We start from the raw sequence: 43,943 nt of genomic DNA, 5'->3' as shown, positions 1-43,943 counted from the left end.
TAACGAATTACCGATTTCTGTCCCACTCTCACTTTTTACTTTTTTAAGGATGTTAGAAAATGACGGTTAGGAAGCGCTTTAAAGATGAATATAAACAAAAATAAACAAAATACGACAAAAAATGATTGACAATCAATCAATATAGTGATATACTCTAACCATAAAATAAATAGTTAGATAAGGAGGTGGCAACAATGGGATTAAATCAACTCTTTAACAAAGATCTTGTATTTTGCCTACATGCCAAGGATCAAACAGATCTCTTTGAGCAGGTAGCAAGCTTATTGGAAGAGCGACAGATTGTGACACCAACCTATCGTTCCGCTTTGATTGAGCGTGAAAAGTCTTTCCCGACTGGATTAGACATGGAATTTCTTGGTAAAGACTTACCAAATGTGGCGATCCCGCACACAGACATTGTCCATAATCTCACTGAGAATGTGGTCGTGGTTCGTTTGGATCAACCCGTAACCTTCCATAATATGATTGCTCCAGATAAGGAAGTTCAAGTTTCGCTTTTATTCTTCATTATCAACAATTCAAGCTCTAGCCAAACCAATATTTTGGCCCAGCTGATGGATTTCTTTACATCCAATGGAAATCTCGAAGCTCTATCAAAATTAGATAGTGAAGATAAGCTTTATCAATACATTACGGAAACTATTTCCTAAAACATTCGTAAATATTTATAATGGAGGACATCCAAATGATTAAAATTTTAGCTGCCTGTGGTGCAGGTGTTAACTCTAGCCACCAAATTAAGAATGCGTTGGAAGAAGAGTTGTCAAACCGTGGTTATGATGTGCGTTGTGACGCTGTCATGGTCAAAGATGTCAATGAAGATTTGATTTCAGGTTATGATATCTTTACTCCAATTGCTGCAACTGATTTGGGATTTGATCCTGGTATTCCAGTGGTAGAAGCAGGACCAATTTTATTCCGTATTCCAGCGATGAGTGCGCCAGTCTTTGATAACATCGAAGCTGCCATTAAAGAACATGGATTAAGTTAATATTTTTTTAAACAAGTTTGTAAGCGTTATCCAATGATAAAATTGGGAACACTTTATGCCGTAAATTACAAAAAAATTATAAATCGGGAGGATTTATTATGAATGGCATTATTGATTTTGCCAATAAATTTTTCAAACCCATCCTAGACATGGGTGCTCCGATCATCATGTTGATCGTCTTGACTTTATTGGCTCTCTTGTTTGGAGTGAAATTCTCTAAAGCCCTTGAAGGTGGTATTAAACTTGCCATCGCCCTTACTGGTATCGGTGCCATCATCGGTATGTTGAATGGAGCTTTCTCAGCGTCTCTTGCAAAATTCGTTGAGAACACAGGTATTCAATTGAATATCACTGACGTTGGTTGGGCGCCTCTTGCGACCATCACTTGGGGGTCTGCCTGGACACTTTACTTCTTGTTGATTATGTTGATCGTCAACGTTATCATGCTTGCGATCAAGAAGACTGATACACTTGACGTCGATATCTTCGATATCTGGCACTTGTCTATCACTGGTCTTTTGATCAAATGGTATGCGGACAACAACGGTGTCAGCCAAGGTTTATCACTCTTCTTGGCAACTCTTGCAGTTGTCCTTGTAGGGATTATGAAAATCATCAACTCAGACTTGATGAAACCAACATTTGATGATTTGTTGAATGCACCAAGTTCATCACCTATGACTTCAACTCACATGAACTACATGATGAACCCAATCATCATGGTCTTGGATAAAATCTTTGACAAATTCTTCCCAGGTCTTGATAAATACGACTTCGACGCTGCTAAGTTGAACAAGAAGATCGGTTTCTGGGGATCTAAATTCTTTATCGGTTTCCTTCTTGGTATCGTCATCGGTATCATGGGTACTCCACATCCAGTAGCTGGTGTCCCAGATGCTGCCAAATGGGAATTGGTTATTAAAGGTTGGTTGAGCCTTGGTTTGACTGCCGGTGTCTGCTTGGAATTGTTCTCATTGATCGGTTCTTGGTTCATCGCAGCGGTAGAACCATTGTCACAAGGTATTACAAACGTTGCTACTAAACGTCTTCAAGGACGTAAATTCAACATCGGTTTGGACTGGCCATTTATCGCTGGTCGTGCTGAAATTTGGGCTTGTGCCAACGTACTTGCACCAATCATGTTGATCGAAGCAGTGCTTCTTTCTAAAGTCGGAAATGGTATCTTGCCACTTGCAGGTATCATCGCTATGGGTGTGACTCCAGCCTTGTTGGTTGTAACACGCGGTAAATTGATCCGTATGATCATCTTCGGAAGCCTTCTCTTGCCACTCTTCCTTCTTTCAGGAACATTGATTGCACCATTTGCAACTCAATTGGCTAAGAGTGTTGATGCCTTCCCTAAAGGGGTAGCTTCTACTCAATTGATCACTCACTCAACTCTTGAAGGACCAGTTGAAAAATTGCTCGGTTGGACAATCGGTAACGCAACAACTGGTGATATCAAAGCTATCCTTGGTGTAGTTGTCTTCTTGGCATTCTATATCGGAATCTTCGCTTGGTACAGAAAACAAATGATCAAACGTAACGAAGAATATGCTGCAAATGCAAAATAATCATCACATGTAGTTTGAAAACTGACACCATATCTTTTCTAGATATGGTGTTTTTATTTTAAAAAATGTTCGAAAATAAACAATTAAATGTTGACTTTCGTTCGAAATAGGTGTAATATAATATCAAAAGTAAGAAAATGTTTCTTTGTGAAAAATTAACAACAGGAATATTTGCTGAAACAAACAAAAGGAGGACAGGACATGTCTATTGTAATTGGTGCAGATGCTGCAGGATTAAGATTAAAAGATCTCGTGAAAGAGTTTCTTGTAAAAGAAAACTTCGATGTTGTAGATGTAACCGCTGAAGGTCAAGATTTTGTAGATGTGACACTTGCAGTTGCGAGCGAAGTGAACAAAAACGATCAAAATCTTGGAATCGTGATTGATGCTTATGGAGCTGGTCCATTTATGGTTGCGACTAAAATCAAAGGAATGGTGGCAGCAGAAGTTTCAGATGAACGTTCTGCTTATATGACACGTGGACACAACAATTCTCGAATGATTACCATGGGAGCTGAAATTGTTGGAGATGAATTGGCGAAAAACATTGCCAAAGGCTTCGTCAATGGTAAATACGACGGTGGCCGTCACCAAATCCGTGTTGATATGTTGAATAAGATGTGCTAATGAGAGGAGAATTCAAATGAGAATTGCAATTGGTTGTGATCACATTGTGACAAATGAAAAAATGGCTGTTTCTGATTTTTTGAAATCAAAAGGATACGAAGTGCTCGACTTTGGGACTTATGACCATACACGTACCCACTATCCAATCTTTGGTAAGAAAGTCGGTGAAGCCGTAGCAAGTGGCCAAGCAGATCTTGGAGTTTGTATCTGTGGTACTGGTGTTGGGATTAACAATGCGGTTAACAAAGTACCAGGTATCCGTTCTGCCTTGGTACGCGATATGACAACTGCTCTTTATGCAAAAGAAGAATTGAACGCAAATGTCATCGGGTTTGGTGGTAAAATTACGGGTGAATTGCTCATGTGCGATATCATTGAAGCATTCATTCACGCTGAATACAAACCAACTGAAGAAAATAAAAAATTGATCGCTAAGATCCAACATGTGGAAACCCATAATGCTCATCAAGCGGATGCTGATTTCTTTACAGAATTCCTTGAAAAATGGGACCGTGGTGAATACCACGACTAAGAGGTGACGTATGATATTAACGGTCACGCTGAACCCTTCGATTGATATTTCTTATCCTTTGGATGTACTCCAGTTGGATACAGTCAATCGTGTGGCTGAGGTGAGTAAGACAGCTGGTGGGAAAGGTCTCAATGTTACCCGTGTACTTTCTGAGATTAAGGATCCAGTGGCAGCGACTGGCCTACTTGGTGGTCGAACGGGGCAATTCATTCTCGATCATTTAGGAGAAGGAATAGAGGAACGTTTCTTTGAAATTGCTGGAGATACACGTAATTGTATCGCCATCCTTCACGAAGGCAAGCAAACAGAAATCTTAGAAAAAGGTCCAACCATTTCTGAGAAAGAAGGGCAAGACTTTGTCGACCATTATCGTCACTTGGTTGAACAAGTAGAGGTTGTAGCCATCTCTGGAAGTCTTCCTGCTGGTTTACCAGTGGACTACTATGCTAGCCTTGTCAAGGTTGCAAGCGAAGCAGGAAAACCAGTCGTACTCGATTGCTCGGGAGCTTCTTTAGAAGCTGCCATTCAAGCAGCTGTTAAGCCTACGGTCATTAAACCAAACAATGAAGAATTATCACAGTTGTTAGGAAAAGAAGTGAGTAAGAATGTGGAAGACTTAAAAGAAGTTCTTCAGGATTCTCTCTTTGATGGCATCGAATGGGTGATTGTCTCCCTTGGTGCAAATGGCGCTTTCGCTAAGCATGGGGATGTCTTCTATAAGGTAGATATTCCTAAGATTGCTGTCGTCAATCCAGTCGGATCTGGTGATTCGACTGTTGCAGGGATTGCATCTGGTCTCTATCATCATGAGAGTGACGCAGACTTGCTCAAGAAAGCAAATGTTCTTGGAATGTTAAATGCGCAAGAAGCAAAAACAGGACATGTCAACATGGGGCACTATGATGCCTTGTATCAACAATTAATCGTAAAAGAGGTATAAAATGGTATTAACAGAACAAAAACGCAACTATTTGGAACGTCTTAGTACAAAAGACGGTGTTATTTCAGCTTTGGCCTTCGACCAACGTGGGGCTTTGAAACGCTTGATGGCCAAATACCAAGACACTGAGCCAACTGTAGCACAAATGGAAGAATTGAAAGTTCTCGTAGCAGATGAATTGACAAAATATGCTTCATCAATGTTGTTGGACCCAGAATATGGTTTGCCTGCTACGAAAGCCTTGGACAAAGATGCTGGTCTCTTGCTTGCATACGAAAAGACAGGCTACGATACATCCAGCACCAAACGCTTGCCTGACTGCTTGAACCTTTGGTCAGCAAAACGCATCAAAGAACAAGGTGCTGATGCTGTGAAATTCTTGCTCTACTATGATGTAGATAGTGCAGAAGAACTCAACCAAGAAAAACAAGCTTACATCGAACGCATTGGTTCAGAATGTGTGGCAGAGGACATTCCATTCTTCCTTGAAATCTTGGCTTATGACGAAGGAATTGCAGATGCAACCTCTGCTGAATATGCGAAAGTGAAACCTCGTAAAGTCATTGAAGCTATGAAAGTCTTCTCAGATCCTCGTTTCAATATCGATGTCTTGAAAGTGGAAGTTCCAGTTAATGTGAACTTCGTGGAAGGATTTGGAGAAGGAGAAGTTGTCTATAGTCGTGAAGAAGCGGCTGCTTTCTTCAAAGAACAAGAAGAAGCAACCAACCTTCCATACATCTACCTCAGTGCAGGTGTATCTGCAAAACTCTTCCAAGAAACCTTGGAATTTGCTCATGCATCTGGTGCAAACTTCAACGGTGTTCTTTGTGGACGTGCGACATGGGCAGGTTCAGTAGAAGCTTACATCAAAGATGGAGAAGCAGCTGCTCGTGAATGGCTTCGTACAGAAGGTCGTCAAAATATTGAAGAATTGAATGCGGTCTTGGCTAAAGTGGCAACACCTTGGACAGAACGCGTGTAAGAAACAAATCGTTATTGCCTCCTAAAGCAACATTTAGAACATTGGAAGGAAGAAATTCCTTCCAATGTTCTTCATTATTTTTAGGCTTTGTTTATTTTTTATAAAAAAATGTTTAAAAATTTTCGCTGTAAGGGTTTACAAAATAAAAAACATATGATAGAATAAGTTCATAAGTTGAATAGCAGTGAGCGTTACTAAGTTAGATTAGGCGTGACCACAAGTAGACTGAACAATTAGTGTAGGCTAGTTTTTTCGGTTGCTTCGTGGTCATTTTTATTTGCTTTTAACAAATTTTACAAAGGAGAGCCTCATGTATCGTATTATCCATCCAATGAACAATAATGTTGCTTTGGTTCAAAATGAACTACAACAAGAGTTGATTGTTATTGGGAGTGGGATTGCATTTGGGAAAAAGAAAAATGATCTAGTAGCTGATGATAAGGTCGAAAAAGTATTTCGTTTAAATACGGATGAGTCAAGAGAAAACTTTATGGCCCTTCTAAAGGATGTTCCTCTTGATTTCATTACAACCACTTATGAAGTGATTGATACCTTGTCTAAGAAATATGCCTATCCTGTTCAAGAATATATCTATGTGACATTAACAGATCACATCTTTTGTTCTTACCAGGCAGTTCAACAGGGAAGATATAAATACAGTGACCTTCCTGATGTGTCTGCTATGCACCCGATTCCCTATAAAATCGCAAAAGAAGCGATTGAGATCTTTCGAAAGCGGCTCTTGGATCAATTTCCTGACGATGAAGTGAATCGCATCGCTTATCATTTCATTAATGCACAAGGGGAAATGATTCATGAGCAAGATCCAGATGTCCAGGACCGACAAGTTATTTTGAAAGCTGTAGAAGAAAAACTAGCTCAAAATGGATTGAAACGGAAAGAAGAAAACAGTCATTTCTATGATCGCTTTATGATCCATCTCAATTATTTCCTAGATTCGCTAGATAAGGGAAGAGAAGATCCAGAAGGTTTGAGCGAGATGGAACAACTGATTCAGCTAAGTTATCCAAAGGCTTATGAGATTAGTCATCAAATCTACCAAACCATCGCTGAACAGACAGGAGCCAAGATATCTCCTAATGAAAAAGTCTATTTAGCCCTTCATATTCAACGTCTATTATAAAAATTTTCAAAAGGTATCATAAGGAGGAACCAACATGAATAAAGAAGAAGTCCAATTACTTGGCTTTGAAATTGTCGCTTATGCCGGTGACGCTCGATCAAAATTAGTGGAAGCCTTAAAAGCTGCTGAAAATGGTGATTTTGCTAAAGCAGAATCCTTAGTAGAAGAAGCAGGGTCTTGTATCGCTGAGGCTCACAAATCTCAAACGACCATGCTAGCGCATGAAGCAGCAGGAGAAGAAATCCCCTATAGCATTACCATGATGCATGGTCAAGACCATCTCATGACAACGATCCTATTAAAAGACGTGATTCACCATCTGATTGAACTATATAAAAGAGGAGCGAAATAATGAATAAACTGATTGAACTGATTGAAAAAGGGAAACCATTCTTTGAAAAGATTTCTCGAAACAAATATTTGCGAGCGATTCGGGATGGCTTTATTGCAGGGATGCCTGTTATCCTTTTCTCATCTATTTTCATCCTAATTGCGTATGTACCAAACGCTTGGGGATTCCATTGGTCTAAAGATATTGAAACTTTCTTGATGACTCCATATAGCTATTCTATGGGCATCTTGGCCTTCTTCGTTGGTGGGACAACGGCTAAGGCTTTGACTGATTCAATGAACCGTGACCTCCCAGCAACCAACCAAATCAACTTCATTTCTACAATGTTGGCTTCTATGGTTGGCTTCTTGCTCATGGCTGCTGAACCTGCTAAAGATGGCGGATTCTTAACAGCATTCATGGGGACTAAAGGGTTGCTAACAGCCTTTATTGCAGCCTTTGTTACCGTTAATGTTTACAAGGTCTGCGTGAAAAACAATGTGACGATTCGCATGCCAGACGAAGTTCCACCAAATATCTCTCAAGTATTTAAAGACTTGATTCCATTCACTGTATCAGTGGTTCTCCTTTATGGACTTGAATTGATTGTTAAGGGCGGTCTCGGTGTAACAGTAGCTGAATCTATCGGTACGCTTCTTGCTCCTCTCTTCTCAGCAGCAGATGGTTATGTTGGAATTACGATCATTTTCGGTGCTTTTGCATTCTTCTGGTTTATTGGTATTCACGGCCCATCTATCGTTGAGCCTGCGATTGCAGCGATCACTTATGCAAATGCCGAAGTCAACTTGAACTTGATTCAACAAGGAATGCACGCTGATAAGATCCTTACTTCAGGTACTCAAATGTTTATCGTTACTATGGGTGGTACTGGTGCGACTCTTGTCGTTCCATTCATGTTCATGTGGTTAACGAAATCAAAACGTAACCGTGCAATTGGACGTGCATCTGTAGTTCCAACATTCTTTGGTGTTAACGAACCAATCTTGTTCGGTGCTCCATTGGTATTGAACCCAATCTTCTTCATTCCATTTATCTTTGCTCCAATTGCAAACGTATGGATCTTCAAATTCTTTGTTGATACCTTGGGAATGAACTCATTTACTTCTAACCTACCATGGACAACTCCTGGACCTCTGGGTATTGTTCTTGGTACGAACTTCCAAGTACTTTCATTCATCCTTGCTGCACTTCTTGTTGTAGTAGACGTGATCATTTACTACCCATTCGTTAAAGTTTACGATGAACAAATTCTTGAAGAAGAACGTTCAGGTAAATCAAACGATAGCTTGAAAGAAAAAGTTGCTGCAAACTTTAACACTGCAAAAGCAGATGCTATTCTTGAAAAAGCTGGTGTTGAAGGTGAACCAGTTCAAAACAATATCACAAAAGAAACAAACGTATTGGTTCTTTGTGCCGGTGGTGGAACTAGTGGACTTCTTGCCAATGCTTTGAATAAAGCTGCTGCAGAATACAATGTTCCTGTGAAGGCTGCTGCTGGTGGTTACGGTGCTCACCGTGAAATGTTGCCAGAATTTGACCTTGTTATCCTTGCTCCTCAAGTAGCTTCAAACTATGAAGATATGAAGGCTGAAACAGATAAACTTGGAATCAAATTGGCTAAGACTGAAGGAGCTCAATACATCAAGTTGACTCGTGATGGTAAAGGCGCTCTTGCATTCGTTCAAGCTCAATTCGATTAACGATAGGGACTGTGAAACAGTCTCCTATCGTAACGGAAATCGCTATGGCGATTTTCCTAATCGACTTGTTAATTCGTCGGTAAAAATATATCGTTTTTACCTCCTCATGTCACAATTCGGTGGCTTGGTACAAGAAGTGAGATGGAGATGGATGGCTCACTAACTCCTCTCCATCTTGCTTTATTTTTATTTTATGATTGAGAAGGGGAAACTTATGTCAAAAACATTACCTAAAGATTTTATTTTCGGTGGGGCAACAGCGGCATATCAGGCTGAAGGTGCAACTCATACAGATGGTAAAGGACCAGTTGCATGGGACAAATACTTAGCAGACAACTATTGGTATACTGCTGAACCAGCAAGTGATTTCTACCATAAATATCCAGTAGACTTACAGTTGGCGGAAGAATATGGCGTAAACGGAATTCGTATTTCTATTGCTTGGTCACGTATTTTCCCAACTGGTTATGGTGAAGTCAATCCAAAAGGGGTAGAATTCTATCATAAGTTATTTGCGGAATGCCACAAACGTCATGTAGAACCATTCGTAACTCTTCACCACTTTGATACTCCAGAAGCTCTTCACTCAAACGGAGACTTCTTGAATCGTGAAAATATCGAACACTTTGTAGATTACGCTGCCTTCTGTTTCGAAGAATTCCCAGAAGTCAACTACTGGACAACCTTCAATGAAATTGGCCCAATCGGTGATGGTCAATACTTAGTAGGTAAATTCCCACCAGGTATTCAATATGACCTTGCCAAAGTCTTCCAATCACACCACAATATGATGGTTTCTCATGCACGTGCTGTGAAATTGTACAAAGACAAAGGCTACAAAGGTGAAATCGGGGTTGTTCACGCCCTTCCAACTAAGTATCCATTGGATCCTAAAAATCCTGCAGACGTACGGGCTGCTGAGTTGGAAGATATCATCCACAACAAATTTATCTTGGATGCAACCTACCTTGGACACTATTCAGATGCAACCATGGAAGGTGTAAACCACATTTTGTCTGTTAATGGTGGTAGCTTGGATCTTCGTGACGAAGACTTTGCAGCACTTGAAGCAGCTAAAGATTTGAACGACTTCCTTGGAATTAACTACTACATGAGTGACTGGATGGAAGCCTTTGATGGTGAAACTGAAATCATCCACAATGGTAAAGGGGAGAAAGGAAGCTCTAAATACCAAATCAAAGGTGTTGGACGTCGTGTAGCTCCTGACTATGTACCTCGTACTGACTGGGACTGGATCATCTACCCTCAAGGTTTGTATGATCAAATCATGCGTGTCAAGAAAGATTATCCAAACTACAAGAAGATCTACATCACTGAAAACGGACTTGGATACAAAGATGAATTTGTGGACAACACGGTTTACGATGATGGCCGGATCGATTATGTGAAACAACACTTGGAAGTCTTGTCTGATGCGATTGCCGATGGGGCAAACGTCAAGGGCTACTTCATCTGGTCATTAATGGATGTCTTCTCATGGTCAAATGGTTATGAAAAACGCTATGGTCTCTTCTATGTTGATTTCGATACACAAGAACGTTATCCTAAGAAATCGGCTCATTGGTACAAGAAAGTAGCAGAAAGCCAAGTGATTGAATAAGGATCAACTGGAACTGTTTTAGTTCCAGTTTTTTATTTTCACTTGATGAAGGTCTCTTAAACGCATCTCTTCTTTCAGCCCCTAATTTATGGTATAATAGATCGATACTGTAATAAGGAAAATAGAATGAATATACAACAATTACGATATGTAGTGGCGATTGCCAATAGTGGTACTTTTCGTGAAGCTGCTGAAAAAATGTATGTGAGTCAGCCGAGCTTGTCCATATCCGTCAGAGATCTGGAAAAGGAACTGGGCTTTAAAATTTTTCGTCGAACTAGTTCGGGGACATTTTTGACCCGTCGGGGAATGGAATTTTATGAAAAAGCGCAGGACGTGGTTAAGGGGTTTGATATTTTTCAAAATCAATATGCCAGTCCTGAAGAAGAGAAGAAAGAATTCTCTATTTCTAGTCAACACTATGACTTCTTGCCGCCTTTGATGACGGAATTCTCGATCCGCTATCCGGAAAATAAAAACTTCCGCATCTTTGAGTCAACGACGGTCCAAATTTTGGATGAAGTAGCTCAAGGGCATAGTGAGTTGGGGATTATTTATCTCAACCGTCAAAATACCAAGGGAATTATGCAACGGGTCGATAAATTAGGGCTTGAAGTAGTGGATTTGATTCCTTTTCAGACTCATATTTACCTTCGCAAGGGACACCCTCTGGCTAAGAAGAAAAAACTGGTCATGGAAGATCTAGCTCAGTTGCCAACTGTTCGCTTTACCCAAGAAAAAGATGAGTACCTCTATTATTCAGAGAACTTTGTCGATACCAGTTCGAGCTCCCAAATGTTCAATGTAACCGACCGGGCTACCTTGAATGGGATCTTGGAGCGGACAGATGCTTATGCGACAGGATCAGGCTTTTTAGATAGCCAGTCCGTGAATGGCATCACCGTTATTCCTTTGGAAGATAACCTGGACAATAAAATGGTCTATGTCAAACGCGAAGAGATGGATCTCTCTCCTGTAGCAGAGAAGTTTGTCGAGGTTATGGTAGAATATTTTGATCAAAAGAGGTAAGAAATGAAGAGAAAAACAATGGTCCCAGTAGCGATCGTCCTTTTGGTCCTACTGGATCAGCTGGTCAAATGGTATGTGGTGAAGAACATTCCACTGGGTGTCGTCAAGTCTTTTATTCCCCATGTGGTTAGTCTGACCTATCTTCAAAACACAGGTGCAGCTTTTTCGCTTCTTGAAAATCAGCAATGGTTCTTTACACTCATCACTCTAGTCGTGATGGTAGGGGCCTTTTACTATCTTTATAAGCACCTCAAAGGTTCGCTTTGGATGGTGACAGGCTTGACCTTGGTTATTGCAGGTGGCTTGGGGAATTTTATCGATCGCCTGCGTCAGGGATTTGTAGTCGATATGTTCCACCTGGACTTTATGAATTTTGCCATTTTTAATGTAGCAGATAGCTATTTGACAGTTGGAGTTTTCTTGCTCCTGATCCTGATGTTGAAAGAGGAAACGCATGGAAATTAAAATCGAAGTAGCCGGTGCGCGACTGGATAAAGCTTTGGCGGATTTGACCCCCTTGTCACGAGCTGTGGCTAATGAGCAGATCAAAGAAGGAAAAGTTCTGGTCAATGGGACTGTGAAAAAAGCCAAGTACACGGTCAAAGAAGGAGACGTCATCCAGTATGAAGTACCAGAAGTGGAAGAGGTCAGCTATGAAGCAGAAGATCTGCCCTTAGACATCGTCTATGAGGACCAGGATGTCGTCGTCGTTAATAAACCTCAAGGCATGGTTGTTCACCCTAGTGCGGGTCATACCAGTGGGACCTTGGTCAATGCGCTCTTATACCATGTCAAGGACCTTTCTGGGATCAATGGGGAATTGCGTCCAGGGATCGTTCATCGGATTGATAAAGACACGTCAGGCCTCTTGATGATCGCAAAAAATGACCAAGCTCACGTCGCCTTAGCAGAGGAACTAAAAGGCAAAAAATCTCTACGGAAGTATTGGGCCATTGTCCATGGCAACCTTCCCAACGATCGTGGGATGATTGAAGCACCAATTGGTCGTAGTGAAAAGGACCGGAAAAAACAAGCGGTGACGACTAAAGGAAAACCAGCAGTGACCCGTTTTCAGGTTTTGGAACGCTTTGGGAATTACACTTTAGTAGAGTTGCAACTGGAGACCGGTCGCACCCACCAAATTCGGGTGCACATGGCCTATATTGGCCATCCAGTAGCTGGAGATCCTGCTTATGGTCCTAAGAAGACACTCAAAGGACAAGGACAGTTTCTTCATGCGCGGACACTTGGTTTTACCCACCCTCGCACAGGCGAGACCTTGGAATTTACAGCAGAAGTGCCAGCGATCTTTGAAAAAACGCTGGAAGACCTTCGAAAAGGATAATGAAGATGGCTGAATGGAGATTCAGTCACTTTCATTAGATACGAAATAAATAGTATTAGAAAGAAACTTAGCGATGAAAGCAAAACGAATCGTCTTTAAAGTAGGGACCTCGTCTTTGACCAATCCTGATGGGAGTCTCTCCAGACAGAAGGTCAAGGTCATTACCCAGCAGTTGGCTCTCTTACATGAATCAGGTCATGAGTTGATCTTGGTCTCATCAGGGGCAGTTGCTGCTGGATTTGGTGCCCTTGGTTTTAAGAAACGGCCGACCAAGGTAGCAGACAAGCAAGCTTCTGCGGCAGTTGGGCAAGGCTTACTGATGGAAGAATACACAGCCAACCTGCTCTTACGCAACATTGTTTCTGCGCAGATTTTGTTGACCCAGGATGATTTTGCGGATCAGCGCCGCTATAAAAATGCTCATCAGGCCCTTTCTGTCCTGCTCAATCGTGGGGCTATTCCGATTATCAATGAAAATGATACGGTCTCTATCGCTGAGCTAAAAGTTGGTGACAATGATACCTTGAGTGCGCAGGTTGCGGCCATGGCCCAAGCGGATCTTTTGGTGCTGTTGACGGATGTGGATGGCCTCTATACAGCCAATCCTTCTCAGGATCCAACAGCCAAGCGTTTGGAGCGGATCGAACACATTTCCCGCGAGATGATCGAGATGGCGGGTGGTGCGGGTAGTAGCAATGGAACTGGCGGAATGCTGACCAAACTCAAGGCAGCGACCCTGGCGACCGAGTCTGGGGTTCCTGTCTATATTTGCTCATCTCTCAAGCCTGATGCATTGATCGAAGCGGCGCAAGAGCAATCAGATGGCAGTTACTTCCTAGCAGAGGACAAGGGGTTAAAAACCCAGAAGCAATGGCTAGCCTTTTATGCAGAAAGTAAAGGAGCTCTTTGGGTGGATGCTGGAGCGGCTGAGGCCTTGTTGCAATACGGAAAGAGTTTATTGATTTCTGGTGTGACCAAGGCAGAAGGGGATTTTTCTTATCAAGACATCGTCAGTGTCTATCATCAAGAGTCAGGACAATTACTAGGGAAAGGGAAAGTTCGTCTCGGCCAGTCAGCTGTGCGCGATATGCTCCAATCTAAAAAAGCCAAGGGAATCCTCATCCACCGGGATGATTGGATCTCGGTAACTCCTGAGATTGACTTACTCTTTACAGAATTCTAAAGGAAAATGTATGGAAACAACACAAGAACAATTAGTCTTAGCGAGATCGGCTAAGAAAAGCATCAATACGGCCAGTACTGCTCTTAAAAATCAGGCCTTAGAAGCTATGGCCAGCCAGCTTCTGAAAGCGACGGAAGCCATTTTAGCAGCCAATCAAATCGATATGGAAGCGGCACGCGGGAAGATCTCTGAAGTCATGCTAGATCGCCTATTTCTTGATAAAGAGCGGATTGTAGGGATGGCACAAGGTATCCGTGCTTTAATCGATCTGCCAGATCCGATTGGGGAAGTGCTGGATACTGAAGTTTTGGAAAATGGCCTTAAAATCCAGAAGATTCGAGTCGCTATGGGCGTCATTGGGATCATTTATGAAAGCCGTCCAAATGTAACGTCAGACGCTGCAGCGCTTGCTATCAAGAGTGGAAATGCAGTGGTTCTTCGTACTGGAAAGGATGCTTTTCATTCTGCCCAAGCGATCGTGACCGCACTCAAGGGTGGATTGGAAGAATCCGGACTCAATCCAGCCCTTCTCCAATTGATCCAAGATACGAGTCGAGCTTCCAGCCTTGCTATGATGAAGGCCAAGGGCTACCTGGACTTGCTTATTCCACGAGGTGGTGCTGGCTTGATCCAAGCAGTGGTTGAAAATGCCATTGTCCCCGTGATCGAGACAGGAACTGGAATTGTTCATGTCTATGTGGACAAGGAGGCTGATTTCCAGAAAGCCCTCGCCATTATTGAAAATGCTAAGACCAGTCGGCCGTCTGTCTGCAATGCTATGGAGGTCTTGTTGGTGGATCGAGCGATCGCGTCTGACTTCTTGCCTTTGGTCAAAGAGCGTTTAGTGGATGCACGGGAAAGATCCGTTGAGTTGCGCCTAGATGAGCAAGCACAGGCAATCATTTCGGGAACAGCGGCGCAGGAGCAGGATTTTGATACCGAATTTTTAGATTATATTTTAGCAGTCAAGGTCGTTGATGGAGTTGAGAAAGCGGTGGACCACATTGAAGCTCATAGCACCCATCATTCAGATGCCATTGTGACTGAAAATCCTGAGACAGCCGCTTATTTTACCAAGCAAGTAGATTCAGCAGCCGTTTATGTCAATGCATCTACACGCTTTACAGACGGGGGTCAATTTGGCCTAGGTTGTGAAATGGGGATCTCGACCCAAAAACTCCATGCGCGTGGACCAATGGGACTGCGGGAGATGACTAGTTACAAGTATATCGTCAGTGGAAATGGTCAAGTGAGGTAAGTCATGAAAGTAGCATTTATCGGTCTTGGAAATATGGGAGCTAGTCTGGCCAAAGCGGTCGCAAAAGAAGTGGCTAACACAGACCTGCTCTTGGTCAACCGTTCCCCTCAAAAGGTGGAAGAGTTTATCAGCCAGTATGGGGGAACGGCGTCTAATCTTGAACAAGTCTTTCAAGAGGCGGAGGTCATCTTCTTAGGTGTCAAACCCTATCAACTCAGCCCTTTACTTGAAGAGTACCAGGTCATTTTGGGCCAACGATCCAATCTCCTGTTGGTTTCTATGGCAGCAGGTCTGGAACTGGAGCAAATGTCAAGTGTAGTTAAAAATGAGCGGGTGGGTCTCATCCGCATCATGCCTAATACACCAGTAGCCATTGGTCAAGGTGTCATCAGTTTGGCCCGCTCCCAAGCAGTAACAGACCAGCAAGTAGCCCAAGTCAAACAGCTCTTAGCAGGAGCAGGAGCTCTCTATGAAATCGAAGAAAATTTGATGGATCCTGCAACTGCTGTTGCAGGCTGTGGTCCAGCTTTTGTCTATCAGATGATCGAAGCCATGGCGGATGCAGGAGTAGCTTTGGGATTACCACGTAATCAGTCTCTTCAGATGGCGGCTCAGACTTTCAAAGGGGCCGCCAGTATGGTCTTAGAGACGGGACAACATCCTGGAAGCTTGAAGGATGCAGTTTGTAGCCCAGGTGGCTCAACTATCGCAGGAGTCAATTGCTTAGAACAAGTCGGCCTACGGGGCGACATTATTGCAGGTGTGGAAGCTGCCTACAAACGCACCCAAGAAATGGGACAAGAGGCAGGGCGAAATTAGATAAAATAATTGGTCAAAACCAAGTTTGGAGAACGTTGACGAACTGTTCTTTTATACAAATCTAACAAATTCAGAGTTATCCAATCCTCTATTGAAACTTTTCGCTGTGAGAAAAGTGCCTGAAACTTAATGGTTTCAGGCACTCGGGAGTTTTGGAACCTTAGGTTCAAAACTAAGTCATGGAACTTCGAAGAAGTTCGCTGACGTCCGTTCTCACCTAAGGAAAGTTTCTAAGAGGACTTTATTTTCAATGTAAAAGATTGGTTTTTTGGCCAATCTTTTTTACGTTAGAGCGACTCTATCTCTACGAAGCCATGTTCAGTCAGACGATAGATTTTTTGGCAGACTTCTTTGAGGAAGGTCCGATCGTGGGAGACTGTAACCAGTCCACCTGGGTAGTCTGCGAATAGGCGACGAATTTCTGGTTGGGAAGTGGGGGAAAAATTGCGAGTAGGCTCGTCCAAGAGCAGAAACTGGGGACTTGTGAGGACTAGTTGTAGGAGAAAGAGTTTTCCTTGCTGGCCACCAGAAAGTTCAGAGATCGGATGGTGCATTTCAGAATAGGTAAAGTTGAGGGAGGCTAAATGCAATTGAATGGTGTTGATTTCTTCGCGATCGCCTGTATGCTGTAAGAATTGAACGGGTGTCTGAGTCAGAGGGAGGCCTTCAGTGTAATCTTGAGGCATATAGGCAGTGCGGATACTCTCATTCTTCCGTAAGATTTCCCATATCATTTTTAGGAGAGTGGATTTCCCAACACCGTTGGAACCGATAATCCCTATCTTATCCTGCCCTTGAAGTGTGAGGGAGAGGTTCTTGACTAGGACACGATCACCAATTGTGAGCTCTTCCTGATCTAAGAGAAGGACACGTTTTTGAGGAGACAAGGGAGTGAGGGAAGGGAAATGCAGATGGATGATTTCCTCATCATAGGGTTGGGAAGTCATGGATTGGAATTCTCGCTCGTAGCGCTTTTCTTGTGAGAGGAGGGACTTCATTTTCTTTGCCAGGAGACGTCCAGCAGTGCTATCCTTGGTGTTTCGTAAGGAAGTTTGGACTTGCTGACGGACGCGACGGTGCTTCTCCATTGTTTTTTGGTAGGCTCGTTGATCGTTGGCCGCTTTCTGAGTCTGTTGCTTGAATTGTTGCTCCCTCTGGCTACTGTAGTCTTGATAGCCTAGGTGCTCCACGATCGTTTCAGCCTCCTTGCGGTGTTTAATCAGTCTGAGGTGAATGATGGTATCCGCCGTCTGAGTTAAAAAATCTTCATGATGGGAAATAAATATGATGGTTTGGGGGCTCGTTTGGATCATCTGCTGGAGCCAGTCCAGAGTCTCTATATCCAGATCATTTGAAGGTTCATCTAAAAATAGCAATTCATGAGGACGACAAAGTTCGTGAAGCAGTTGGACTTTGAGGGCTTCTCCTCCAGATAGACTTCCAATAGCTTGGTCGCTCGCAAAGCGGTCGCTATCAAATTGCAATTGATCAGCCAGTCTGTAGAGGGTGGCATAGTCTAGCTCGTCTTCTCCAAAAAAATATTCTTCCAATGTTTTTCCCTTCAATACTTCCGGCAAAGACTGGGGAATATAGGCATAGGAGTGAAAGGAAGTGGTGATTTCGCCTTCTATTGTCAGATAATCTGGTAGGGATTTTGGGGACATGAGGACGTGAAGTAAGGAAGATTTTCCATTTCCTTCTTCGCCAATAATGGTAACTTTTTCACCTTCATGAATGGTTAAGGAAAGATCTCGAACCAGATCGCGTAAATCTTTTGTATGTCGGATAATGAGGTGGGATAGTTTTAGCATAAGATTCCTTTCTACTGGGACAAAAAACAGCTCTACTTATTTAGTAGAGCTGTATTCAAGTGGACCCAAACAGAAAAAGACCTTATTTAGCCAACAAATGGTTGGAGAATAGGCGAGAGGGTACACAAAAAGAGATAGAACAAGCAGTCCACTAAATAAAGTATTTTATTTAACGAAACTTAGTTGTTCATATCTCCTTACCTCCGAATATGATTAGATTTATTCTATTCCTTTTATTCGTTATTGTCAAGGAATTCCTTGCTTCTTATTCCCTTTTCTTTTCGGACTCGGGGGGATTTTATGGTATAATTAAAAGTATGCATACAAAACCAACGTCCGCTTATGTCCACATACCATTTTGTACCCAGATTTGTTTTTATTGTGATTTTTCGAAGGTCTTTATTAAGAACCAACCAGTCGATGCCTATTTGGAGCATTTGATCCAAGAATTTCGTCGGGAAGAAATCACACACTTACGGACTCTCTATATTGGGGGTGGGACACCGACAGCACTAACTGCGGATCAGCTAGCCTATCTGCTCAAGGAGCTGACCAAGTCGCTTGATCTGTCTCAGATGGAAGAGCTGACCATCGAGGCCAATCCTGGTGATTTGGATCCGGATAAGATTGCGGTCTTGAAGGATTCGCCGGTTAATCGGGTTTCATTGGGCGTGCAGACTTTTGATAATCGCTTGCTCAAGAAGATCGGTCGGAGCCATCAAGAGCAGGATATTTATGATAATATCGACCGTCTGAAGCTGGCTGGTTTTGACAATATTTCGATCGACCTCATCTATGCACTTCCGACGCAAACCATGGACCAGGTCAAAGAGAATGTCGCTAAGGCTCTTGCCCTTGACATTCCCCACATGAGTCTTTATAGCTTGATTCTGGAGAATCACACAGTTTTTATGAATCGCATGAGACGGGGCAAGCTTCCTCTACCAAAAGAGGAGTTGGAAGCAGAGATGTTTGAATACATTATTCAGGAGTTGGAGCGAGCGGGCTTTGAGCATTACGAAATTTCTAATTTCTCCAAGCCTGGTTTTGAAAGTCGACACAATCTCATGTATTGGGACAATGCTGAGTATTATGGTCTGGGAGCTGGAGCATCCGGCTATGTCGATGGGATTCGCTACAAGAATCATGGCCCCATTCGTCACTATATGCAAGCTGTCGAAGAGGGAAATGCGCGTGTCCAAGAAGAGCATCTGACTCAGACAGAAATGATGGAAGAAGAGATGTTTCTAGGACTACGTAAGAAAACAGGCGTTTCCAAGAAGCGTTTTGAAGAAAAATTTGGTGTGAATTTTGACCAACAATATGGACCGGTGGTTGAGGAATTGATCCAGCAGGGACTTTTGGTCCCTGACAAGGACATTGTACGAATGACCAAGAAAGGTCTCTTTTTAGGAGACACTGTAGCAGAGAAGTTTATTTTGGAGTAGAAAATGGCAAAAACATTTGAATACAGCATGAAAATTCCGTTTGATATGAGCGATGTCAATGGTTATATTAAGATTCCCCAATTGATCTTGCTGTCTTTACAGGTATCGGGCATGCAATCGATTGAGCTGGGTATGAGTGATATGTACATTTTAGAGAACTACAATCTAGTCTGGATTATCACGGATTACAATATGAAGATCGAGCGTCTCCCTGTTTTTGATGAGAAAATCACTATCGAAACCTATGCCAAGAGTCACAATCGACTTTTCTGCTACCGGGCCTTTAATATCAAGGATGAAGCAGGAAATACTATCATTGAGATGGTCGCGACCTTTGTCTTGATGGATCGGGATACACGCAAGGTTCATCCTGTTATGAGTGAAATCACGGATGCCTTTGACTCTGAATTTTCAAAAACCATGCTCCGTGGTCCCCGTTTCAAAGAATTAGAAGGCGGCGTCGAACAAGAATACCGGGTTCGGTTTTACGACTTGGATATGAACGGACATGTCAACAATAGCAAGTACTTGGACTGGGTTTTTGAGGTGATGGGAGCAGACTTCTTGACCCATCATATCCCTAAAAAAGTTCATCTAAAATATGTCAAAGAAGTGCTAGCAGGAGGTCTCATCACCTCTCAATATGAACAAGAGGGCTTGAAAACTCAGCACCAAATTACTTCAGATAGTCAGATCAATGCCCAAGCTGAAATTGAGTGGGAAGAAGTAGAAGAAAAGGGTTGGAATTATGGAAAGTAGAAGATTAAAAAATAAAAAACAGGAACTTGAAAGCTATCAAAAACGGGTTGTGGCCTATGCCAAGCGTCAAAAGAACCCTTTGTACATGTTGGGAGATTGGCTCTTGACTCTTTGTGCTTTGGGCATCATCCTGGTAGAGGAAATTTATAAATTTTTCCGCTATCGCTTGAATTTAGAGAGTTTTAATCGCTTTTTAAGAGAAGATATACGCTGGTATCGGGTCTGGATCCATTTCACCTTGGCCTTTCTTTTACCGGTCATGATCTTCTCGATTGGGATTACTAGCCAATCAGGATCCTTCTGGTCCAATTTCTATCACCGCTTGTCTCAAGGCGTGCTCTTTAGCACAACAGTCAGCCTCGCTGCGACCTTAGTGACGGATTTTGTCGAGAATTTGCAACCAGAAACTAAGTCTGACGGGAAAAATCGGAGCACTAAACGCACGGTTTATCAAATCAGTGTGGATCAGGCAACCGTGATAGGCTTGTTATTGACCATTGTCATCCTCATGGTAGCATCCTTCTTGTTCACCCAATCGGGAAGTCAAGGGATTAATTTTACAGGTTTGGTGTTACAATTTGTCCTCTATGCTGGAGCCTTGCTCTTATATGGTTCTGGTGGACGAGTCGATGCAGAGAAGTTACATGACGAAACGGAAACAGAAAAGGAAGAATAAATGCACTACAAGGGCTATTTAATTGATTTGGATGGCACCATTTACAAAGGAAAATCACGAATTCCAGCAGGAGAAGCTTTTGTCCATGAATTGCAGGCGCGTGAGATTCCCTATCTCTTTGTCACCAATAACACAACCCGCACACCAGAGACTGTTCGGGATATGCTGGCGACTCACTTCAATATTGAAACCCCTGTGTCGACCATCTATACAGCTACCCTTGCAACCATTGACTACATGAATGACCAAAATTTGGGCAAAAGAGTCTATGTGATCGGAGAAGCGGGGCTCAAAGATGCTATGGAAGAAGCTGGCTATATTATCGATGAAGAAGCACCTGATTATGTGGTGATTGGCCTGGATTGGCAAGTGGATTATGAGAAGTTTGCTAAAGCAACCTTGGCGATTCAAAAGGGAGCTCACTTTATCGGGACCAATCCGGACCTCAACATCCCAACGGAGCGTGGCTTGCTGCCAGGGGCAGGATCCTTGATTGCGCTTGTAGAGGCTGCGACACGGGTCGAGCCTGTGATCATTGGCAAACCAAAGGCCATTATTATGGATAAGGCCATTGAACACTTGGGTCTTGAAAGAGAAGAAGTGGTTATGGTTGGGGACAATTATTTAACAGATATTCGTGCGGGTATTGACAATGGGATTCCAACCCTTTTGGTGACGACAGGTTTTACCAAACCAGAAGAAGTGCCAACCTTACCAATCGCACCGACACATGTTGTTGCCAGTCTAGCGGAGTGGGATTTTGATGCTTAAAAGTTTGAAATCAATTAACCTATTTTTCTTTATCTTATCAGCAGCAATCCTTCTCACCATTGCTCTCGCTTGGGTCCTCTATCCCATGGAGATTCATTGGTTGGGGATTCAAAGCCGGACTGGTTTTTCGGCATCTGTCATCATGAAGAATTTTAATGTCTTGATGAACTACTTGACCAACCCTTTTCAATGGGTGTTGAAGATGCCTCAATTCCCCTCTTCAAAAAATGGACTGCACCATTTTGAGGCTGTCAAGTACCTATTTCACTTAGTGACAGTTGTTTTCGTGGTGACACTACCTGGTTTTATCCAGTTTATGCGGACAGTCGTCAAAAAAGGCTACCTGACCTTGTACCGTAGTCTCTTCTTTTGGATGATGGTTTTACCAGTAGTGCTTGCAGTGATAGCTGTTATGATTGGCTTTGATCAATTCTTTACGCTCTTTCATCAGGTCTTATTTGCTGGGGACAATACTTGGCTCTTTGATCCGCGCGTGGATTCGATTATTCTTGCATTACCAGAAGACTACTTTATGCATGCCTTTTTGATTTTCTTTGTCTTATACGAAGGAATGTGTGCAAGTTTTTATCTATTTTCTAGGAGGAAGAAATGAACCAATACAACCGATTATTAGACCCTAAAAAAGATATAGGAAGGTATTCCGGGACACTTGCCATTTATCTCTTGGTAATGACCTTGGTAACCGTCCTGTGGGAAGTCCTCCTTGGATTGACCATAGCAGGCTCTCTCAGAAAAGATCCAAGTCAAGTAACGGAGAAACTTAATGCCCTGAATGTTTGGGCTGGTATTCCCTACCTCATCTCTATTTCCATTGGACTCTTTCTTTTTAATGCCTATCGCAAGAAGGCCCTCTATAAATATGATCTTAAGCACAAGGGACGTAAGATGACTCTTTCAGTCTTCTTTATTCTTCTCGCCTTTCTTGGCTTTTCTCAAGTTTTTTCATCTGTGATGACACAAGTGATTGAGCGCATGTTTGAGACCATTGGCCTTCACTCTCCGACACCAGATCTTGGAGATACGATTGAGCGATCTTGGACCATGCTCTTGTATGCTGGTTTTTTTGGTCCTATCACAGAGGAATTCTTCTTCCGTGGGGCCGGCTTGCGAGGCTTGGAACGGTATGGGAAGATTTTTGCTATTGTCATGACGGCTATCTTGTTTGGTCTCTTCCATGCCAATTTTGACCAGCTCTTTTTCGCAAGTATCATTGGTCTAGGTTTCGGCTACATTGCCTTTGAATACAATATCTGGTGGGCTATTTTCTATCACATTTTCAATAATTTTGTGATTTCCCAAGGCTTGCATTATGTGGCCTATCATGTGGACGAGGGACTAGCGAATTGGCTCCAAATTGCTGTTTTAGCTATTGGTTCCATTGTCATGATAGTGGTTCTTGCGACTAAATGGCCAGCTATCAAGGCTTATATTCAAGCCAATAAACCTCAGCCGGGAGTTTTCCAGCGTGCCCTCGCGTCCTTCTGGTTCTGGTTCTTCGTGCTATTCACTATCCTGATGTCTATTGTTCCTTATGTGATTCCGCTCTTCCAGATGGCCAATTTCAAAGGATAAGTATCATTAAAGGGGGATCCTTTTAGATCCCTCTTTTTTGCTATAATAGAGGAAGTAGAAATGCAAAATTTGAACATGAAAATAACACAACTTAAAAGATTAAAAATGGAGTAATGGTTACTGATGAAAAAAAATCTAAAAAATGGAAATGGATCCTGTTGATAATCCCTGCACTGATGATTATAGGGATTATCAGGATTACCCTTGATGAGATGAAATCAAAAGATGGAATATACTATCTGACAGTAAAAAATGAATCTACTAAAACAGCCTCCCTAGATAAAACTTCATGGATAAAAATAGAAGGAGAGCAGATCACCATAAAGGAAGGTAGTTCAGAGCATACTTACTCATATGATACTGAAAATAATGAATTTGTTAGAGATTCAGAGAAGTATTCTTGTATGATATATGATGGACTTTTAACCCTTTCAGGAGATCAGCCACAAAAGGAATTACCTGAGTATGTCAGTCCAAATAGTAGTTGGTATTCGGGATACGAAAAAGGGCAAGTGAAAATAAAGGATTGAGGATGAGGGTCTGATATATCATTTAAAAATTATTTTTAAATTGGTGAAGGTGGATAATAATACAAACATATTAGAGAGAGGCTAACCCCTCTCTTTTTTGCTATAATAGAGAGTATGAATAACTTGATTAAATCCAAGCTCGAGCTTTTGCCGACGAGTCCGGGCTGTTACATTCACAAAGACAAGAACGGAACCATCATCTATGTGGGGAAGGCCAAGAATCTTCGCAATCGGGTGCGGTCCTATTTCAGAGGAAGCCACGATACTAAGACGGAAGCACTGGTATCTGAGATTGTGGATTTTGAGTTTATCGTCACTGAGTCCAATATTGAGGCCTTGCTTCTTGAGATCAACCTCATCAAGGAGAACAAGCCCAAGTACAATATCATGCTCAAGGACGACAAGTCCTATCCCTTCATCAAGATTACCAATGAGCGCTATCCGCGCCTTATCATCACGCGCCAGGTCAAAAAGGATGGTGGTCTCTATTTCGGTCCCTATCCAGATGTGGGAGCAGCCAATGAGATCAAACGACTTTTGGACCGGATTTTCCCTTTCCGCAAGTGTACCAATCCGCCTTCCAAAGTCTGCTTTTACTACCATTTAGGGCAATGTATGGCCCACACGGTTTGCCACAAGGACGAGGCCTATTTCAAGGGCATGGCCCAGGAGGTCTCTGATTTCCTCAAGGGGCAGGATGACAAGATTATCGATGAGCTCAAGCTCAAGATGACTACCGCTGCGCAAAATATGGAATTCGAGCGGGCGGCCGAGTATCGGGATCTGATCCAGGCTATTGGGACCCTGCGGACCAAACAGCGGGTCATGGCCAAGGATTTGCAGAACCGGGATGTCTTTGGCTACTACGTGGACAAAGGCTGGATGTGTGTGCAGGTCTTCTTTGTCCGTCAGGGTAAGCTGATCGAGCGCGACGTCAACCTTTTTCCTTACTACAATGATCCGGACGAGGATTTTTTGACCTATGTGGGGCAGTTTTACCAGGAGAAATCCCACCTGATCCCCAATGAAATCCTGATCCCTCAGGATATCGATGAGGAAGCGGTCAAGGCCCTAGTGGATACCAAGGTCCTCAAGCCCCAGCGTGGGGAGAAGAAGCAGTTGGTCAATCTGGCTATTAAAAATGCGCGTGTCAGTCTGGAGCAGAAGTTCAATCTCCTTGAAAAATCCATGGAGAAGACCCAAGGTGCTATTGAAAACCTTGGAAAACTCCTGCAAATCCCAACTCCTGTGCGTATTGAGTCCTTTGACAACTCCAACATCATGGGGACCAGTCCCGTTTCTGCCATGGTGGTCTTTGTCAATGGGAAGCCAAGTAAAAAGGACTACCGCAAGTACAAGATCAAGACCGTTGTCGGACCAGATGACTATGCCAGCATGCGGGAGGTCATTCGCAGACGCTACAGTCGGGTCATGCGGGATGGCTTGACGCCACCAGATCTAATCGTCATCGATGGGGGTCAGGGCCAGGTTAATGTCGCTAAGCAAGTCATCCAAGAAGAGTTGGGGCTGGACATTCCCATCGCAGGCCTGCAAAAGAATGACAAGCACCAAACCCATGAATTGCTCTTCGGTGATCCTCTCCAAGTCATCGAACTTTCTCGAACCTCGCAGGAATTTTTCCTCCTGCAACGGATCCAGGATGAGGTCCACCGTTTCGCCATCACCTTCCACCGCCAGCTTCGGTCTAAGAATTCCTTCTCCTCCCAGCTGGATGGGATCGAAGGCTTGGGACCAAAACGCAAGCAGTTGCTGATGAAACACTTCAAGTCACTGACCAAAATCAAAGAAGCTACTGTAGATGAGATCGTCACAGTTGGCATCCCACGAGCAGTGGCTGAAGCGGTGCAAGCTAAGCTCCATCAAGGAAAGCAAGAAGAAGCAAGTCTCTTGATGGAAGTTGCGGAGGATTCTGAATCATACCAATCATAAGGAGTTTAAAATGAACCATCGAATCGCTATTTTATCTGATATCCACGGAGATACGACAGCCCTGGAGGCAGTGATTGCGGATGCGCGTGCTCTAGGCGCAACGGAATACTGGCTTTTGGGAGATATTTTGCTACCGGGGCCTGGAAGAGAGGACCTTTTTGAATTGCTGGATGCGATTCCGATCACAGCGGCTGTTCGGGGAAATTGGGACGATTGTCTCTTAGAAGCCTTGGATGGCGAGTACGGACTTGAGGATCCGCAGGAGATCCAACTCCTTCGCCTCACTCAGTACCTTATGGAAGGACTGGATCCTAAGCGAATTGATTGGCTTCGATCCCTTCCATTGGTAGAGAAGAAGGAGGTCAATGGCATTCGCTTTTCACTGACCCACAATTTGCCAGAAAAGAATTATGGTGGGGATTTGCGTCCAGCTAATGCGACGGAGAACTTTGACCAATTGCTGGATGACCAGACGGATCTGGCGATCTACGGTCATGTCCACAAGCAGTTGCTTCGCTATGGCAGCCAGGGTCAGCAGATCCTCAATCCGGGGACTATTGGCATGCCTTATTTTGACTGGGAACCAATTCAAAACCACAGAGCTCAGTATGCGCTAATCGATGTCGAAGCAGATGGGGTGACCAACCTGCAATTTCGTAAGGTGGCCTATGACTATGAAGCAGAGCTCCAAGATGCCAAGGACAAGGGCCTCCCCTTTATTGAGATGTACGAAGAATTGAGACGCGAGGATAACTATCGGGGCCATAATAGTGAGTTGCTAGCTAGCTTAAATGAGAAATACAACTATGCCAAGGAAGTAGCTGCCTATTTCAATCTTTCTAATGAATCATAGATGGGTCTCTTATGTATTCAACCTATAACAAAGAAGCGGATCTTCAAAATGTCTGCTTCTTTTTTCACAATCTTAGGCTGTAAAACCCTGCAAGCTCTTTCATTTTGTGTTAAAATAGAGGTAACAGAAATAGAAAAGGAAGAAGCTTATGAAATTTCTAGAGCTCAATAAAAAACTCCATGCGATCAAGCATTTCACTGACCAACCGGTCGATCCAAAGGATGTACGGACTGCCATTGAAATCGCAACCTTGGCCCCTAGTGCCCACAATAGCCAGCCTTGGAAATTTGTGGTCGTTCGTCAAAAAAACGCGGAATTGGCAAAATTAGCCTATGGTGCAAACTACGATCAAGTCATGGAAGCACCTGTGACCATCGCCCTCTTTACAGATACTGATTTGCAAAAACGTGCTCGTAAGATTGCACGTGTCGGTGGGGTGAAAAACTTCACAGACGAGCAGTTGCAATACTTTATGCAAAATCTTCCTGCTGAATTTGCACGCTATGATGCCCAACAAACAAGTGATTACTTGGCTTTGAATGCTGGTCTTGTTGCCATGAACTTGGTACTTGCTTTGACGGACCAAGGCATTGGAACCAATATTATCTTGGGATTTGATAAATCAAAAATCAATGAAGTATTGGACATCGAAGAGCGTTTCCGTCCGGAAGTCTTGATTACGGTTGGCTATGCGGCTGAAAAAGTAGAGCCAAGCTATCGCTTACCAGTGGACGAAATCATTGACAAACGCTAAGCCAATTAGCCAATAGAAGATTGAGGAGGAATTCATGACAACAGTTGACTTTAAAGCAGAAGTAGAAAAACGTCGCGATGAGATGATGGCTGACTTATACAGCCTCTTGGAAATCAATTCTGAACGCGATGACAGCAAGGCAGATGCAGGGCATCCTTTTGGACCTGGTCCTGTAAAAGCTCTTGAAAAATTCTTGGAAATTGCCAAACGTGATGGCTATGAAACCAAGAATGTCGACAATTATGCCGGTCATTTTACTTTTGGTGAAGGAGAAGAAGAGCTTGGGATCTTTGCCCATATGGACGTCGTGCCTGCAGGTAGTGGCTGGAAGACGGATCCCTACAAACCAGAAATTATCGATGGCAAGCTCTATGCGCGTGGTTCGTCTGATGATAAAGGGCCTACAATGGCCTGCTACTATGGTTTGAAGATCATTAAAGACCTAGGACTCCCTGTTTCTAAGCGCGTGCGCTTTGTTGTCGGTACGGATGAAGAATCAGGCTGGGGCGACATGGATTACTATTTCAAACACGTCGGAATTCCTGAGCCAGATTTTGGCTTCTCACCAGATGCGGAATTCCCAATCATCAATGGGGAAAAAGGAAACATCACTGAGTACCTTCATTTTGGAAATGACAACACAGGAAGTGCCCATCTTCATAGCTTTACAGGTGGCCTTCGTGAAAATATGGTACCAGAGTCAGCGACTGCAGTCGTTTCTGGACAACTACCAGATCTTGCTGGCCTCTTAGATGCTTTTGCCAAGGAACACCAGCTCAAGTATGAAATCTCAACTGTTGATGAAGAAACCTATACCGTTACGATTATCGGGAAATCTGCTCATGGATCAACTCCTGAAGATGGAATTAATGGTGCGACCTACTTGGCTCTCTTGTTGAACCAATTTGATTTTGGTGGCGCTGCTAAGGCTTATCTTCATGTGACAACTTCGCTTCTTCACGAAGATTTTGCCGGCGAAAAATTAGGTATTGCCCATACAGATGCCAAAATGGGACCATTGAGTATGAATGCAGGTGTCTTCCATTTTGATGAAAGCCAAGCAGACAATACCATTGCCCTCAATATCCGTTACCCTCAAGGAACAGATCCTGAAACCATCAAAGCCATCCTTGAAAAGATCGATGGAGTGGCTACAGTGAGTTTGTCAGCCCATGGTCACACACCTCACTATGTTCCGATGGATGATGAATTGGTATCCACTCTCTTGCGTGTTTATGAAAAACAAACTGGTCTCAAAGGACACGAACAAGTGATCGGTGGTGGTACCTTTGGTCGCCTCTTGAAACGTGGTGTTGCCTTTGGAGCTATGTTCCCAGATTATGTCAATACCATGCACCAAGCTAATGAATTCGCAGATGTTGAAGATCTCTATCGTGCAGCAGCTATTTACGCAGAAGCCATCTACGAATTAATCAAATAATCCACTACTCGGCCAGGTTTTCTGGCTGAGTTTTTCCATAGAAGGAGGACTTATGTCAAGGATTGAAACTATTAAACAAGCCATTATGGCAGACCCTCAAAATAAAGCTTATACGGATAGAGGGATTGAGCCACTCTTTGCAGCTCCAAAAACTGCTCGTATCAATATTATCGGACAAGCTCCTGGTCTCAAGACTCAGGAAGCGGGACTCTATTGGAAGGATAAGAGTGGTGACCGCTTGCGCGAATGGTTAGGAGTTGACGAAGACACCTTTTACAATTCTGGTTTGTTTGCAGTTATTCCCATGGACTTTTATTTCCCAGGGCATGGAAAATCTGGTGACCTTCCCCCTCGCAAAGGTTTTGCGGAAAAGTGGCATCCTCAACTTCTCAAGGAGTGTCCGGATATTGAGTTGACCCTCTTGATTGGACAATATGCCCAAGCTTACTACCTTCATGAAAAGGTGAGTGGCAAGGTAACCGAACGGGTTCAGCATTTTAAGAACTATTTACCAACCTATTTTCCACTTGTTCACCCTTCCCCTCGCAATCAAATCTGGATGGCTAAAAATCCTTGGTTTGAGGCAGAAGTGGTCCCAGAATTGCAAGCATTGGTTCAAAAGATCATTCAAAAATAAAGGAGAGCGACGATGGATCCTTATCAACAAGTTAAAGAAAAATTAGATGAGTTAGGAATCTCATTTGATGTGGTGGAACACCCACCTGCATTCACGACGGAGCAGGCGGATTCTTATATTGAAGGCTTAGAAGGTATCCGGACCAAGACCATGTTTTTGACCAACAAGAAGAAAACCCAATACTATCTGCTCATCATGGATGACCAGAAGTCATTGGATATGGATGATTTCAAAGAGCAAGTGGAAGCCAACCGGATCCGCATGGCTTCAGCAGATTCTTTAGCTGAAAAAATGCAATTACCGCCAGGTACGGTTTCTCCATTTGGTTTATTGAACAATGAAGAAAAAGATATTCGAGTCTATTTCGATAAAGACATTGTGTCAGAGGAGATTATGACTTTCCATCCCAATACTAACGAAAAGACGATCTTTATTAAAACCCAAGACTTGTTACGATTTTTAGAGGCTATTGGCTTTCATTATGAAATTCTAACCCTCCCATAACATACCTGATAGGAGAAATCATGAAAGAAATTCCATTTTCAAGCTTTTACCAAGCTTATCAAAAAGGAGACTTACACGTTCTTGATGTACGCGAGCAGGAGGAATATGATGCCCTTCACTTAGACGGAGTTCGTCTTCTTCCCTTATCTGAGTTAGCAGATCGCTACCAGGAATTAGAGAAGGATCATCCCTATTATGTCATCTGCAAGTCTGGTCGACGCTCAGCACGTGCTTGCCAATTTTTGGAAGAGCAAGGCTATGATGTGACCAACGTTCAAGGTGGCATGGATGCATTTGAATCCTAAGAGAGAGTGGGACAGAAATCGGTAATTCATTAGAATTCGATTTCGTCGTCCCACCTCCGCACAGTTGAGTAGGGCTGTAAAAGCTGATGAAATCAGCGTAGTAGAGCCCACTCAACCACTGCGTCTTGCTCTACAATCCAAAAATAATTGAGAGGCTAGGACTTTTGTCCCAGCCTCTTTTTCTTTACTAATTTCTAAAAATGAGTAGAATTTGTATGTTTTTCAAAAGATATTACAGGGATTTTCCAGTCTTTCATTGAAAATGGTTCAGAAATTTTGTATAATACCCTAGTATAAACAATAGTTAAGGAGATTCATTATGTCAAAACAAGATTGGCTGGATTATTTCGAAGCCGTAAATGGTCGTTCTGCTAGTGCAGAAGAAATTGCTCAAGCACTGGCTGCAGGAGAATTTCAAGAAGAAGTAGTGGTTCCAGAAACCCCACAAGCCCCAGAATTTGTCGCAGCACCAACTGCACCTGTGGAAGAACCAGTTGCTGCTCCACAAGCCCCAGAGTTTGTTGCAGCGCCAACTGCCCCTGTTGAAGAACCAGTCGCAGCGCCACAAGCCCCAGAGTTTGTCGCAGCGCCAGCTGCTCCTGCAGAAGAACCAGTTGCAGCTCCAGTTCAAGAACCGGCTCCTCAAGCTGCTCCAGCGAATGGGCCAGCTTTCCAACAAGCTCCACAACAAGCCTACCAACAACCTACTCAAGCAGCTTATCAACAAGCTCCTTACCAAGGTCAACCAGGACAACCTTATCCTGCCCAACCAAGTCAATTTGGTGTAGCCGTTGGTGGTTACTGGAATTGGTTCCTTTCAGCTTTGAAACGTCCAACGGCTGTAGAAAATCCAAAAGCACTTAACGGAATTTTACAGTATGTCTTGACTGCCTTTGTCTTGACCTTGGGGACATTCTTCACAGCTAGTGGATTTACAGGTGGTTATGGAATGGATTTCCGTGCCTTTATGTTGACATTGATTTCCCTATTCTTTAGCGTTTTCGCCTTCCAAATAGATGGATTCTTTGTTCGTCGTGTGGTTCTTCAAGATAAGGAATACAGTTACGGTCGTTCATTTGAAGAGTTTGGACGTTTGTCTGTCTACACTTTGCCACTTGCCCTTCTTGCTTTCTTAGTAGGTCTTGTAAAAGTTTATGAATTTTATGGCTTTGTAAACTTCCTTATTTTCTTCTTGTTCTTTGTTGGAACATGCTATGTCGTTCATCAAGGATTGAACAAGACAAGCTTTAAAGCAGATAAATTCTTGCTTCTAGTAGCATCATCTGTTGTCTTGCTTCTCATTGCCATCTTTGTCATTTATGTGAATGCTCGTATTTTAGAACAAGTAGCCGTAGGATTTATTCCAAGTGCTCCAAATTTCTCTAACTTTGGATTCTAACAATATCACAAAACGGAAGGTGGGGGAACCCACTTTCCCTATTTTATAATGAGGGAGAAGAGATCCATGCAAAAGAAATGGGTTGAATTATTTGAAAAAGTGATCGGTCGCAAACCGTCACCAGAAGAGTTTATGGCTGGGAAAGCTTGTGGATTTGATTTGAAACAAATTCAGTCTATCGCAGGAAATGCACAATCTGAGGAAGTCGCTCCTGTCGAGGAACCAGTGGTTGAACCAGTTGAAGAAGTGAAGAATGTCGATCCACTTCTAGCAGCTCGTCAGGCTTGGTTGCAACATTTTGAAGAAACCTATGGCCACAAGCCAAGTGCAGAAGAATTTACCGCGGCTAAAAGTCAAAACTTTGAGTTTTTTGTAGGACCTGTACCTGAAGCAGAATTTGCGACCCTAGATGCAACAGAAGTAACACAGGAATATGTACCTCAACAGCCAACTCAAGAGTATACGGCTCCACTTGCTGCTGAGCAAACGCAGATCTTTGCTGGTCCAAATGTCACAGAAGCAGGTCCAGCTCAGAAAAAACAAAAGGCCCCTAAAACGAAGGGTGGAAAGAAAATTTCCAAGAAGAAAATTGGAATTATTTCTGCTATTGCAGTCCTTGTGATCGCTTTGGTGGCAGCCTTCTTTTACTTCCAGTCTACAACACGTGTCGAAGTGACTGCAGATAAATTCATTAAGGCAGTGGACACCAAGGATTATCGCGAGGCAGCAGACCTGCTTTCAACCGATAACGATAAATGGACGAAGGATGAAGCCGAAAGCTTTATTACCAGCATGGAAGATCAAGGGGTCGATATCGGCACAGAGTTGAACAAGATCATTGATAATGGTGGAGAGGGCAGCTATACGGATAAATCTGGAAACAAAATTTTTGGTTTGGAAAAAGCGGACAAGAAATTTGGGATCTTCCAAGAATACCGTGTAGCCAGCTATCCAGTACAAGTCAAGGTCAAGACCAATTTGGACCAAGCCAAACTCAAAGTGGCTGCCAATAAAACGGTGACCTTGAAGAAAGATGCAGTGACAGACCTTGGTTCTTTCCATTACAATACAAAAGAAATGGAATTGACTGCTAAAACAGAGGTCGGAAATGTTACTTCTAAGATCCATCTCAATCCTAAAAAAGCAACCAAGAATAACTTAGAATTGCAGTTGAATTCTGAAAAACGCAATTTAGAAGTTGAGTTCCCAGATGAAGTTGAAAACCCAACGGATGTGAAGGTTGTGGTTAACGGCAAAGAAGTCGGAACCAGCACGACCTTTGAAGTAGATAGCATCCCTTATCAAGAAATTGAAGTACATGCTGTCTTCAACATGAATGGGGAAACCTATACAACTGAGAAGGCTAAGGTGACGATTGAAGAGGGTGAGAACGATCCGATCGAACTTAAACTAGCCAAAGATACCCTAAAACGCATCAAGAGTGCACAAGATGCTAAGAAAGCGCAAGCTGCCAAAGAAGAACAAAATCGGACCTTGGCGGAAGAATTCTTGAAAGAGTACCGCGACGCTGTCTTTAGCTCCGTTTCAAACCGAAATAACACCTACTCTAAATACTATGACACACAAAGTCAAGCTTACAAGGACATGGTTGAGTTCACAACTGGTGATGGTGTTCGAAAGGCTAAAATTGACTACTATACTCCAGGAGCTTTGGACATTCAAAGTGTCACGGAAGAAAATGGTGTGGTGACGATCAAGACTTATGAAGACTTTACCGTGCATTATACAGATAGCCATCCAGATTCACAAAACCGCAAGTACAAGACCTACACCTTGAAAAAAGTAGGTGCAAGTTATGTGATTACGGATATTGTCGTAACAAAAGAATCATAGGAGATTCCCCATGAAAGCAAGATTTTCCAAATTAACTTTGGTGACAGTTGCCTTGTTAACCCTGACAGCTTGCTCCCAATCTCAATCCACTAGTTCTAAATCTTCTGCAAAAGAAGAAAGCAAACAAACGCAAACCAAGTCTTCCAAAGAAACGTCTTCTGCAAAGGATACGTCAAAAGAAACTGGCAAAGAAGAGTCGTCAAAAGCTGGTAAGTCAGATGTGAAAGTGGATTCTGGTGTGAGCTATAATGGTTCCTACTATAGTGTCAAAGGGAAATATGGTGAGGTCATGATCGCCAACAAACATTATCCCTTGTCGCCTGACTTTAACCCAGGGGAAGATCCTGAAGCTGTTTCAGCCCTTCATGAATTGATCGCAGCCATGCAGGCAGAAGGTTATCCGATCAGTGACCAATATAGTGGTTTTCGTAGCTACGACACCCAAGTTGGCCTCTACCAAAACTATGTCAATCAAGATGGTCAGGAGGCCGCAGATCGTTATTCTGCTAGACCAGGTTATAGTGAACACCAGACAGGTTTGACCTTTGATTTGATCGATACCAGTGGGAATCTGGTGACAGAACCTGGACCAAGTAAGTGGTTGCTCAAGAACGCAGCTAAATATGGATTTGTGGTTCGTTACCAAGAAGGTAAAGAAAAAGTGACAGGCTACATGCCTGAAAGCTGGCATCTCCGCTATATCGGAAAAGAAGCACAAGATATCGCTGACTCAGGTTTGAGTCTGGAAGAATACTATGGCTTCACCGGTGGCGATTACGTTGATAAATAAGAAAAGGTTGGGGTTGATATCCCAACCTTTTTATTATATGTTTTTTAGAAACGTATCCAGTTCTTTTTGGTTTTTAAGAGAGATAAATTTGTCTGGATAGGTTTGGCCGATAGTCCGATAGCGTGTGACCTGTCTGGCTTGGCGTCCATCCCAAAGAATCCAACGGATGAATTCCCAGTCAAATCGTTCAGGGCAGCCAGCTGCCATACTCTCACGGACCCGACCTTTATAACGGCGGTATCGTTTCCACCCTCTATAGAGGCAGTTCCAACAAGAGAAGTTGAGAAAGATAATCTGGTCGGCTTGCTCCATTCTCTCCTCATAGCAGCACCAAGAGTAATTGCCATCAATGACCCAGTCTTTATGATCGCTGAGAAACTGTCTCATCTCACCTTCCATCGTATCCCGGTCACTGTCTATCCAGCCCGGTTGAAATTGAAGGGTATCCATGTGGAGCTTGGGAATGGAGTAGTAGCGAGCTAAGTTTTCAGCCAAGGTGGATTTACCTGAGCCAGAATAGCCGATAATAACGATTTTCATAAGCACCTCTCAAAAAATTAGGCACAAAAAAAGCTCCGGAGAGCTTGATTTTTATGCTGTTCTTGATTAACCAAGTTTCGCTGCAAGACGTGCTTTATCACGGCTAGCTTTGTTCTTGTGGATCAAACCTTTAGTTTCTGCTTTATCGATAGCTGAGCTAGCAGCGCGGTAAAGTTCTTCAGATGGGTTTGCTTCAAAAGCTTTGATTGCAGTACGCATAGCTGATTTTTGAGCTGAGTTTTTTTCGTTTTGTTTAACGTTCAATTCAGCGCGTTTGATAGCTGATTTAATGTTTGCCAAGTTATTCACCTCCATTGATAATCTAACTATCTCATTATATATGAAAAGTTAAGATTTGACAAGCCTAAAATAGCTTTTCCTTAAAAAAGTACCGTTAACAGGCCATTTTCTCTAGCGTTTGAGATAAATTTCGTCGATTTCATGGTTGGTTGCCTTATGGAGAATCAGATCAGCTCGGTTTCTGGTTGGTTGGATGTAATGTTGCAAGTTGACTAAATTAATGGATTCCCAGACCTGATGGGCCATGCTTAAAACTTCTTCTAGGGGTTGCTCTGTAAATCGATAGTAGTAGTTATTGGGATCATTCTGAGCTAATGCAAGAAGTTTTTGGAAGCGATCGAGATACCAAGATTCGATATCATCAACTGCAGCATCCACATAGATCGAAAAATCAAAGAAATCGGTCATATAGAGACTGTCATTTTGCGGATTTTGAAAGACATTGATCCCTTCGACAATGACAAAATCAGCTGGTAAAATCGTTTGCTTCTCATCTGGGACAATATCGTATATTTCGTGGGAATAGACGGGGATTTCTACGCTCTTGTTGTTTTTGATTTGATTAAGAAAATCAAGGAGCAATTCCATATCATAGCTTTCCGGAAATCCTTTTCGATTGAGGATCTCTTGTTCTTTTAAGATAGCATTTGGATAGAGAAAACCATCCGTTGTTACCAACTCTACAGTCGAGCCTTCGAAGGTTCGTGACAGCAGGATTTGAAGTAAACGGCTAGTGGTAGATTTTCCAACCGCTACGCTTCCTGAAACACCAATGACAAAGGGTTGGCGCTCACTCGTTTTTTGAAGAAAAATACCTTTTGAGAAGGCCAAATCTTCTTTGGAACGCTTGTAGATGCCTATAAGGTTTGTCAAAGGCAGGTAGACGTCACGTACATCTTGGAGGTTGATGCGGTCGTTAAAACTTTTAATAGAATTGAGCTCTGTTTGAGAGAGTGGTGGGGTGGTTTTGCGGTGCAAATTTTGCCAGGTTTCCCGATTAATTTTTTCAAAATGTAGAAATTCTTTGTCCATATGTCACTCCTATTGTAGTCTTTAGTATACCAATTTTTAGAGGTCATGTAAACGATTTAAAAAAGGAGTGAATTATGATAAAATAACCTTATGAGTAAAATGTATTTCGATGTAAACCCAGATGCAGCCCATGATATTCATGATCTGGCTGTTGTTTTATTGGGACAAAAGATGAATTTTTATACGGACGCCGGCGTCTTTAGTAAAAAAATGATTGACTATGGAAGCCAGGTGCTCTTATCAACCCTGGATTTTCAAGAAGGGGAAAGTGTCCTCGATGTTGGCTGTGGCTATGGTCCAATTGGCCTCTCTCTAGCTAAAGCCCAGGGAGTCGCCGTGACCATGGTCGATGTCAATGAGAGGGCACTAGACTTGGCTAAGAAAAATGCTAGCCGAAACGGCGTGGAAGTTCAGATCTTTTCTTCGGATGTCTATGAAGCAGTCGAAGGGGTCTTTGACCATGTAATCAGTAATCCGCCGATCCGAGCTGGTAAGAAAGTGGTCCACCAAGTGATCACCGGTAGTTTTGAACATTTGAAACCAGGTGGAGACTTGACCATTGTCATTCAGAAAAAACAAGGAGCTCCGAGCGCTAAGGCCAAGATGGAAGAGACGTTTGGCAATTGTGAGACAGTAAAAAAAGACAAAGGCTATTATATTTTAAGAAGTGAGAAAGAATCATGAGAGCAGTAGATATCATTCAGAAAAAAAGAGATGGTCTTGCCTTAAACAAGGAAGAAATTGAATGGCTGATTGAGGGATATGTGGCTGGAACAGTTCCGGATTACCAAATGTCAGCTTTTGCTATGGCTGTTTATTTTAAGGGGATGACGACAGAAGAAATCTCTCATATGACCATGAAGATGGTCCAAACGGGGCAACAGTTTGATCTGTCAGCTATTCCAGGGATCAAGGTGGACAAACATTCGACTGGTGGTGTCGGAGACAAGGTGACCTTGGTCTTGGTGCCTTTGGTTGCAAGTTTCGGAGTGCCGGTTGCCAAAATGAGCGGTCGTGGCTTAGGCCACACGGGTGGAACCATCGATAAGTTGGAATCCATTAAGGGTTTCCAGATTGAACGGACCCAAGAGGAATTTATCCAGCAGGTGCAGGAGATCGGCTTATCGGTCATTGGTCAATCCGACCAACTTGTAAAAGCAGACAAACTTTTGTATGCTCTGCGTGATGTGACAGCGACAGTGGATACCATTCCTTTGATTGCTAGCTCCGTTATGAGTAAGAAAATCGCTGCTGGAGCGGATGCTATTCTTTTGGACGTGACGGTAGGCGAGGGTGCCTTCATGAAGAATATTGAGGATGCTCGTCGCTTAGCACGTACCATGGTGGATCTTGGAAATGCAGTGGGTCGGAAAACCATCGCTGTCATTACAGATATGAGCCAACCATTGGGAACCAGTATTGGCAATCGTTTAGAGATTTTGGAAGCCCTGGATATTCTGAAAGGACAGGGGCGCGCTGAAGTCACTGAGTTTATTTGTGAATTAGCGCAAATCATGTTGAAATTGGCCAATGTAGATCAATCGATTGAAGCCATCCTTGAACACTTGACCAATGGTCAAGCTTTAGCGAAGTTTGAAGAAATGGTGGTGGCTCAAGGTGGAGACTTAGAAGATTTGCATCGTCCCGTTAAAGTGGATCAGGTCCTTGAAGTAACAGCGGACCAAGATGGCGTCATTGCTGCTTTACCTGCCATGGAGTTTGGTTTGTTTGCTATGCGCCTGGGTGCTGGTCGTGCTGTCAAATCGGATCCCCTCGATTATGAAACAGGGATTGTGTTTGACAAAAAAGTGGGAGAGCACGTCAAAAAAGGGGAACGCATTGCTCGCATTTTCATGAATGAAAAAAATTCACAAGAAAGAGTTACAGAATTCAAAAAAAATGTTAAAATACTAGAAAGGGCTGAAAGCGTTAAAGAAATTATTGAAATAATATCTTAAGTAGCTCAGGAGATTGTATGAAGTTAAATAAATATATCGATCACACTCTTTTAAAACCAGATGCGCAACAAGAACAGATCGAAAAGCTGATCGAAGAAGCCAAGGCTTATGATTTTGCGAGTGTCTGTGTGAACCCGACATGGGTGAATTTTGCGGCTGAGGGCTTGCGCGATTCAGACGTTAAAGTTTGTACCGTCATTGGTTTTCCTTTAGGAGCAAATACACCATTTGTCAAAGCGTGTGAAACAAAAAATGCGATTCAAAATGGTGCCGATGAGATTGACATGGTCATTAATATCGGGGCTCTTAAGTCTAAGAATTTAGCACTAGTTGAGGAAGATATCCAAGCGGTAGTCGAAGCGAGCGGTGATAAGCTGGTCAAAGTCATCATTGAGACTTGTCTCTTAACCGATGATGAAAAGATCGTTGCTTGTCAAATTGCTAAGTTAGCTGGCGCAGACTTTGTGAAGACTTCAACTGGCTTCTCAACTGGAGGAGCAACGGTAGAAGATGTGGCCTTAATGCGTCAAACTGTTGGACCCGACATGGGTGTTAAGGCTTCTGGTGGTGCTCGCTCTTATGAAGATGCTCTTGCTTTTATCGAAGCTGGTGCGACCCGTATTGGGACTTCTTCTGGTGTAGCCATCATGGAAGGAAAGGTGGCTCATGGCGACTACTGAGTTGATTGACTTAGCAGTTGAAGTGAGTAAACAAGCCTATGTGCCTTACTCTCATTTCCCAATTGGAGCTGTACTGCTAACGAAGGATGGAGAAATCTATACAGGGGTCAATATAGAAAATGCCAGTTTTGGTTTAACCAACTGTGGAGAACGGACAGCCATTTTTAAAGCTGTTTCTGAAGGAGCTCGTGAGTTTCAAGAGCTCATTATCTACGGGCAAACAGAAAAGCCCATCTCTCCATGTGGTGCTTGTCGCCAGGTCATGGCTGAATTTTTTGAGCCAGACCTTCCTGTAACCTTAGTATCTAAAGATAAATCGACGGTCGTGATGACGGTCAAGGAATTACTTCCATATTCCTTTACAGACTTGACTTAATGGGTCTGTGAGGCGGTCTTTTGACCCTTTCAATACTTCGCAACAATGTTGCACAATAATTTAGGAGGTTCAGTAATGAACAAGAAACAATGGCTAGGCCTTGGTCTAGTAACTGTCGCTGCTATCGGACTTGCAGCATGTGGAAATCGTGCGTCTAAAAAAGATAGCGCTAACTCAGAATCTAAAACAGATTTGAAAGCTGCTATCATTACCGATACTGGTGGTGTGGATGACAAATCATTCAACCAATCTGCTTGGGAAGGTTTGCAAGCTTGGGGTAAAGAAAACGGTCTTTCTAAAGGGAACGGATTTGACTACTTCCAATCAACAGATGAATCTCAATATGCGACAAACCTTGATGAAGCTGTTTCTAACGACTACAAATTGATCTTTGGTGTTGGTTTTGCCTTGAGCGACTCTGTTAAAAAAGCTGCAAAAGACAACCAAGATGTGAACTATGTCATCATCGATGACCGTATTGAAGGACAAAAGAACGTAGCATCTGCTGTTTATGCCGATAACGAAGCTGGTTACCTTGCTGGTATCGCTGCTGCAAAAACTACAAAAACTAAACAAGTTGGTTTTGTAGGTGGTATGGAAAGTGAAGTTATCACTCGTTTCCGCGCTGGATTTGAAGCTGGTGTTAAATCTGTTGACCCATCTATCAAAGTTCAAGTAGACTACGCTGGTTCGTTCGGTGACTCTGCTAAAGGTAAAACAATTGCTGCTGCACAATACGCTGCAGGTGCAGACGTTATCTACCAAGTAGCTGGTGGTACTGGTGCAGGTGTCTTCTCTGAAGCTAAAGACTTGAACGAGAAGAAAAATGAAGACGAAAAAGTTTGGGTTCTTGGTGTTGACCGTGACCAAAAAGCTGAAGGTGAATACACTTCTAAAGATGGTAAAAAATCTAACTTTGTATTGGCTTCAAGCTTGAAGAAAGTCGGAGAATCTGTAAAAGACTTGGCTAAGAAAACTGCTGACGGTAAATTCCCTGGCGGTAAAGTGATTACTTATAGCTTGAAAGATGGTGGAGTTGATTTGACAACTGACAACCTTTCTGCAGATGCTAAAAAAGCAGTCGAAGATGCTAAAGCTAAAATCCTTGACGGGTCTCTTAAAGTTCCTGAAAAATAATATTTGATTGGATCGGCCCGACCTTCAAGGGCCGTTCCTTTTAATAAATTGAGACATTTTTGTCTCAGTAAAATCTATTAGCAACCCTAGTAGATTTTATTGAAATAAAAATAGATTTGAAAGGAAACACCCCCATGACACATGAATATGTCATCGAAATGCGTGAGATTACCAAAAAATTTGGTGACTTTGTAGCAAATGACAAGATTAATCTTCAGTTGCGCAAAGGTGAAATCCATGCACTTCTTGGAGAAAATGGTGCAGGGAAATCTACCCTGATGAATATGCTGGCTGGTTTGTTGGAACCAACTAGCGGAGACATCGTGGTAAATGGAAAAACTGTTAACCTAGACTCACCTTCAAAAGCAGCTTCTTTAGGAATTGGAATGGTGCACCAACACTTTATGTTGGTTGAAGCTTTCACTGTTGCTGAAAATATCATCCTTGGTTCTGAAACCACTAAACACGGTGTTTTGGACCTTAAGAAAGCCAGTCAAGATATCCTTGACTTGTCTAAAAAATATGGCTTGGCAGTAGATCCAAATGCTAAAGTTGAGGATATTTCCGTTGGTGCGCAGCAACGTGTGGAAATCTTAAAGACGCTTTATCGTGGAGCCGACATCCTAATCTTCGATGAACCAACTGCGGTGTTGACACCAGCTGAAATCGAAGAATTGATGACAATCATGAAGAACTTGGCGAATGAAGGAAAATCGATCATCTTGATTACGCACAAGTTGGATGAAATCCGTGCTGTTTCTGACCGCGTCACAGTTATCCGTCGTGGTAAATCGATTGAGACAGTCGAGATTGGTGGAGCTACTAACCAAGACTTGGCCGAAATGATGGTCGGCCGTTCTGTTTCCTTTAAGACTGAAAAAGGTCCTTCTCAACCGAAAGAAGTGGTCTTGTCGATCGAAAACTTGGTTGTAAACGAAAACCGTGGTGTCCCAGCTGTTAAGAATTTGTCACTGGAACTTCGTGCTGGTGAAGTCGTTGGGATCGCAGGGATTGATGGAAATGGTCAGTCTGAGTTGATCCAAGCCATTACAGGTCTACGGAAGGTAAAATCGGGTTCAATTAAGATTAAAGGCAAGGATGTTGTAGGACTACGTCCACGTCAAATCACAGAAATGAAGGTAGGGCACGTCCCTGAAGACCGTCACCGGGATGGTTTGGTCCTTGATATGATGATCTCTGAAAACATGGCTCTTCAAACCTACTATAAAGAACCTCTTAGCAAGAATGGTATTTTGAATTATCCAAATATTACCTCTTATGCCAAGAAGTTGATGGAAGAGTTTGACGTTCGTGCAGCTAGTGAAGTGGTACCAGCTAAGGCTCTTTCTGGAGGAAACCAGCAAAAAGCCATTATCGCTCGGGAAATCGATCGCGATCCAGATCTCTTGATCGTCAGCCAGCCGACTCGTGGATTGGACGTTGGAGCGATCGAATATATCCACAAACGTTTGATACAAGAACGGGATAATGGAAAAGCCGTTCTGGTTGTCAGCTTTGAATTAGATGAAATTTTGAATGTTTCTGATCGTATTGCGGTTATTCATGATGGGAAGATCCAAGGGATCGTAACCCCTGAAACAACGAATAAGCAAGAACTTGGAATCCTCATGGCAGGAGGACAAGTAAAGGAGGGAGCATCAAATGAATAAGAATTTAAAACAAATTGCCGTTCCATTGGTGTCTGTCCTTTTAGGATTGGTCTTGGGTGCCATTATTATGTGGGCCTTCAGCTATGATGCCCTTTGGGGATATGAATTGCTGTTTAAAAAAGCCTTTGGTTCGATTAAGAGTTGGGGAAATATTTCCCGTGCCATGGGGCCACTGATTTTGGTTGCTCTTGGATTTTCAGTAGCTAGCCGGGCCGGCTTCTTTAACGTTGGACTTCCTGGTCAGGCTTTTGCAGGATGGATCATGGCGACTTGGTTTGCCCTCTCCTTCCCAAATATGCCTCGCTTACTGATGATTCCGATGACCGTTTTGATTGCGGCTATTGCAGGTGGATTTATTGGAGCGATTCCTGGTTTCCTTCGTGCCTATCTCGGAACCAGTGAGGTCATCATCACCATTATGATGAACTACATTGTTCTCTATGGTGGGAATGCCTTGATACATAGCTTCCCAGCTTCCTTGATGAAAAACAAGGACTCAACCATTGATGTGGGAGCCAACGCTGTCTACCAGACGGAGTGGTTGCGTAATTTGACGGACAAATCACAAATGAACATCGGGATCTTCTTTGCCATCATCGCAGTGGTGGTCATCTGGTTCTTGATGAAGAAAACAACACTTGGTTTTGAAATCCGTGCCGTTGGTCTCAATGCGAATGCGGCAGAATACGCAGGGATGTCTGCAAAACGGACCATTATCCTTTCTATGATCATTTCTGGTGCTCTTGCTGGTATTGGTGGGGTAGCAGAAGGTCTAGGTATTTACTCAAATGTCTATGTTCAAACAAGCTCAATGAGTGTTGGATTTAACGGAATGGCCGTTGCCCTTCTTGCGATGAATTCACCAATTGGTATTCCATTTGCTGCCTTCTTGTTTGGTGCACTTCAAATTGGGGGAGTTGGTATGAAGCCAGCTGCAATCCCTGAAGAAGTCGTTCAAATTGTGACAGCATCCATTATCTTCTTCGTATGTGCCCACTACATTATCGAAAAGATGATCTCGATGCGTTCAGCTAAAAAAGGAGGAGCAAACTAATGAGTATTGTAACGATTTTAAGTATTCTTGTTTCCTCTATGATTGTGTATGCGGCGCCGCTGATCTTCACAAGTATCGGAGGAGCATACTCAGAACACGCTGGGGTTGTTAACGTTGGTCTGGAAGGAATCATGGTTATGGGAGCCTTCTCAGGTATTATCTTTAACTTGACTTTTGAGCCTGAGTTAGGAAGTTTGACACCATGGTTGTCCTTGATCGTTGCTGCAGGAATTGGAGTACTCTTCTCCTTGATCCACGCGGTGGCAACCATTCATTTCCGTGCTGACCATATCGTCTCAGGTACAGTATTGAACTTGATGGCACCTCCATTGGCAGTCTTTCTTGTCAAAGCGATGTATAACAAGGGACAAACTGATAATATCAAAGTTGCCTTTGGGAAAACATCTATTCCAGTCTTATCTAAAATTCCGGTCATTGGGGATATTTTCTTCAACAATGCCAGCATCATCGGCTGGGTTGCGATTCTATTTTCATTCTTTGCTTGGTTTATCATGTTCAAGACGAAATTTGGATTGCGTCTTCGTTCAGTTGGTGAACACCCACAAGCAGCAGATACATTGGGAATCAATGTATATAGAATGCGCTACTTAGGAGTGATGATCTCAGGTGCTCTTGCAGGAATCGGAGGAGCCATTTACGCTCAGTCAGTTTCTGTTAACTTCGCGGTGACGACTATTGTAGGTCCTGGATTTATCGCCCTTGCGGCTATGATTTTCGGGAAATGGAACCCAATCGGGGCCATGCTTGCTAGTCTCTTCTTTGGAGCTTCTCAAAGTTTGGCTGTTATCGGGAATCAATTGCCTTTGCTTAAAGGGATCCCATCCATCTACTTGCAAATTGCGCCTTACGTTTTGACCATGGTTGTCTTGGCAGCCTTCTTTGGACAAGCAGTTGCGCCAAAAGCAGATGGTGTTAACTATATTAAATCGAAATAATGCACAGAGAGAGGTTGGGACAAAAGTCCTAGCCTCTCAATTGTTTT

At 43.0% G+C, this 43,943-nt stretch carries 46 protein-coding genes; 42 read left to right on the top strand and 4 right to left on the bottom strand.

The window, feature by feature from the left end:
* Positions 1–194 precede the first annotated feature (194 nt).
* The 17 genes from HMPREF2686_RS02485 (at position 195) to proC (ending at position 16,118) form a co-directional block, all read left to right on the top strand.
* Positions 195–671, top strand: coding sequence for a PTS sugar transporter subunit IIA (locus tag HMPREF2686_RS02485; protein ID WP_003007730.1), 477 nt, complete (start codon positions 195–197; stop codon positions 669–671).
* Between the two features lie 35 nt (positions 672–706).
* Positions 707–1,012, top strand: coding sequence for a PTS sugar transporter subunit IIB (locus HMPREF2686_RS02480; RefSeq protein WP_003002828.1), 306 nt, complete (start codon positions 707–709; stop codon positions 1,010–1,012).
* Between the two features lie 98 nt (positions 1,013–1,110).
* Complete coding sequence (locus HMPREF2686_RS02475) at positions 1,111–2,586, top strand: PTS transporter subunit IIC (protein WP_049474601.1); 1,476 nt, start codon at positions 1,111–1,113, stop codon at positions 2,584–2,586.
* Between the two features lie 201 nt (positions 2,587–2,787).
* The gene (gene lacA, locus HMPREF2686_RS02470; protein WP_003007724.1) at positions 2,788–3,213 is read left to right on the top strand and encodes a galactose-6-phosphate isomerase subunit LacA; all 426 of its coding nucleotides are present in this window, start codon (positions 2,788–2,790) and stop codon (positions 3,211–3,213) included.
* 16 nt (positions 3,214–3,229) lie between these two features.
* Positions 3,230–3,745, top strand: a complete 516-nt coding sequence (gene lacB, locus HMPREF2686_RS02465; RefSeq protein WP_003002763.1) for a galactose-6-phosphate isomerase subunit LacB — start codon at positions 3,230–3,232, stop codon at positions 3,743–3,745.
* A gap of 10 nt (positions 3,746–3,755) precedes the next feature.
* The gene (locus tag HMPREF2686_RS02460; protein WP_049506391.1) at positions 3,756–4,685 is read left to right on the top strand and encodes a tagatose-6-phosphate kinase; all 930 of its coding nucleotides are present in this window, start codon (positions 3,756–3,758) and stop codon (positions 4,683–4,685) included.
* 1 nt (position 4,686) lies between these two features.
* Entirely contained in the window at positions 4,687–5,667 is a 981-nt protein-coding gene (gene lacD / locus HMPREF2686_RS02455; RefSeq protein ID WP_070449092.1) for a tagatose-bisphosphate aldolase, read from the top strand.
* A gap of 310 nt (positions 5,668–5,977) precedes the next feature.
* Positions 5,978–6,811: a PRD domain-containing protein gene (locus HMPREF2686_RS02450; RefSeq protein WP_021153391.1), complete on the top strand. Its 834-nt coding sequence runs from the start codon at positions 5,978–5,980 to the stop codon at positions 6,809–6,811.
* A gap of 34 nt (positions 6,812–6,845) precedes the next feature.
* Positions 6,846–7,163, top strand: a complete 318-nt coding sequence (locus HMPREF2686_RS02445) for a PTS lactose/cellobiose transporter subunit IIA (RefSeq protein ID WP_003007713.1) — start codon at positions 6,846–6,848, stop codon at positions 7,161–7,163.
* Positions 7,163–8,863 carry a lactose-specific PTS transporter subunit EIIC gene (locus HMPREF2686_RS02440; RefSeq protein WP_049518375.1) on the top strand — a complete coding sequence of 567 codons (1,701 nt, stop codon included), beginning with the start codon at positions 7,163–7,165 and terminating at the stop codon, positions 8,861–8,863. The genes HMPREF2686_RS02445 and HMPREF2686_RS02440 overlap by 1 nt, the downstream gene beginning before the upstream one ends.
* A gap of 214 nt (positions 8,864–9,077) precedes the next feature.
* Complete coding sequence (gene lacG, locus HMPREF2686_RS02435; RefSeq protein WP_083280250.1) at positions 9,078–10,484, top strand: 6-phospho-beta-galactosidase; 1,407 nt, start codon at positions 9,078–9,080, stop codon at positions 10,482–10,484.
* A 126-nt stretch (positions 10,485–10,610) separates the two neighbouring features.
* A complete protein-coding gene (locus tag HMPREF2686_RS02430; protein WP_003001728.1) occupies positions 10,611–11,513 on the top strand; it encodes a LysR family transcriptional regulator in 903 nt (300 codons plus the stop codon).
* A 3-nt stretch (positions 11,514–11,516) separates the two neighbouring features.
* Positions 11,517–11,978: a signal peptidase II gene (gene lspA / locus HMPREF2686_RS02425; protein WP_003001852.1), complete on the top strand. Its 462-nt coding sequence runs from the start codon at positions 11,517–11,519 to the stop codon at positions 11,976–11,978.
* Positions 11,968–12,858 carry an RluA family pseudouridine synthase gene (locus tag HMPREF2686_RS02420; protein WP_070449090.1) on the top strand — a complete coding sequence of 297 codons (891 nt, stop codon included), beginning with the start codon at positions 11,968–11,970 and terminating at the stop codon, positions 12,856–12,858. The genes lspA and HMPREF2686_RS02420 overlap by 11 nt, the downstream gene beginning before the upstream one ends.
* A gap of 73 nt (positions 12,859–12,931) precedes the next feature.
* A complete protein-coding gene (proB, locus tag HMPREF2686_RS02415; protein ID WP_070449089.1) occupies positions 12,932–14,041 on the top strand; it encodes a glutamate 5-kinase in 1,110 nt (369 codons plus the stop codon).
* Positions 14,042–14,051: 10 nt separating this feature from the next.
* Positions 14,052–15,299 (top strand): glutamate-5-semialdehyde dehydrogenase, encoded by a 1,248-nt coding sequence (locus HMPREF2686_RS02410; protein WP_070449087.1) that lies wholly within the window; start codon positions 14,052–14,054, stop codon positions 15,297–15,299.
* 3 nt (positions 15,300–15,302) lie between these two features.
* On the top strand, positions 15,303–16,118 hold the full coding sequence (gene proC, locus HMPREF2686_RS02405) for a pyrroline-5-carboxylate reductase (RefSeq protein ID WP_070449085.1): 816 nt from the start codon (positions 15,303–15,305) through the stop codon (positions 16,116–16,118).
* Positions 16,119–16,405: 287 nt separating this feature from the next.
* Here the strand turns inward: proC and HMPREF2686_RS02400 are convergent, their stop codons facing one another.
* On the bottom strand, positions 16,406–17,929 hold the full coding sequence (locus HMPREF2686_RS02400; protein ID WP_070449084.1) for an ATP-binding cassette domain-containing protein: 1,524 nt from the start codon (positions 17,927–17,929) through the stop codon (positions 16,406–16,408).
* A 317-nt stretch (positions 17,930–18,246) separates the two neighbouring features.
* Here HMPREF2686_RS02400 and hemW point away from each other — a divergent pair, with 317 nt between their 5' ends.
* From hemW to ldcB, 17 genes are all read left to right on the top strand, one after another.
* A complete protein-coding gene (gene hemW, locus HMPREF2686_RS02395; RefSeq protein ID WP_070449082.1) occupies positions 18,247–19,377 on the top strand; it encodes a radical SAM family heme chaperone HemW in 1,131 nt (376 codons plus the stop codon).
* A gap of 3 nt (positions 19,378–19,380) precedes the next feature.
* Positions 19,381–20,136, top strand: coding sequence for an acyl-ACP thioesterase domain-containing protein (locus tag HMPREF2686_RS02390; RefSeq protein WP_021153379.1), 756 nt, complete (start codon positions 19,381–19,383; stop codon positions 20,134–20,136).
* Positions 20,126–20,812: a hypothetical protein gene (locus tag HMPREF2686_RS02385; protein ID WP_049474586.1), complete on the top strand. Its 687-nt coding sequence runs from the start codon at positions 20,126–20,128 to the stop codon at positions 20,810–20,812. Before HMPREF2686_RS02390 ends, HMPREF2686_RS02385 begins: the two co-directional genes overlap by 11 nt.
* A complete protein-coding gene (locus tag HMPREF2686_RS02380) occupies positions 20,813–21,583 on the top strand; it encodes a TIGR01457 family HAD-type hydrolase (RefSeq protein ID WP_070449080.1) in 771 nt (256 codons plus the stop codon).
* The gene (locus HMPREF2686_RS02375) at positions 21,576–22,196 is read left to right on the top strand and encodes a TIGR01906 family membrane protein (protein ID WP_049474583.1); all 621 of its coding nucleotides are present in this window, start codon (positions 21,576–21,578) and stop codon (positions 22,194–22,196) included. The genes HMPREF2686_RS02380 and HMPREF2686_RS02375 overlap by 8 nt, the downstream gene beginning before the upstream one ends.
* Positions 22,193–23,176, top strand: coding sequence for a CPBP family intramembrane glutamic endopeptidase (locus HMPREF2686_RS02370; protein WP_070449079.1), 984 nt, complete (start codon positions 22,193–22,195; stop codon positions 23,174–23,176). Before HMPREF2686_RS02375 ends, HMPREF2686_RS02370 begins: the two co-directional genes overlap by 4 nt.
* 113 nt (positions 23,177–23,289) lie before the next feature.
* A complete protein-coding gene (locus HMPREF2686_RS02365) occupies positions 23,290–23,706 on the top strand; it encodes a hypothetical protein (RefSeq protein WP_070449076.1) in 417 nt (138 codons plus the stop codon).
* A 114-nt stretch (positions 23,707–23,820) separates the two neighbouring features.
* Positions 23,821–25,656, top strand: coding sequence for an excinuclease ABC subunit UvrC (uvrC, locus tag HMPREF2686_RS02360; protein ID WP_070449074.1), 1,836 nt, complete (start codon positions 23,821–23,823; stop codon positions 25,654–25,656).
* Between the two features lie 10 nt (positions 25,657–25,666).
* On the top strand, positions 25,667–26,509 hold the full coding sequence (locus HMPREF2686_RS02355; protein ID WP_070449072.1) for a metallophosphoesterase family protein: 843 nt from the start codon (positions 25,667–25,669) through the stop codon (positions 26,507–26,509).
* A gap of 148 nt (positions 26,510–26,657) precedes the next feature.
* A complete protein-coding gene (locus HMPREF2686_RS02350) occupies positions 26,658–27,263 on the top strand; it encodes a nitroreductase family protein (RefSeq protein ID WP_070449070.1) in 606 nt (201 codons plus the stop codon).
* Between the two features lie 34 nt (positions 27,264–27,297).
* Positions 27,298–28,704 carry a dipeptidase PepV gene (pepV, locus tag HMPREF2686_RS02345; RefSeq protein WP_070449069.1) on the top strand — a complete coding sequence of 469 codons (1,407 nt, stop codon included), beginning with the start codon at positions 27,298–27,300 and terminating at the stop codon, positions 28,702–28,704.
* Between the two features lie 52 nt (positions 28,705–28,756).
* Entirely contained in the window at positions 28,757–29,341 is a 585-nt protein-coding gene (locus HMPREF2686_RS02340; protein ID WP_070449067.1) for a uracil-DNA glycosylase family protein, read from the top strand.
* A 12-nt stretch (positions 29,342–29,353) separates the two neighbouring features.
* On the top strand, positions 29,354–29,845 hold the full coding sequence (locus HMPREF2686_RS02335) for a prolyl-tRNA synthetase associated domain-containing protein (RefSeq protein WP_070449064.1): 492 nt from the start codon (positions 29,354–29,356) through the stop codon (positions 29,843–29,845).
* A gap of 20 nt (positions 29,846–29,865) precedes the next feature.
* Complete coding sequence (locus HMPREF2686_RS02330; RefSeq protein ID WP_070449063.1) at positions 29,866–30,150, top strand: rhodanese-like domain-containing protein; 285 nt, start codon at positions 29,866–29,868, stop codon at positions 30,148–30,150.
* Between the two features lie 319 nt (positions 30,151–30,469).
* Positions 30,470–31,549 (top strand): DUF6574 domain-containing protein, encoded by a 1,080-nt coding sequence (locus tag HMPREF2686_RS02325; RefSeq protein ID WP_070449061.1) that lies wholly within the window; start codon positions 30,470–30,472, stop codon positions 31,547–31,549.
* Between the two features lie 66 nt (positions 31,550–31,615).
* Positions 31,616–33,403 carry a TcaA second domain-containing protein gene (locus HMPREF2686_RS02320; protein WP_186822856.1) on the top strand — a complete coding sequence of 596 codons (1,788 nt, stop codon included), beginning with the start codon at positions 31,616–31,618 and terminating at the stop codon, positions 33,401–33,403.
* A gap of 10 nt (positions 33,404–33,413) precedes the next feature.
* A complete protein-coding gene (gene ldcB, locus HMPREF2686_RS02315) occupies positions 33,414–34,193 on the top strand; it encodes an LD-carboxypeptidase LdcB/DacB (RefSeq protein WP_003007645.1) in 780 nt (259 codons plus the stop codon).
* Between the two features lie 33 nt (positions 34,194–34,226).
* On the opposite strand, the gene HMPREF2686_RS02310 is transcribed toward ldcB, so the two are convergent.
* From HMPREF2686_RS02310 to coaA, 3 genes are all read right to left on the bottom strand, one after another.
* Positions 34,227–34,733, bottom strand: coding sequence for a DNA topology modulation protein (locus HMPREF2686_RS02310; RefSeq protein ID WP_045759539.1), 507 nt, complete (start codon positions 34,731–34,733; stop codon positions 34,227–34,229).
* A 66-nt stretch (positions 34,734–34,799) separates the two neighbouring features.
* Positions 34,800–35,048 carry a 30S ribosomal protein S20 gene (rpsT, locus tag HMPREF2686_RS02305; RefSeq protein WP_003007640.1) on the bottom strand — a complete coding sequence of 83 codons (249 nt, stop codon included), beginning with the start codon at positions 35,046–35,048 and terminating at the stop codon, positions 34,800–34,802.
* 96 nt (positions 35,049–35,144) lie between these two features.
* On the bottom strand, positions 35,145–36,065 hold the full coding sequence (gene coaA, locus HMPREF2686_RS02300) for a type I pantothenate kinase (protein ID WP_070449057.1): 921 nt from the start codon (positions 36,063–36,065) through the stop codon (positions 35,145–35,147).
* Positions 36,066–36,155: 90 nt separating this feature from the next.
* Between coaA and HMPREF2686_RS02295 the strand changes: the two genes are divergently transcribed.
* The 8 genes from HMPREF2686_RS02295 (at position 36,156) to HMPREF2686_RS02260 (ending at position 43,896) form a co-directional block, all read left to right on the top strand.
* Entirely contained in the window at positions 36,156–36,749 is a 594-nt protein-coding gene (locus HMPREF2686_RS02295) for a class I SAM-dependent methyltransferase (RefSeq protein ID WP_049506550.1), read from the top strand.
* Positions 36,746–38,023, top strand: a complete 1,278-nt coding sequence (locus HMPREF2686_RS02290; RefSeq protein WP_061590810.1) for a pyrimidine-nucleoside phosphorylase — start codon at positions 36,746–36,748, stop codon at positions 38,021–38,023. The genes HMPREF2686_RS02295 and HMPREF2686_RS02290 overlap by 4 nt, the downstream gene beginning before the upstream one ends.
* Before the next feature lie 17 nt (positions 38,024–38,040).
* Positions 38,041–38,703: a deoxyribose-phosphate aldolase gene (gene deoC, locus HMPREF2686_RS02285; protein WP_003001619.1), complete on the top strand. Its 663-nt coding sequence runs from the start codon at positions 38,041–38,043 to the stop codon at positions 38,701–38,703.
* Entirely contained in the window at positions 38,690–39,079 is a 390-nt protein-coding gene (locus HMPREF2686_RS02280) for a cytidine deaminase (protein WP_031573704.1), read from the top strand. Before deoC ends, HMPREF2686_RS02280 begins: the two co-directional genes overlap by 14 nt.
* 75 nt (positions 39,080–39,154) lie before the next feature.
* Positions 39,155–40,216, top strand: coding sequence for a BMP family lipoprotein (locus HMPREF2686_RS02275; protein WP_031573707.1), 1,062 nt, complete (start codon positions 39,155–39,157; stop codon positions 40,214–40,216).
* Positions 40,217–40,350: 134 nt separating this feature from the next.
* Entirely contained in the window at positions 40,351–41,886 is a 1,536-nt protein-coding gene (locus tag HMPREF2686_RS02270) for an ABC transporter ATP-binding protein (RefSeq protein ID WP_045759536.1), read from the top strand.
* Positions 41,879–42,940 carry an ABC transporter permease gene (locus tag HMPREF2686_RS02265; protein ID WP_003007621.1) on the top strand — a complete coding sequence of 354 codons (1,062 nt, stop codon included), beginning with the start codon at positions 41,879–41,881 and terminating at the stop codon, positions 42,938–42,940. Before HMPREF2686_RS02270 ends, HMPREF2686_RS02265 begins: the two co-directional genes overlap by 8 nt.
* Complete coding sequence (locus HMPREF2686_RS02260) at positions 42,940–43,896, top strand: ABC transporter permease (protein ID WP_021153355.1); 957 nt, start codon at positions 42,940–42,942, stop codon at positions 43,894–43,896. Before HMPREF2686_RS02265 ends, HMPREF2686_RS02260 begins: the two co-directional genes overlap by 1 nt.
* Positions 43,897–43,943: the final 47 nt, after the last annotated feature.

It is taken from the genome of Streptococcus sp. HMSC057G03 (assembly GCF_001808745.1).
Lineage (GTDB): Bacteria > Bacillota > Bacilli > Lactobacillales > Streptococcaceae > Streptococcus > Streptococcus parasanguinis_Z.
The sequence above is the reverse complement of the archived record's forward strand: the minus strand, read 5'-3'. Positions and strand labels throughout refer to the sequence as shown.

Bases quoted from the DNA above. Each gene is read 5' to 3' on its own strand.
- HMPREF2686_RS02475 (WP_049474601.1), top strand. From the start codon at position 1,111: ATGAATGGCATTATTGATTTTGCCAATAAATTTTTCAAACCCATCCTA.
- HMPREF2686_RS02370 (WP_070449079.1), top strand. From the start codon at position 22,193: ATGAACCAATACAACCGATTATTAGACCCTAAAAAAGATATAGGAAGG.
- HMPREF2686_RS02280 (WP_031573704.1), top strand. From the start codon at position 38,690: ATGGCGACTACTGAGTTGATTGACTTAGCAGTTGAAGTGAGTAAACAA.
- HMPREF2686_RS02420 (WP_070449090.1), top strand. From the start codon at position 11,968: ATGGAAATTAAAATCGAAGTAGCCGGTGCGCGACTGGATAAAGCTTTG.
- HMPREF2686_RS02265 (WP_003007621.1), top strand. From the start codon at position 41,879: ATGAATAAGAATTTAAAACAAATTGCCGTTCCATTGGTGTCTGTCCTT.
- lspA (WP_003001852.1), top strand. From the start codon at position 11,517: ATGAAGAGAAAAACAATGGTCCCAGTAGCGATCGTCCTTTTGGTCCTA.
- HMPREF2686_RS02320 (WP_186822856.1), top strand. From the start codon at position 31,616: ATGCAAAAGAAATGGGTTGAATTATTTGAAAAAGTGATCGGTCGCAAA.
- HMPREF2686_RS02310 (WP_045759539.1), bottom strand. From the start codon at position 34,733: ATGAAAATCGTTATTATCGGCTATTCTGGCTCAGGTAAATCCACCTTG.
- HMPREF2686_RS02430 (WP_003001728.1), top strand. From the start codon at position 10,611: ATGAATATACAACAATTACGATATGTAGTGGCGATTGCCAATAGTGGT.
- proC (WP_070449085.1), top strand. From the start codon at position 15,303: ATGAAAGTAGCATTTATCGGTCTTGGAAATATGGGAGCTAGTCTGGCC.
- lacA (WP_003007724.1), top strand. From the start codon at position 2,788: ATGTCTATTGTAATTGGTGCAGATGCTGCAGGATTAAGATTAAAAGAT.
- HMPREF2686_RS02445 (WP_003007713.1), top strand. From the start codon at position 6,846: ATGAATAAAGAAGAAGTCCAATTACTTGGCTTTGAAATTGTCGCTTAT.
- HMPREF2686_RS02295 (WP_049506550.1), top strand. From the start codon at position 36,156: ATGAGTAAAATGTATTTCGATGTAAACCCAGATGCAGCCCATGATATT.
- HMPREF2686_RS02480 (WP_003002828.1), top strand. From the start codon at position 707: ATGATTAAAATTTTAGCTGCCTGTGGTGCAGGTGTTAACTCTAGCCAC.
- HMPREF2686_RS02350 (WP_070449070.1), top strand. From the start codon at position 26,658: ATGAAATTTCTAGAGCTCAATAAAAAACTCCATGCGATCAAGCATTTC.
- HMPREF2686_RS02380 (WP_070449080.1), top strand. From the start codon at position 20,813: ATGCACTACAAGGGCTATTTAATTGATTTGGATGGCACCATTTACAAA.
- HMPREF2686_RS02365 (WP_070449076.1), top strand. From the start codon at position 23,290: ATGGTTACTGATGAAAAAAAATCTAAAAAATGGAAATGGATCCTGTTG.
- HMPREF2686_RS02410 (WP_070449087.1), top strand. From the start codon at position 14,052: ATGGAAACAACACAAGAACAATTAGTCTTAGCGAGATCGGCTAAGAAA.
- hemW (WP_070449082.1), top strand. From the start codon at position 18,247: ATGCATACAAAACCAACGTCCGCTTATGTCCACATACCATTTTGTACC.
- HMPREF2686_RS02400 (WP_070449084.1), bottom strand. From the start codon at position 17,929: ATGCTAAAACTATCCCACCTCATTATCCGACATACAAAAGATTTACGC.
- HMPREF2686_RS02390 (WP_021153379.1), top strand. From the start codon at position 19,381: ATGGCAAAAACATTTGAATACAGCATGAAAATTCCGTTTGATATGAGC.
- HMPREF2686_RS02275 (WP_031573707.1), top strand. From the start codon at position 39,155: ATGAACAAGAAACAATGGCTAGGCCTTGGTCTAGTAACTGTCGCTGCT.
- lacB (WP_003002763.1), top strand. From the start codon at position 3,230: ATGAGAATTGCAATTGGTTGTGATCACATTGTGACAAATGAAAAAATG.
- rpsT (WP_003007640.1), bottom strand. From the start codon at position 35,048: ATGGAGGTGAATAACTTGGCAAACATTAAATCAGCTATCAAACGCGCT.
- HMPREF2686_RS02450 (WP_021153391.1), top strand. From the start codon at position 5,978: ATGTATCGTATTATCCATCCAATGAACAATAATGTTGCTTTGGTTCAA.
- lacD (WP_070449092.1), top strand. From the start codon at position 4,687: ATGGTATTAACAGAACAAAAACGCAACTATTTGGAACGTCTTAGTACA.
- HMPREF2686_RS02330 (WP_070449063.1), top strand. From the start codon at position 29,866: ATGAAAGAAATTCCATTTTCAAGCTTTTACCAAGCTTATCAAAAAGGA.
- deoC (WP_003001619.1), top strand. From the start codon at position 38,041: ATGAAGTTAAATAAATATATCGATCACACTCTTTTAAAACCAGATGCG.
- pepV (WP_070449069.1), top strand. From the start codon at position 27,298: ATGACAACAGTTGACTTTAAAGCAGAAGTAGAAAAACGTCGCGATGAG.
- HMPREF2686_RS02260 (WP_021153355.1), top strand. From the start codon at position 42,940: ATGAGTATTGTAACGATTTTAAGTATTCTTGTTTCCTCTATGATTGTG.
- uvrC (WP_070449074.1), top strand. From the start codon at position 23,821: ATGAATAACTTGATTAAATCCAAGCTCGAGCTTTTGCCGACGAGTCCG.
- lacG (WP_083280250.1), top strand. From the start codon at position 9,078: ATGTCAAAAACATTACCTAAAGATTTTATTTTCGGTGGGGCAACAGCG.
- HMPREF2686_RS02485 (WP_003007730.1), top strand. From the start codon at position 195: ATGGGATTAAATCAACTCTTTAACAAAGATCTTGTATTTTGCCTACAT.
- proB (WP_070449089.1), top strand. From the start codon at position 12,932: ATGAAAGCAAAACGAATCGTCTTTAAAGTAGGGACCTCGTCTTTGACC.
- HMPREF2686_RS02340 (WP_070449067.1), top strand. From the start codon at position 28,757: ATGTCAAGGATTGAAACTATTAAACAAGCCATTATGGCAGACCCTCAA.
- coaA (WP_070449057.1), bottom strand. From the start codon at position 36,065: ATGGACAAAGAATTTCTACATTTTGAAAAAATTAATCGGGAAACCTGG.
- HMPREF2686_RS02375 (WP_049474583.1), top strand. From the start codon at position 21,576: ATGCTTAAAAGTTTGAAATCAATTAACCTATTTTTCTTTATCTTATCA.
- HMPREF2686_RS02335 (WP_070449064.1), top strand. From the start codon at position 29,354: ATGGATCCTTATCAACAAGTTAAAGAAAAATTAGATGAGTTAGGAATC.
- HMPREF2686_RS02385 (WP_049474586.1), top strand. From the start codon at position 20,126: ATGGAAAGTAGAAGATTAAAAAATAAAAAACAGGAACTTGAAAGCTAT.
- HMPREF2686_RS02355 (WP_070449072.1), top strand. From the start codon at position 25,667: ATGAACCATCGAATCGCTATTTTATCTGATATCCACGGAGATACGACA.
- HMPREF2686_RS02440 (WP_049518375.1), top strand. From the start codon at position 7,163: ATGAATAAACTGATTGAACTGATTGAAAAAGGGAAACCATTCTTTGAA.
- HMPREF2686_RS02290 (WP_061590810.1), top strand. From the start codon at position 36,746: ATGAGAGCAGTAGATATCATTCAGAAAAAAAGAGATGGTCTTGCCTTA.
- HMPREF2686_RS02325 (WP_070449061.1), top strand. From the start codon at position 30,470: ATGTCAAAACAAGATTGGCTGGATTATTTCGAAGCCGTAAATGGTCGT.
- HMPREF2686_RS02460 (WP_049506391.1), top strand. From the start codon at position 3,756: ATGATATTAACGGTCACGCTGAACCCTTCGATTGATATTTCTTATCCT.
- ldcB (WP_003007645.1), top strand. From the start codon at position 33,414: ATGAAAGCAAGATTTTCCAAATTAACTTTGGTGACAGTTGCCTTGTTA.
- HMPREF2686_RS02270 (WP_045759536.1), top strand. From the start codon at position 40,351: ATGACACATGAATATGTCATCGAAATGCGTGAGATTACCAAAAAATTT.